The 57671-nt window shown below is 58.2% G+C and carries 50 protein-coding genes and 2 pseudogenes (1 of these 52 running past the window's edge); 27 read left to right on the top strand and 25 right to left on the bottom strand.

The genetic code is table 11. From position 1 onward, the window contains the following. Nucleotides 1-88 precede the first annotated feature (88 nt). From AB7M29_RS18620 to AB7M29_RS18610, 3 genes are all read right to left on the bottom strand, one after another. Complete coding sequence (locus tag AB7M29_RS18620) at nucleotides 89-1390, bottom strand: NAD(P)/FAD-dependent oxidoreductase (protein WP_454247497.1); 1302 nt, start codon at nucleotides 1388-1390, stop codon at nucleotides 89-91. Next, entirely contained in the window at nucleotides 1387-2475 is a 1089-nt protein-coding gene (locus AB7M29_RS18615) for a polyamine ABC transporter substrate-binding protein (protein ID WP_454247496.1), read from the bottom strand. Before AB7M29_RS18615 ends, AB7M29_RS18620 begins: the two co-directional genes overlap by 4 nt. Before the next feature lie 150 nt (nucleotides 2476-2625). Continuing rightward, nucleotides 2626-3984 carry a glutamine synthetase family protein gene (locus tag AB7M29_RS18610; RefSeq protein ID WP_448724186.1) on the bottom strand — a complete coding sequence of 453 codons (1359 nt, stop codon included), beginning with the start codon at nucleotides 3982-3984 and terminating at the stop codon, nucleotides 2626-2628. A gap of 160 nt (nucleotides 3985-4144) precedes the next feature. Here AB7M29_RS18610 and AB7M29_RS18605 point away from each other — a divergent pair, with 160 nt between their 5' ends. Further along, nucleotides 4145-5071, top strand: a complete 927-nt coding sequence (locus AB7M29_RS18605; protein WP_217858872.1) for a helix-turn-helix domain-containing protein — start codon at nucleotides 4145-4147, stop codon at nucleotides 5069-5071. Next, a complete protein-coding gene (locus tag AB7M29_RS18600) occupies nucleotides 5068-5391 on the top strand; it encodes a hypothetical protein (RefSeq protein ID WP_454247495.1) in 324 nt (107 codons plus the stop codon). The genes AB7M29_RS18605 and AB7M29_RS18600 overlap by 4 nt, the downstream gene beginning before the upstream one ends. Here AB7M29_RS18600 and AB7M29_RS18595 read toward each other — a convergent pair. From AB7M29_RS18595 to AB7M29_RS18585, 3 genes are read right to left on the bottom strand one after another with little or no spacing between them, the layout of a single operon-like run. Continuing rightward, on the bottom strand, nucleotides 5381-6430 hold the full coding sequence (locus tag AB7M29_RS18595) for a DUF2955 domain-containing protein (RefSeq protein ID WP_454247494.1): 1050 nt from the start codon (nucleotides 6428-6430) through the stop codon (nucleotides 5381-5383). The two genes, AB7M29_RS18600 and AB7M29_RS18595, sit on opposite strands and share 11 nt — an antisense overlap. Beyond that, nucleotides 6420-7559 carry an HlyD family secretion protein gene (locus tag AB7M29_RS18590; RefSeq protein WP_217858869.1) on the bottom strand — a complete coding sequence of 380 codons (1140 nt, stop codon included), beginning with the start codon at nucleotides 7557-7559 and terminating at the stop codon, nucleotides 6420-6422. Before AB7M29_RS18590 ends, AB7M29_RS18595 begins: the two co-directional genes overlap by 11 nt. Next, nucleotides 7556-9088 (bottom strand): efflux transporter outer membrane subunit, encoded by a 1533-nt coding sequence (locus AB7M29_RS18585; protein WP_217858868.1) that lies wholly within the window; start codon nucleotides 9086-9088, stop codon nucleotides 7556-7558. Before AB7M29_RS18585 ends, AB7M29_RS18590 begins: the two co-directional genes overlap by 4 nt. Nucleotides 9089-9282: 194 nt before the next feature. On the opposite strand from AB7M29_RS18585, the gene AB7M29_RS18580 reads away from it, so the two are divergent. Continuing rightward, complete coding sequence (locus AB7M29_RS18580; protein WP_454247493.1) at nucleotides 9283-9804, top strand: transporter suffix domain-containing protein; 522 nt, start codon at nucleotides 9283-9285, stop codon at nucleotides 9802-9804. 7 nt (nucleotides 9805-9811) lie between these two features. On the opposite strand, the gene AB7M29_RS18575 is transcribed toward AB7M29_RS18580, so the two are convergent. Both AB7M29_RS18575 and AB7M29_RS18570 read right to left on the bottom strand, forming a co-directional pair. Continuing rightward, on the bottom strand, nucleotides 9812-10444 hold the full coding sequence (locus tag AB7M29_RS18575) for a response regulator (protein WP_008015035.1): 633 nt from the start codon (nucleotides 10442-10444) through the stop codon (nucleotides 9812-9814). 33 nt (nucleotides 10445-10477) lie between these two features. Beyond that, on the bottom strand, nucleotides 10478-11839 hold the full coding sequence (locus AB7M29_RS18570; protein WP_454247492.1) for a cache domain-containing protein: 1362 nt from the start codon (nucleotides 11837-11839) through the stop codon (nucleotides 10478-10480). Between the two features lie 385 nt (nucleotides 11840-12224). Here AB7M29_RS18570 and AB7M29_RS18565 point away from each other — a divergent pair, with 385 nt between their 5' ends. The 3 genes from AB7M29_RS18565 to AB7M29_RS18555 all read left to right on the top strand — a co-directional run bounded on the left by AB7M29_RS18565 (nucleotide 12225) and on the right by AB7M29_RS18555 (nucleotide 15100). Further along, nucleotides 12225-14282 carry a carbon starvation CstA family protein gene (locus tag AB7M29_RS18565; RefSeq protein WP_429546948.1) on the top strand — a complete coding sequence of 686 codons (2058 nt, stop codon included), beginning with the start codon at nucleotides 12225-12227 and terminating at the stop codon, nucleotides 14280-14282. A gap of 15 nt (nucleotides 14283-14297) precedes the next feature. Further along, complete coding sequence (locus tag AB7M29_RS18560) at nucleotides 14298-14495, top strand: YbdD/YjiX family protein (protein WP_052963150.1); 198 nt, start codon at nucleotides 14298-14300, stop codon at nucleotides 14493-14495. Between the two features lie 239 nt (nucleotides 14496-14734). Next, entirely contained in the window at nucleotides 14735-15100 is a 366-nt protein-coding gene (locus tag AB7M29_RS18555) for a histone-like nucleoid-structuring protein, MvaT/MvaU family (protein ID WP_217854939.1), read from the top strand. Between the two features lie 54 nt (nucleotides 15101-15154). On the opposite strand, the gene AB7M29_RS18550 is transcribed toward AB7M29_RS18555, so the two are convergent. Both AB7M29_RS18550 and AB7M29_RS18545 read right to left on the bottom strand, forming a co-directional pair. Beyond that, nucleotides 15155-16645, bottom strand: a complete 1491-nt coding sequence (locus AB7M29_RS18550) for an amino acid racemase (RefSeq protein ID WP_454248732.1) — start codon at nucleotides 16643-16645, stop codon at nucleotides 15155-15157. Between the two features lie 10 nt (nucleotides 16646-16655). After that, the gene (locus AB7M29_RS18545) at nucleotides 16656-17939 is read right to left on the bottom strand and encodes a dicarboxylate/amino acid:cation symporter (protein ID WP_454248731.1); all 1284 of its coding nucleotides are present in this window, start codon (nucleotides 17937-17939) and stop codon (nucleotides 16656-16658) included. Nucleotides 17940-18168: 229 nt separating this feature from the next. Between AB7M29_RS18545 and AB7M29_RS18540 the strand changes: the two genes are divergently transcribed. Next, the gene (locus AB7M29_RS18540; protein WP_454247491.1) at nucleotides 18169-19098 is read left to right on the top strand and encodes a LysR substrate-binding domain-containing protein; all 930 of its coding nucleotides are present in this window, start codon (nucleotides 18169-18171) and stop codon (nucleotides 19096-19098) included. 71 nt (nucleotides 19099-19169) lie between these two features. Here AB7M29_RS18540 and AB7M29_RS18535 read toward each other — a convergent pair whose 3' ends face one another. Then, nucleotides 19170-19550 (bottom strand): winged helix-turn-helix transcriptional regulator, encoded by a 381-nt coding sequence (locus AB7M29_RS18535; protein WP_454247490.1) that lies wholly within the window; start codon nucleotides 19548-19550, stop codon nucleotides 19170-19172. A gap of 96 nt (nucleotides 19551-19646) precedes the next feature. On the opposite strand from AB7M29_RS18535, the gene AB7M29_RS18530 reads away from it, so the two are divergent. Both AB7M29_RS18530 and AB7M29_RS18525 read left to right on the top strand, forming a co-directional pair. Beyond that, nucleotides 19647-20057 (top strand): DoxX family protein, encoded by a 411-nt coding sequence (locus tag AB7M29_RS18530; RefSeq protein WP_217854936.1) that lies wholly within the window; start codon nucleotides 19647-19649, stop codon nucleotides 20055-20057. Nucleotides 20058-20068: 11 nt separating this feature from the next. Next, complete coding sequence (locus AB7M29_RS18525; protein ID WP_454247489.1) at nucleotides 20069-20812, top strand: SDR family NAD(P)-dependent oxidoreductase; 744 nt, start codon at nucleotides 20069-20071, stop codon at nucleotides 20810-20812. A 32-nt stretch (nucleotides 20813-20844) separates the two neighbouring features. Here AB7M29_RS18525 and AB7M29_RS18520 read toward each other — a convergent pair. Together AB7M29_RS18520 and AB7M29_RS18515 are read right to left on the bottom strand one after the other, a co-directional pair. Beyond that, nucleotides 20845-21024: pseudogene (locus AB7M29_RS18520) on the bottom strand (MFS transporter); the annotation flags it as partial. Further along, complete coding sequence (locus AB7M29_RS18515; RefSeq protein ID WP_217854934.1) at nucleotides 21023-22045, bottom strand: alpha/beta hydrolase; 1023 nt, start codon at nucleotides 22043-22045, stop codon at nucleotides 21023-21025. The pseudogene AB7M29_RS18520 and the gene AB7M29_RS18515, both read right to left, overlap by 2 nt. Before the next feature lie 269 nt (nucleotides 22046-22314). Here AB7M29_RS18515 and AB7M29_RS18510 point away from each other — a divergent pair, with 269 nt between their 5' ends. Continuing rightward, a complete protein-coding gene (locus AB7M29_RS18510; protein ID WP_454247488.1) occupies nucleotides 22315-23232 on the top strand; it encodes an AraC family transcriptional regulator N-terminal domain-containing protein in 918 nt (305 codons plus the stop codon). A gap of 143 nt (nucleotides 23233-23375) precedes the next feature. Next, nucleotides 23376-23900 carry a cupin domain-containing protein gene (locus AB7M29_RS18505; RefSeq protein WP_217854932.1) on the top strand — a complete coding sequence of 175 codons (525 nt, stop codon included), beginning with the start codon at nucleotides 23376-23378 and terminating at the stop codon, nucleotides 23898-23900. Between the two features lie 102 nt (nucleotides 23901-24002). Here the strand turns inward: AB7M29_RS18505 and tssJ are convergent, their stop codons facing one another. After that, nucleotides 24003-24257, bottom strand: coding sequence for a type VI secretion system lipoprotein TssJ (gene tssJ, locus AB7M29_RS18500; RefSeq protein WP_225922916.1), 255 nt, complete (start codon nucleotides 24255-24257; stop codon nucleotides 24003-24005). Between the two features lie 81 nt (nucleotides 24258-24338). Continuing rightward, entirely contained in the window at nucleotides 24339-25745 is a 1407-nt protein-coding gene (tagH, locus tag AB7M29_RS18495) for a type VI secretion system-associated FHA domain protein TagH (RefSeq protein ID WP_454247487.1), read from the bottom strand. A 363-nt stretch (nucleotides 25746-26108) separates the two neighbouring features. Here tagH and AB7M29_RS18490 point away from each other — a divergent pair, with 363 nt between their 5' ends. From AB7M29_RS18490 to AB7M29_RS18460, 7 genes are read left to right on the top strand one after another with little or no spacing between them, the layout of a single operon-like run. Then, on the top strand, nucleotides 26109-28358 hold the full coding sequence (locus AB7M29_RS18490) for a type VI secretion system Vgr family protein (protein ID WP_454247486.1): 2250 nt from the start codon (nucleotides 26109-26111) through the stop codon (nucleotides 28356-28358). 11 nt (nucleotides 28359-28369) lie between these two features. Beyond that, nucleotides 28370-28816, top strand: a complete 447-nt coding sequence (locus AB7M29_RS18485; RefSeq protein WP_217854929.1) for a DUF6484 domain-containing protein — start codon at nucleotides 28370-28372, stop codon at nucleotides 28814-28816. A gap of 11 nt (nucleotides 28817-28827) precedes the next feature. Further along, complete coding sequence (locus tag AB7M29_RS18480) at nucleotides 28828-29940, top strand: DUF2169 family type VI secretion system accessory protein (protein ID WP_217854928.1); 1113 nt, start codon at nucleotides 28828-28830, stop codon at nucleotides 29938-29940. Continuing rightward, nucleotides 29937-30977, top strand: coding sequence for a hypothetical protein (locus AB7M29_RS18475; RefSeq protein WP_454248730.1), 1041 nt, complete (start codon nucleotides 29937-29939; stop codon nucleotides 30975-30977). The genes AB7M29_RS18480 and AB7M29_RS18475 overlap by 4 nt, the downstream gene beginning before the upstream one ends. After that, nucleotides 30977-32023, top strand: coding sequence for a DUF4150 domain-containing protein (locus AB7M29_RS18470; protein ID WP_217854927.1), 1047 nt, complete (start codon nucleotides 30977-30979; stop codon nucleotides 32021-32023). The genes AB7M29_RS18475 and AB7M29_RS18470 overlap by 1 nt, the downstream gene beginning before the upstream one ends. A 30-nt stretch (nucleotides 32024-32053) precedes the next feature. Beyond that, a complete protein-coding gene (locus AB7M29_RS18465) occupies nucleotides 32054-32956 on the top strand; it encodes a hypothetical protein (RefSeq protein WP_454247485.1) in 903 nt (300 codons plus the stop codon). Between the two features lie 41 nt (nucleotides 32957-32997). After that, nucleotides 32998-34209, top strand: a complete 1212-nt coding sequence (locus tag AB7M29_RS18460; RefSeq protein WP_454247484.1) for a TIGR02270 family protein — start codon at nucleotides 32998-33000, stop codon at nucleotides 34207-34209. Nucleotides 34210-34377: 168 nt separating this feature from the next. Here AB7M29_RS18460 and AB7M29_RS18455 read toward each other — a convergent pair whose 3' ends face one another. Beyond that, nucleotides 34378-35055, bottom strand: a complete 678-nt coding sequence (locus tag AB7M29_RS18455) for a dTMP kinase (protein ID WP_217854925.1) — start codon at nucleotides 35053-35055, stop codon at nucleotides 34378-34380. Nucleotides 35056-35415: 360 nt separating this feature from the next. Here AB7M29_RS18455 and AB7M29_RS18450 point away from each other — a divergent pair, with 360 nt between their 5' ends. Continuing rightward, nucleotides 35416-35676 (top strand): hypothetical protein, encoded by a 261-nt coding sequence (locus tag AB7M29_RS18450; RefSeq protein ID WP_454247483.1) that lies wholly within the window; start codon nucleotides 35416-35418, stop codon nucleotides 35674-35676. Nucleotides 35677-35765: 89 nt separating this feature from the next. Here AB7M29_RS18450 and AB7M29_RS18445 read toward each other — a convergent pair whose 3' ends face one another. Beyond that, a complete protein-coding gene (locus AB7M29_RS18445; RefSeq protein WP_217854924.1) occupies nucleotides 35766-35930 on the bottom strand; it encodes a con-10 family general stress protein in 165 nt (54 codons plus the stop codon). Nucleotides 35931-36212: 282 nt separating this feature from the next. Here AB7M29_RS18445 and AB7M29_RS18440 point away from each other — a divergent pair, with 282 nt between their 5' ends. Continuing rightward, a complete protein-coding gene (locus AB7M29_RS18440; protein WP_454247482.1) occupies nucleotides 36213-41042 on the top strand; it encodes a M10 family metallopeptidase C-terminal domain-containing protein in 4830 nt (1609 codons plus the stop codon). A 61-nt stretch (nucleotides 41043-41103) separates the two neighbouring features. Here AB7M29_RS18440 and AB7M29_RS18435 read toward each other — a convergent pair whose 3' ends face one another. The 4 genes and pseudogenes from AB7M29_RS18435 to AB7M29_RS18420 all read right to left on the bottom strand — a co-directional run bounded on the left by AB7M29_RS18435 (nucleotide 41104) and on the right by AB7M29_RS18420 (nucleotide 44067). After that, a complete protein-coding gene (locus AB7M29_RS18435; RefSeq protein ID WP_454248729.1) occupies nucleotides 41104-41991 on the bottom strand; it encodes a DUF2950 domain-containing protein in 888 nt (295 codons plus the stop codon). Nucleotides 41992-42017: 26 nt separating this feature from the next. Beyond that, the gene (locus tag AB7M29_RS18430) at nucleotides 42018-43493 is read right to left on the bottom strand and encodes a DUF3300 domain-containing protein (protein ID WP_454247481.1); all 1476 of its coding nucleotides are present in this window, start codon (nucleotides 43491-43493) and stop codon (nucleotides 42018-42020) included. Between the two features lie 28 nt (nucleotides 43494-43521). Further along, nucleotides 43522-43590 (bottom strand): annotated as a pseudogene (locus tag AB7M29_RS18425) (hypothetical protein); the annotation flags it as partial. Nucleotides 43591-43611: 21 nt separating this feature from the next. After that, nucleotides 43612-44067 (bottom strand): hypothetical protein, encoded by a 456-nt coding sequence (locus tag AB7M29_RS18420; protein ID WP_454247480.1) that lies wholly within the window; start codon nucleotides 44065-44067, stop codon nucleotides 43612-43614. Between the two features lie 251 nt (nucleotides 44068-44318). Between AB7M29_RS18420 and AB7M29_RS18415 the strand changes: the two genes are divergently transcribed. Then, the gene (locus tag AB7M29_RS18415) at nucleotides 44319-44966 is read left to right on the top strand and encodes an MliC family protein (RefSeq protein ID WP_217854971.1); all 648 of its coding nucleotides are present in this window, start codon (nucleotides 44319-44321) and stop codon (nucleotides 44964-44966) included. A 9-nt stretch (nucleotides 44967-44975) separates the two neighbouring features. Here AB7M29_RS18415 and AB7M29_RS18410 read toward each other — a convergent pair whose 3' ends face one another. The 3 genes from AB7M29_RS18410 to AB7M29_RS18400 all read right to left on the bottom strand — a co-directional run bounded on the left by AB7M29_RS18410 (nucleotide 44976) and on the right by AB7M29_RS18400 (nucleotide 49272). Further along, nucleotides 44976-46160, bottom strand: coding sequence for a patatin-like phospholipase family protein (locus AB7M29_RS18410; RefSeq protein ID WP_454248728.1), 1185 nt, complete (start codon nucleotides 46158-46160; stop codon nucleotides 44976-44978). A gap of 195 nt (nucleotides 46161-46355) precedes the next feature. After that, complete coding sequence (locus tag AB7M29_RS18405; RefSeq protein WP_217854920.1) at nucleotides 46356-46991, bottom strand: response regulator transcription factor; 636 nt, start codon at nucleotides 46989-46991, stop codon at nucleotides 46356-46358. Nucleotides 46992-46995: 4 nt separating this feature from the next. After that, nucleotides 46996-49272 (bottom strand): PAS domain-containing sensor histidine kinase, encoded by a 2277-nt coding sequence (locus tag AB7M29_RS18400; protein ID WP_454247479.1) that lies wholly within the window; start codon nucleotides 49270-49272, stop codon nucleotides 46996-46998. A 229-nt stretch (nucleotides 49273-49501) separates the two neighbouring features. On the opposite strand from AB7M29_RS18400, the gene AB7M29_RS18395 reads away from it, so the two are divergent. From AB7M29_RS18395 to phaR, 6 genes are all read left to right on the top strand, one after another. Next, nucleotides 49502-51124 (top strand): acyl-CoA synthetase, encoded by a 1623-nt coding sequence (locus AB7M29_RS18395; RefSeq protein ID WP_217854918.1) that lies wholly within the window; start codon nucleotides 49502-49504, stop codon nucleotides 51122-51124. A gap of 122 nt (nucleotides 51125-51246) precedes the next feature. Next, on the top strand, nucleotides 51247-51573 hold the full coding sequence (locus AB7M29_RS18390; protein ID WP_048393398.1) for a DUF485 domain-containing protein: 327 nt from the start codon (nucleotides 51247-51249) through the stop codon (nucleotides 51571-51573). Further along, nucleotides 51573-53243, top strand: coding sequence for a cation acetate symporter (locus AB7M29_RS18385; protein WP_454247478.1), 1671 nt, complete (start codon nucleotides 51573-51575; stop codon nucleotides 53241-53243). The genes AB7M29_RS18390 and AB7M29_RS18385 overlap by 1 nt, the downstream gene beginning before the upstream one ends. Nucleotides 53244-53307: 64 nt before the next feature. Beyond that, a complete protein-coding gene (locus AB7M29_RS18380) occupies nucleotides 53308-55080 on the top strand; it encodes an acyl-CoA dehydrogenase C-terminal domain-containing protein (protein WP_454247477.1) in 1773 nt (590 codons plus the stop codon). 127 nt (nucleotides 55081-55207) lie between these two features. Beyond that, nucleotides 55208-56476 (top strand): OprD family porin, encoded by a 1269-nt coding sequence (locus AB7M29_RS18375; protein ID WP_454247476.1) that lies wholly within the window; start codon nucleotides 55208-55210, stop codon nucleotides 56474-56476. 239 nt (nucleotides 56477-56715) lie between these two features. After that, entirely contained in the window at nucleotides 56716-57228 is a 513-nt protein-coding gene (gene phaR / locus AB7M29_RS18370) for a polyhydroxyalkanoate synthesis repressor PhaR (RefSeq protein ID WP_038983295.1), read from the top strand. Nucleotides 57229-57263: 35 nt separating this feature from the next. Here the strand turns inward: phaR and phaP are convergent, their stop codons facing one another. Then, nucleotides 57264-57671, bottom strand: partial view of a TIGR01841 family phasin gene (gene phaP / locus AB7M29_RS18365; RefSeq protein WP_217854914.1) — the 3' portion only. The gene runs 162 nt beyond the window's last position; only the last 408 of its 570 coding nucleotides appear in the window; its start codon lies beyond the right edge, outside the window; the stop codon is at nucleotides 57264-57266.

Raw genomic sequence — 57671 nt, 5'->3', positions numbered from 1 at the left:
TTGCTCGCGAAGACGGCCTGACATTCAACAAATAAGTGGCTGACACACCGCCTTTGCGAGTAAATCAGTACCACGACGGTATCTCCCTTCAGCCGAGCAATTCGCGCAGGCGATACCAGAACATGCCGAGGGCCAGTAGCGGCGAGCGCAGGGCTCGTCCACCGGGAAAGGTCATATGCGGCACAGCGCTGAAAACGTCCAGCCCCTTGCTGTGCCCGGCATGAATCGCTTCAGCCAGCAACCGTGCGCACCAGTGGGTCACGTTCAGCCCATGACCGGAATAACCCTGGGCGTAGAACACGTTCGGGTACTGGCTCAAACGTCCGGCCTGGGGGAAGCGGTTGGCGGTGATGCCGATCATGCCGCCCCATTGATAGTCGATGCGCACATCCGCCAGTTGCGGGAAGACCTTGAGCATTTTCGGCCGCATATATGCGCCGATGTCCTCCGGATCACGCCCGGAATAATGGCAGGCACCGCCAAACAGCAAGCGTCGATCCGCCGAGAGCCGGTAGTAATCGAGGCCGACTTTCTGGTCGCACAACGCCAAGTTCTGCGGGATCAATTGCGCGGCAACCTCAGGTGCCAAAGGTTCGGTAGCGATGATGTAACTGCCCGCCGGTAAAACCTTGCCGCTCAGGCGAGGTTCGAGTTCTTCCAGGTGCGCATTACAACCCAGCACCAGACTGCCGGTGCGCACCGTGCCACCAGCGCAACGAACCTGCACGGTGCTGCCATGGATCAACTCCAGCACCGGGCTTTGTTCGAATATTCGCACGCCGAGGGATTCGGCCACGCGCGCTTCGCCGAGCACCAGATTCAGCGGATGCAAATGTCCCGAACCCATGTCGATCAGGCCGCCGGCATACACATCGGAGCCCACCACTTGCTGGCGGATCTGCTCGGGGCCGACAAGTCGGGTTTCATGGCTGTAACCCAGTTCGGCGAGGCTTTGCAGCTCCGTCTTGAAGGCCTCGAACTGCTTTGGGGTATTCGCCAGCTCGCAGAAGCCCCAACGCAGGTCGCAATCAATCCCATGCTCGCGGATGCGGTTGCCCACCAGCTCCACTGACTCGATGCCTGCACGCTCCAAATAGCGCACACCTTCTTGACCGACATAACGGGCGAAACCTTCGACGTCATGGCCGATGCCGCGAATCAACTGCCCGCCATTACGCCCGCTGGCGCCCCAGCCGATCCGCCGGCCTTCCAGCAGAATCACAGAAAGCCCGCGCTGCGCCAGTTCGATCGCGGTATTAACCCCGGTAAAACCGCCGCCGATCACGCAGACATCGGCCTCAAGATCCGAATCCAGCGTGGGGTAAGGCGTCATGCCCTTCGCCGATGCCGCGTAATAGGAATGAGCGTGTTCGTTGTCGTACTGATTCATTGGTTGGACTTCACTTTGCTCCAGGAACGGGTCATCAGACGCATGATCGGCTGGGGCGGGGTGGTGGAAATGTAGAGTTTGTCGAGGACTTCCTGAGGAGGATAGACCTCTGGATTATTGACCAGCTCCGGGTCCATGTATTGTTTGGCCGCCGGGTTCGGATTGGCGTAACCGACCGAGGCGCTGACCTTGGCGATTACTTGCGGATCCAGCAGGTTGTTGACGAACGAATGGGCCTCTTTCGGGTTGCTGGCGTCGGCAGGAATCGCCAACAGGTCGAACCACAGATTGCTGCCTTCCTTCGGGATCGAGTAGGCGATGTTCACGCCGTTCTTCGCTTCCTTGGCGCGGTTTGCCGCCTGGAACACATCGCCCGAATAGCCAAACGCGACGCAAATATCGCCATTAGCCAGGTCCGACACGTACTTGGACGAGTGGAAATAGGTGATGTAAGGCCGGATGGTCAGCAGTTTGGCTTCGGCCTTTTTAAAGTCCTCGGGATTTTCGCTGCGTGGGTCCATGCCCATGTAGTTCCGGACCGCCGGGAATACCTCATCGGCCGAATCCATCATCGACACGCCGCACTGACTGAGCTTCTTCAGGTTCTCCGGTTCGAAAAACACCGCCCAGGAATCGATGCGATCGATGCCCAGCACTTGCTTGACCTTGTCGACGTTGTAGCCAATACCGTTGGTGCCCCACAGGTACGGCACCGAATGTTCATTGCCCGGATCGTTTTTTTCCAGCAAGGCCAGCAGTTTCGGGTCGAGGTTTTTCCAGTTGGGCAGCTGCGAGCGATCCAGCTTGAGGAACGCGCCGGCCTTCACCTGGCGCGCAAGAAAATGGTTGGAGGGCACCACCACGTCATAACCCGTGCGGCCGGCGAGCAGTTTGCCCTCCAGGGTTTCGTTGGAATCGAATACGTCGTAGATCACCTTGGTCCCGGTTTTCGCCTGGAAGTCAGCGAGGGTGGTCTCGCCGATGTAATCGGTCCAGTTGTAGACGCTCACACTTGATTGAGCTTGTGCAGTGGCGCTGAACAGCAACGTCAGCGCGACCGGAACCACGGATTTCAATAGACGCATATCGACACCTCTTTTAGTTATTGGCTTTTTGTGGGAGCGGGCTTGCTCGCGAAGGCGATTTCACATTCAACATTGAAGTCGCCTGGCACGCCGCTTTCGCGAGCAAGCCCGCTCCCACAGGGGTTGTGATCTCATACGGGAACGAGGTTTTTAGACGCTGAGCAGCAGGAATTCCCGCTCCCAGGAGCTGATCACGCGCTTGAAGTTTTCGTGTTCGGCGCGTTTGACCGCGACGTAACCCCGGACGAATTTGCTCCCCAGATAGCGCTCGATGGTTTCGCACTCTTCCATGCGCGTCAGTGCGTCCTCGATGGTGATCGGCAGGCGCAGATTGCGTCGCTCGTAGGCTCGCCCCTGTACCGCGGCGCTCGGCTCGACCTTCTCGACCATCCCCAGATAACCGCACAACAAGCTCGCGGCAATCGCCAGATAAGGGTTGGCATCAGCGCCCGGCAAGCGGTTTTCCACGCGCATGGCGTCAGGGCTGGAGGTCGGCACGCGCAGACCGACGGTGCGGTTTTCTTCGCCCCATTCAACGTTGACCGGTGCCGAGGTGTCGGGGAGGAAGCGGCGGAACGAATTGACGTTGGGCGCGAACATCGGCAGCACTTTGGGAATGTACTTTTGCAAGCCGCCGATGTGGTGCAGGAACAGCTCGCTCATCTGCCCGTCGGCATCGGCGAAAATCGGCTGGCCAGTGGCGATGTCCACCACACTTTGATGGATATGCATCGCGCTGCCGGGTTCGTCACCGATGGGTTTGGCCATGAAGGTCGCAGTGACGTTGTGCTTGAGTGCCGCTTCGCGCAGGGTGCGTTTGAACACAGTGATCTGGTCCGCCAGATCGAGCGCGTCGCCGTGACGGAAGTTGATTTCCATCTGCGCCGGGCCGTCTTCGTGGATCAGTGTGTCGAGATCAAGACCCTGGAGTTCGCACCAGTCATAGACGTCTTCAAACAGTGGGTCGAATTCGTTGGCGGCGTCGATGGAAAACGACTGACGACCGCTTTCCGCACGGCCCGAGCGCCCCAGCGGCGCCTTGAGCGGCAAGTCCGGGTCTTCGCAGCGCTGGGTCAGGTAGAACTCCATTTCAGGCGCGACAATCGGCTTCCAGCCTTTGTCGGTATAGAGCTGCAGCACTTTCTTCAGCACGTTGCGTGGCGACAGTTCGATGGGATTGCCGAACTTGTCGAACGTGTCGTGGATCACGATGGCGGTGGGTTCAATGGCCCATGGAATGACGTAAACCGCGTCGGCGACGGGCTTGCAGACCATGTCGATGTCGGCCGGGTCGAGCAGGTCGTAGTAGATGTCGTCGTCGACAAAGTCCCCGGTTACCGTTTGCAACAGCACACTTTCCGGCAGGCGCATGCCTCGCTCATGCAGGAACTTGTTGGTGGGTGCAATCTTGCCGCGAGCAATGCCGGTCAAGTCGCTGACCACACACTCGACCTCGGTAATCTTGTGATCTTTCAGCCACGTGAGCAGCTGATCGAAAGGGACATTCATAAAGACCTCGTTGTTGGTTTTATTGACGCCGGGGAAAGCGGCTTCATCTACCGAACACTTCCCCTGTAGCGCGTTGACGACTATCTTGGGTGAGCCTTGCCGTTCCATCTATCCACTTTAAACAGCACAAAGCGCACCAAAAGAGTGCGTAAGGCGCCCCATGACAGCGTGCAATTCGTTACAGGTTCAAGCATTCAACACCGCCGACGTGGCCGAGCAAATCCGCGCCACACCGGGTTGGGTGCAGCACTATCAGCAGATGTCCCCGGGGCATTTCGCCGGGCGGGTGCGCTATCTGGATTTGCAAGGCGTAGAGATTTACGAGGAACAGATGAATACCCGGGTCGAGCAGAATTTCAGCGCCCCCGAAGGCGCGCTGGCGTTCTGTTTCGATCGCAGTGACAACTCGCTGTACGTGTTGAACGGTGAAAGCCGCAACATCTGGATCACCCCGGAGAACTACCAGGAAATCGCCGTGGTGTTCGGTCCGGAGTTCGTTCAGCGGCATGGCCTAGACGTAGCGCGGCTCGAAGGCTTGTTCATGTCGCCGCTCAATTCAGGCCAGAACGCGCTGTTCAGCCGCTGGTTGAGCGGGACGTTGACGCGGCTGACGCAGACGCTGGATCCGCCGAGCATAGAGGCGTTGACCCAGCAACTATTGGAGGACTGTTTGTACATCCTCGATAACGCCTGTGTGTGCCTGGACCGCGCAGGTTTGCAGCGTCGGGCGGAAGAGCGAACGATCATGAAGCGCGTCGCCGAATGGGCCGCCGATACACCGGAAGAAACCCTCAATTTGCTGGAGCTGTCCCAGGTGGCCGGGGTTTCGCTGCGTCAGTTGCAACATGCGTTCAAGGCCTATACCGGGATGACACCCACGCATTGGTTACGTTTGCGTCGGCTCAACAGCGCACGCCGTGAATTGCTCAGCCGAACGGCCGGGGAAACGACGGTCGCGCAAGTGGCTATGGATTGGTCGTTCTGGCATTTGGGACGGTTTTCCAGCAGTTATCGAGCGTTGTTCCAGGAACTTCCCAGTCAAACGCTGGCCCGCAAACACAGTGGACCGTGTCGGAGATCATCATGAGTCGGTTATCGTCTTTCAGCCTGTGTGTCCTAATGTCGATGGTCTGTACGCAGGTGCAAGCCGAAACGGTCGTGCCCTTGAAAGGGCAGACCTCGCAACAAGCCCAGCTGGACATCAACGATTGCAGCAACGTCGTGGCCAGCCAGCCCCCCTCAAGCCCGCCTCCCTCGGAGGGTGCTGCGGTGGATGCTGCTGCCGGGGCGACGGGTGCGGAGGTACGAGGACGTCAACATGACGAGTTTTATGAGCCGGTCGAGGACGATGTGAAACAGCACGATCACGGCTGTCTGCAAGGGCGGGGTTATCAGGTCACTCCGTGAGCTGAGTGACGCCCGGATTGCGCTGCCGCCGATCGAGTAGATGAACCATCAGCAAGGCATAGAGCGTGAGGGCGATAAACAATCCCATGCGCACGACGAAGGCGGTATAGACGTCCTTTCCGGCGAGGCTGTCCTGAACCGACTGGCCCAGCAGGATGATCAACGTGATCAGGCTGTTGAGCCAGAACCCCGGGGTTTGTCGGGTCGGGCTCAGGGCATAGAGCTTGCGCGCCAACAGTAAGCCGAACAGGAGCATCCACAGAAAGAACATCCACAGGTGCACAAACAGGCTGAGCGCGCACCAGAACACAACGGCCAACAGCCCCCCCATGAACGTCGAACCGAGCAGTTCATGACCAGCGTTGCGCGCCGTTGTCGTCGAACTCTGCTGGCCAAGGCTGACCGCTTTCAAAATGATCGGCAGATAGCTCGCCGGGTCGATCAGTGCCAACAGGAACGCCGGTACAACAATCAGGGTCGCACGCAGCGCAACCCGGCTCACCTCTTGCGCCGGCAGAGCGCTGGCGGCGGGTGGGGAGGGCGCATCCGCCGGTTCGGGAAACAACCAGTGACCGAACGCCACGACGATGACGGCGAGGATCAAACCCATGACCAAGGCGCCGATGACCATCATTGCCAGATCGAACTCGACGACACCTGCCGAAGAAATCATGGTCAGGCCAATGATCAGGAAGGTCATGATCAAGGTGTTGCCGCCGCGCAGGCCAAAACCAAAGGCCAGGAACAGACTGACTCCGATCAGCAGCACGCCGCAGAAGGGGTAATAGCGCAGGACGGGGATCAGCAACAGACCGATGCCGGTGGTCAGCATCGCGGCCACCGCAAGCACCAGTCCGGCCTTGAACGACAAAGGCCGATTGAGCGAGGCCAGCAGCAACACGGCGAGCACTGGCGAAATAAAGGGGATCGGCAGCGCCAGGCCGAAGCTGATGGCCAGGCATAGCGCCGTGCCGGTGGCTAGACGCAACGCCCGTTGAACACGAGGCGTGCGCTGAGCAGGCACGCCCTTAATAGGCATAGCTCAGCCAGCTCATTAGCCCTACAAACAGACGCCCAAGCGGGTTCAGTGGATTGCCTTCGGTAGGAAACGCCATGACTTCAGCCTGCCCACCGGCACGGATGGCGCGACTGTCGAACAGCGTTTTCCTCGATTCCTCCGAAAACTCGATAATCACCGGGAAACGCTGGGCCGGACGCAGCCAGTCACGACTGTTCTGCACACTGGGAAGGCTGCCGGGCGCAGTGCTCTGACCCACGCTGACGCCGTAGCCGACACTGCGCACACGGCCCTCGAAAACCTTTCCCGGCAGGGCATCCAGAACGATCGAAACAGGGGTGTCGACCTCGACCAGACCGAGGTTGTTTTCGGTCATGTCCGCGCTGATCCACACATCGTGGATGGCAATCAGGGTCATGACCGGGCTGCCGGCAGTGGCGAACTGTCCGACATCGGTGCGCAGATCGGTGACAAGTCCCGCCGACCGTGCGCGTATCTGCGTGTTGGACAAGTCCAGTTCGGCTTTCGACAACGCCGTGGCGGCGCTACGCAACAGCGCGTTGTCTTCTTCGCTGCCGCCTTCCTGTTCCCGTGCCCGCTGAACTTCGGCACGGGCTGCGGCGACCTGACTGACGGCCTGTTCACGGCTGGCCCGAGAGACTTCGAGCAGGCGCACGGAAATGGTGCCGGGGTCTTCGCGGTACAAACCTTCAAGACGCTGATTGTCCTGCCGTGCCTTCAGTTCATTGGCCTGGGCGGCGCGCAAATTGGCTTGAGCCGAAGCAATACCGGCGGTGCTGGCACCGATCTGGCGGCGGGTAGACTCCAGGTCGGCACGTGCGCGGTCGACGGCGATTTGATAGGGCTGCTGATACACCTCAAACAGCACATCGCCCGCCTTGACGTCTTGATTATTGCGCACATTCACGCTGACTACCCGGCCGGCTACTTCGGACGCCACTGGAATGACAAAGGCGCCCACCCGAGCCTGTTGCGTATACGGGGTGAAACGGTCAGCCAACAGGTACCAGGCCAGGCTCAATACGATCAGCAGCATCACCCATTTGATGCCTTTTTTTGCAGGATCGGCGGCAGGCTCGGGTGCTTTGGGGGAGGGCGCCTCAGTAACGGGCGGCGAGGGTTCAGTCATCGGCTTTGACCTTCTGGCACAGGATAGGATGCTTGCGAAGGGGCTGGCTCATTCAGCAGGTTGCCCCAGTCGGTGCGTTGTTCCATTTGCTGGCGAGTGCTTTGATCGACTGTCGGCTGCGCGCTGTACCACCCACCGCCAAGGGCTTTGTACAGGGCGATCAGGTTGCTCACGGCATTGCTGCGGCTGAGCAGGTAATTGTCCTGCTGTTCGAGCAATGCGCGTTGAGCATCCAGCACGCGCTGGAAGTCCGAGTAACCTTCCCGGTATTGAGTGCTGGCCAGGCTCAACGAACGTTTTGCAGCGACTTGTGCTTCACCGAGGATGCGTTCGCGTTCCAGTGATTTGATCAGGCTGCTGGCAGCATCATCGGCCTCCCGTGCGGCTTGGCGGACTTTGTCGCGATAAACCTCAATCAGCTGCTGCAACCGCGCATCCTGAACACGCACGTTGTTGCTGATCTGGCCGTGGTCAAACAGGTTCCAGCGCAAACTGGGGCCGCCGATCAGGTCCAGACTGTTGGAGGTGCCGCTCAACGTGTCGGTGGTCCAGACGATACTGCCCAGCAAGGTCAGCGACGGATAGAAGTCGGTTTCCGCGACACCGATCAGAGCCGACTGGGCGGCGACATTGAGCTCGGCAGCACGCACGTCCGGTCGACGCAACAACAGGCTGGCCGGCACGTCTTGCAGCACGGCTCGGTCCACCAGCGGGATCAGCCCCTCGTTTTCGAGCAATTGGGGCAGGGCGCTGGGTGGCCGGCCGATCAGCACGGCCAACGCGTTGCGGGTGCGCAGTACTTGGGCCTCAAGATCCGGAATGCTGCTCAAGGTGCCCAGGTATTGGGTCTTGGCTTGTTGCAAGTCGAGTTCGGCGCTCTGGCCACTGTTGAACAGTTTTTCGGTGATCTCAAAGTTACGCTTTTGCTGCTCGGCGTTTTCTCGGGCGACGCGTAAACGCGCTTCGGTGGTGCGCAACGAAAAGTATGTGTCGGCTACCTGAGCACGCAGCAGTACAAGTACGTCTTCATAGTTGGCTTGAGCCGCGAAGTAACTGGCATCGGACGACTCGATGGCTCGACTGAAGCGCCCCCAGAAGTCCAGTTCCCAACCGACGTCAAAGCCCGCGCTGTGTTGCCAGAAGTGGCTGTCTTGCGGGTTGTTGCCGCCAGACTGCTTGCGGTTGAAGTACAAGCTGTCGGCGCTGGCCTGTTGCAGTTGCGGATAGCGTCCGCTTTGCGCAATACCCAACCGGGCACGGGCTTCCATGACGCGAAGGCCGGCAATTTTCAGGTCTGAATTGTGCGCATCCGATTCGTCGATCAGAGCGTCGAGGACCGGGTCGGCGAACACTTGCCACCACTGGCGAAGGTCGGGATTCAGACTTCGTTGGCTGGCCTGCTCAAGCGCAGGGCTGCTCCAGAGTTTTGTCCAGGCCTCGCCGGGGGCCTGAAAATCCGGCCCCAGACGGACACAACCGCCAAGGCCAAGGGCGACCAGCAGAAGCAGCCGACCCGAGCGCGTCAGCATCGGTGCACTGATAGTAGATTTTGGGGACACGTCATCCGAACATCCCAGGCATTGAAATGGCGTTGGTTACCGGTTCGATTAGGTTAGTACAGCTCGGACAAATACAAGGTCATGTTGAATGATCAGGGGATCGACCAACTGCTACGCTTCTGAAGATCTATTAATCCCGGCCAGAAAAGAAGGTTAAGAAGACCATGAGCAACCCTCAGGATGACAATGCACCCAGTTCTGCTGGTTGGCGCTTCAAACTGGGCATCGCGATTATCTGTTTGATGCTGGGATCCTGGCTGATGGTGCCTCTCGCTGCCGCAGCGGATGTGCCAGGCTCAAAAATCGCGGCACTGACAGGTGTTTTGTTTATCAGTAACAAGATTCTGTTGATCCTCGCCATTGCGATCATGGGCAAATCCGGTTTTCAGCAACTCAAGCGCAGCATGTTTGGTTACGTCTCCACGCTTGCACTGGCAGACGTGGAAGTAGGCCCGGCTCGCCATAGAATTGGCCTGGTGATGTTTTGCCTGCCGCTGATCTCGGGATTTCTCGAACCTTACATAGACACTCTTTGGCCGGGGCTGAGACCGAATCTCTGGCAGCTCCAGGCGCTGGGCGATGCCATGTTGATCGGCAGCTTTTTCGTACTTGGGGGGAATTTCTGGGACAAGGTACGCGCATTGTTTGTTCGCACGGCACGTGTCGTTAATACGAGCGCGGTGTGAATCGCCTCTAGCGCGAAATGATCCCGTGATCGATCGCGTACTTTACGAGGGCCGCGGGTTTGTCGATGTTGAGCTTGCGACGGATGCTCAGGCGATGGGTTTCTACAGTCCGGACACTGATGTCCAGTTCGCGAGCCATTTCCTTGTTGTTCAGCCCCTGAGCCATCTTGTACAGCACTTGGCTTTCGCGCGGAGTCAGCTCGTTGTCGGTACTTTTATCGGCAATGAGCCGCTGTGCGATCTCGGCACTGTAGAACGTCCCGCCACTGACAATGGCTTCGATCGCCGCAATGATTTCCCGTGAAGGCGCGTTCTTCAGCACATAGCCGCTGGCACCCGAGCGAACGGACTCACTCACGTATTCATAGTTGTCGTACATGCTCAGCACCAGCACTTTGAGCGACGGGTACTGGCTGCGTAACAACCGGGTCAGCTCGAGGCCGTTGATGTCCTTCAGGCTGATGTCGACCAGCAACAGATCCGGCTGGCAGCGCCCGACCATCTCGATGGCATCGACGCCATTCTCGGCTTCTCCCACCACTTCCAGCTGCGCCATGACCGCCAGCAGCGATTTGATTCCGTCGCGGACCAGGGAGTGATCGTCGACCAGGGCGACGCGGATCGGGTAGGGCAGGTTCATCGCAGGCATTCACTCTAATTGTTATGGGTTGAGTCAGCGTTCTGTACCGGGCAGTTTCATCGGCAGCAGCACGTCCAGCTCACTTCTTCCCGGCATCGATGTCAGGTCGAATCGACCGCCAAAATGCTCGACACGTTCACGGATATTGCGCAGGCCAATGCCGGCGTGACGACGTTCGACCTGGGCGACGTTGAAACCGATACCGTCATCGACCACCGTCAACCGTACGGACTTTTCAGAACCGTGCAGGGTAATGATGACGTTTTTTGCTTGTGCGTGGCGTTCGATATTGGTCAGGCCTTCTTGCACGATGCGAAACAACGAGACGGCGGCGCCATCGACCAGATGACAGTCGAATTCGTTATCGTTGAAAGTCACGACCAGACCGCTGCGTTGTTCAAATTCTGCGGCGAGTTGACCGATCGCCGCCGGCAGGCCGAGGGTGTCGAGCAGCGACGAACGCAGGTCGTGAGAGAGGCTGCGAACTTCGCCAATCGCGTCCCCGAGGCGCTCCGTGGCGTCTCTTAAAATGCTTAATCCCTTGTCTTGCCCATTCTCCAGCACATGGCTGGCCAGTTCGAACTGAAATTTGATCGACACCAATAGCTGGCTGATGCCGTCGTGCAGCTCTCGGGAAACTCGGGACCGTTCTTCTTCCTGCAGGCTGACGATGCGTTGGGTCAGGCGCTGGAGTTTTTTATCGGCCAGGCGATGTTCGCTGACGTTCAGCGTCATGCCGCTGGCGAACACAAACAGCACCGCCACAAGGGCCACCGCCGCAATCGCCCCCATGGTTTTACGGATGCCCTGAGCCACCTCGGCACGCGCTTGTTGGGTGGCGCGTTCAACGTCTTCAAGGTAGATGCCAGTGCCGAGCATCCAGCCCCAACGATCAAGCATCACCACGTAGGCGAGCTTATCGGTCACTTGACCGGAAGAGGGTTTGTTCCAGGCGTAACGTTGAAAGCCTTCGCCCGATTGCGCACTTTTGAGCAACGCCTGGATCACCGGCAAGCCGTAAGGGTCCGTCATGTCCCACAGGTATTTGCCCACCAGCTCTGATTGGCGCGCGTGCATCAGACTGCGGCCCTCGCGGTCGTAGACGAAGAAGTAGCCGTTGATGCCAAAGCTAAGCTTGCGCAGTTCTTCAAGCACTTGTTGTTGCGCGCGCTCATCGCCGCGACCGTCGTCGTACAGCGGCGCGATCAGGCTCTGCGCCATTTCGACGTAGTTTTTCAGTTCTGCGCGCTTGCTGGCCAGAATGCTGTCTTCGATCAGTTGCGCCTGTTGATCACCCAGTTGGCGGTTCAGGGAAATCACCAGCACGCAGATGACCGCGATCGCCAACACCAGCGGCAGAATCCCGAGCGCGACGATTTTGTGTTTGAGCTGCATCTCTACTCCTGGCCAGACCGAGGGAAGGCGAAGGCCCGGCATCATATGCCAAAGATACGCGCCTCCAGTAGCGGTGCTGGACAGAATGACCTGCGGCCGCGATGAAACGCAGAACCTTGTGGGAGCGGGCTTGCTCGCGAATGCATTCTGTCATTCAACATCGCTGTGTCTGATATACCGCCTTCGCGAGCAAGCCCGCTCCCACAGGTTTTTGCGTTTCAACTGAGAGATCAGCGGTATCTACGTAGAACTACGTAGATACCACGTACGTAGTAACGCGGATTTATTTGTCGACAGCATGGGCGGATATTGGGTCCGCTCCGCAATGCGGACACAATTATAATAATTACCGCCGCAGCCACTGGTTGTCGGCAGGAGACACGCTATGCCCCGTCTGGCTAAACACCTCGCCTGGTTTGCCGTGGCTGTCCTGGGAGCGTTTGCGCTAAGTGTCGTGGCCCTGCGCCGCGGCGAAGCCATCAACGCCCTCTGGATCGTAGTCGCAGCAGTCGCTATTTATCTCGTCGCATACCGCTATTACAGCCTGTTCATCGCCACCAAGGTGATGCAGCTCGATCCCAATCGAGCCACTCCCGCCGTACTCAACAATGATGGTCTGGACTACGTGCCGACCAACAAACACGTACTTTTCGGTCACCACTTCGCAGCCATCGCTGGCGCTGGGCCGCTGGTCGGCCCGGTATTGGCGGCGCAGATGGGCTACCTGCCTGGTACGCTGTGGCTGATTGCCGGGGTGGTGCTGGCCGGTGCGGTGCAGGACTTCATGGTCCTGTTCATGTCCACCCGCCGCAACGGTCGTTCCCTGGGTGACATGGTCCGTGAAGAAATGGGCCGCATCCCCGGGACCATCGCGCTGTTTGGCTGTTTCCTGATCATGATCATCATCCTCGCGGTGCTGGCGCTGATCGTGGTCAAGGCCCTGGCCGAAAGCCCGTGGGGTATTTTCACGGTGATGGCGACCATCCCGATCGCGATGTTCATGGGCATCTACATGCGCTACATCCGCCCGGGTCGCATCGGTGAAATCTCGGTGATCGGCGTGGCGTTGCTGCTGGGGTCGATCTGGCTGGGCGGGCAGATTGCCGCTGACCCGGTCTGGGCCAAAGCCTTTACCTTCACCGGAATCCAGATCACCTGGATGCTGATCGGCTACGGTTTTGTCGCGGCGGTTCTGCCGGTATGGCTGATTCTGGCGCCGCGTGACTACCTGTCGACCTTCCTCAAAATCGGCACCATCGTTGCGCTGGCGATCGGCATTTTGATCACCATGCCCGACCTGAAAATGCCGGCATTGACTCAGTTCATCGACGGCACCGGGCCGGTATGGAAGGGTGGGTTGTTCCCGTTCCTGTTCATCACCATTGCCTGTGGCGCGGTGTCCGGCTTCCACGCACTGATTGCTTCCGGCACCACGCCGAAGCTGCTCGCCAGTGAAGGCCATGCCCGTTACATCGGTTATGGCGGCATGCTGATGGAATCCTTCGTCGCCATCATGGCAATGGTGGCTGCGTCGGTGATCGAGCCAGGCGTGTACTTTGCGATGAACAGCCCCGCAGCCCTTGTAGGCTCCGATGCTGTTTCGGTGGCTCAGACCGTCAGCAGTTGGGGCTTTGCGATTACCCCGGAAGCGCTGCAAGCGGTGGCCAAGGATATCGGTGAAACCACCATCCTGGCCCGTGCCGGTGGTGCGCCGACCCTGGCAGTCGGTATTGCGCAGATCCTGCACCAACTTCTGCCGGGTGAAAACACCATGGCCTTCTGGTACCACTTCGCGATTTTGTTCGAAGCGTTGTTCATTTTGACTGCGGTGGATGCCGGTACCCGCGCCGGGCGATTCATGCTGCAGGATTTGCTCGGCTCCTTCGTGCCGGCGCTCAAGCGCACCGAATCCTGGACTGCCAACCTGATCGCAACCGCCGGTTGCGTAGCGATGTGGGGTTACCTGCTGTACCAAGGTGTGATCGATCCGCTGGGTGGCATCAACACCTTGTGGCCGCTGTTCGGTATCTCCAACCAGATGCTGGCCGGAATCGCGCTGATGCTGGCGACCGTTGTGCTGATCAAAATGAAACGCCAACGCTACGTCTGGGTGACCATGCTGCCAGCCGTTTGGTTGCTGATCTGCACCACCACCGCAGGCTTCATCAAGCTGTTCGACGCCAACCCGGCGATCGGCTTCCTGGCGCTGGCGAAGAAGTACAGCGATGCGTTGGCCAACGGGCAGGTTTTGGCGCCGGCCAAGAGCATCGAACAGATGCAGCACGTGATCTACAACGCCTACACCAACGCAACGCTGACGGCGCTGTTTTTGCTCGTGGTGTTCAGCATCCTGTTCTTTGCACTCAAGGTTGGCATTGCCGCCTGGGGCACTAAAGAACGTACGGATAAAGAAGCGCCGTTCCAGGCTCTGCCGGATGCTTGATGGAGGAGGGTGCCCATGTTCAATGACCTGAGTCGCCTTGGTAAATACCTGGGTCAGGCTGCACGCTTGATGGTTGGCATGCCTGACTACGACAATTACGTTGAGCATATGCAAACCAAACACCCGGACAAACCGCTGATGAGCTACGAGGTGTTCTTTCGCGAACGTCAGGAGGCTCGTTACGGCAGCAAGGCGGGACCGAAGTGCTGTTGATGCGAAACATTTAAGCGGCATTTTGCTTTAGGAGCCCGGCCTGCCGGCGGTAGCGATCTTCGAGACGCTACCGTTGGCAAGCCGGGCTTTTTTGTCGTTGTATTTTTAGCCTGACAACAAACTGACTTTGTTTGCTGTTCAATCATCTGATTTAGATCAATCAACGGTCATTGCAGGGGGACTTTTTCTTAGCAGGCTCTGTCACATGTACATACATACAAAACACATATGAGGTTTACATGTCCAAGCTCGCAGAGTTCCGTCAACTCGAAAAACATCTGGCTAAACAGCTCCAAGCGCTTGAAGCACTAAAAGGTGATGCAGGCCTTCAAAAGGAAATTGATTTCGAAAAGAAGCTGCGTGATCTGCTAGCCAAATACGGCTATAGCCTGAAAGACGTGATCAATCTTCTTGAGCCACAAACTGGTCGTCGCGCATCAGCAAGCGCGTCGAAATCCGGCACACGCAAGCCGCGCCAGGTGAAGATCTACAAAAATCCAAACACTGGCGAAGTCGTCGAGACCAAGGGCGGCAACCAGAAGACACTGAGGGAATGGAAGTCTAAATTCGGCTCTGCCACTGTCGAGTCCTGGCTTACCAAGTGAGTTTGATTTGAGTACAAAAAGGCCCGAGAAGGGCCTTTTTGTAGCTGATACGGGCTAGTGTCTGTGAGGCTTGACCGTATTTTCACGGGCAAGCTCAATACACTTCAATGCCAAAATAGTTGTCGGGTCGATCAACGCCACCGTATGTTTTTTTATCTTGTAAGCTTCGCTATGTTCGAGCACCAGGGGCAGCTCTGTACAACCCAGGATGAGTACATCAGCGCCCAGCTCACATAAGTGCTCTGCGGCGGTTAGAAGCTGGTCTTTGCAAATACCCCCAGTGAAACCCGCTTTAATGCCACGTTCTCCATAAATCGACTCCATGACCAACACTTGGTAATCCACGCCGGGGGTGATGACGTGAAGTCCTGCTCGCCGGGCTGCCTCGTGATAGACCTGACTTTTGATGGTGCCGGACGTCGCTAGCAGCCCTACGGTTTTGCCAGCACCGTATCGCTGAGCGATAGCCTCCACCGTCTCAGTCAACATATTCACTATGGGTACACGCAGGTGCGACTGGATGCGCTCGACGAAGGCGTGAGCTGTGTTGCACGGAATCGCAATGGCATTGGCTCCAGCGCTTTCAAGACGCTTGCATGTTGCATACATCGCCATTGTCGGGTCGGTTTCGTCATACAACAGGTTGGCTGTGCGATCAGGAATCTGGGGGTTTTGTTCGACCACCATTTTGATGTGCTCCTGATCTCGGCCTGCCGGTGTATGCGCAACAACCTTACCCATGAAGTCGACTGTTGCTGCCGGCCCAACTCCGCCAACTATCCCTAATTTGAACGGCGGACGAGTCAACTGGCCGCTTTGCGACGTCGCGAAACCGGCATAAATCTCGTTGATGTCCAGAGCCGTGATGCCTCGCCGTTGCAGATCACCACAGATCAATGAGAACTCAGTCATACCCGGCAATATGAGAGTGGCTCCCTGATCCTGAAGCGAAAGGCACGCCTGATAAACACACTCTAGCGGCACCCCGTCAAGGTACCCGTCTTTGATGCCGTTGACGCCATACATCGCGCCCATCAACCCGGACTGCTCGTAATTATCTGGATACACGAGCTTGAAGTCATTGCCGAAATATCGCTCAAACAGCCCGGAGTGCCGAACATAGTCAGACGCGATAACTCCCAACGTACTGCCGCGTTCAGCGACGTGATCAATATGCTTGCGTAACGCAGCCATCATATCCAGGACGGGTATGCCTATCTCCTCCTGAATTTCCTCCCGAAAGGTGTGACTGGCAAAGCAAGGTAGTAAAACGGCATTGACTTCGCTTGCCTCGAATGTCTGACAAACCTGAAAAACGTAGAACTTCCTCGAGGTCATGTTAGCGCCCCGCTCCAGGGGCATCAGGACGTCTTTGAAAGGGTGTTGCTCAAACAGAAAGTGATAGCGACCTTGATCTTCCAAAACAGCTCTGGACTTCACCAATTTGTAGAAAAGATCGCCGCCGGCCAGTGAGCCAAGTCCGCCGACGATACCTAGTTTGCGAGCAAACGATGACCCGCTGGACGGTTTCGATTTACCTTTCAAGTTCAGGTTCTCAGGCGGTGGCTGCAGTATGAATCGGGAGCGGAGATTTCGTGCCGGACGCTTCTTCAGCTTCTTCATGTGGTTCTGATTTGGCAACCACAGCTGTCGCGATGCTATTGCCAACCACGTTGGTGGCAGTCCTGGCCATATCAAGGAATTGGTCAATGCCAAGGATTAGCAAAATACCGGCTTCGGGAAGGTTGAACATGGGTAACGTAGCCGCCACCACAACCACCGATGCCCGGGCTACACCGGCCATTCCCTTGCTGGTAATCATCAGCGTCAGCAAGATCAGCTGTGTGAAGCTCAAGTCAACGTTGTAGGCCTGAGCAATGAACATGATGGCGAACGCTTGATACATCATTGAACCATCAAGGTTGAATGAGTAACCCAGCGGTAGAACAAAGCTGGATACACGCTTCGGCGCACCAAACTTCTCCAGCGCCTCCATGGTTTTCGGATACGCGGACTCGCTACTGGCAGTCGAGAATGCCAACAGAACAGGTTCGCGGATCAGCTTGCCCAAGGTAAACACTGAGCGACCCAGGAACAGATAACCGGCAGCGAACAAAACGCACCACAGAATCACAATGCCCAAGTAGAACTCGGCAATCAGTTTTCCGTAATCGACTATCAAGCCAAGGCCCTGCGTGGTGATAGCCGATGCGATGGCTGCGAAAACCCCAATGGGCGCGAAGGCCATGACGAAGTCCGTGACCTTGAACATCACCTTGGCCAGCTCTTCGATGCTGTCGACAATCGTCGTGTAACCAGCTCGTTTCACACCCGCCAAGGCAAATCCGAAGAACAACGAGAACACCACGATTTGCAGGATTTCGTTGTTGGCCATTGCTTCAGCAATGCTGCGGGGAAACACATGACTGATGAATACCTTGAGGCTGAAATCCCCGGTGTTGACCACCACGGGACTTGCCGCATGCTGGACAACTTCCATGTTCAGTCCCGCACCGGGTTGGAACAGGTTGACCAGGCCCATGCCGATTGCCAGCGAGATCACCGAAGCGGTGACGAACCAGGCCATGGCTCTTAGGCCAATGCGCCCAACCGAGCGGGAGTTCCCCATGCTGGCAATGCCACCGACCAAAGTAGCGAATACCAGCGGAGCGATGATCATCTTGATCATGCGTAAAAAAATGTCGGTGACCATCGAGAAGTAAGACGCGATCTCTTTGGCGCTTTGTTCGCTCCCTGCGAAATGGTGGCACGCCCAACCGACAAGCACGCCCAAGGCGATGCCAATTGCGATCCGACGCGGAAGTTTATTTTTCTTCACGGAGCTTTCCTCAAGTGGTTTTTTTGCTTTTTTTACTTGGCAGGAGACAAGTGTCATTGGGGCGAAGCTCTATGGCATCGCTTCAACGTTTTCGATTCTAGGGGCGGGATTGAAAGGTCGTGATGAGTAATCCCGATAGCCTCATGCGCTTTTGGAATAGTTTTCGAAACTTCTGCTTCGCCCTGACTGCGGCGCAGTACACTGCGTATTCGGGGCGTGAGGTGCCGCTATGCAAATCAAATGGTTGGATGATCTTTTAGCGATTTCCGAGTGGAAGAACTTTTCTCGGGCTGCGGAGGTTCGCTGCGTGACCCAGTCGGCTCTGTCGCGTCGCATACGGTCACTTGAGGAATGGGTAGGCGCGGAGTTGGTAGATCGCGGTACTTATCCCGTTCAGCTCACGCCTGCGGGGCGAAGTTTTTGTGAAGAAGGCCGCGAGGCATTAGCAGGGTTATTGAGACTGCGTTCAGCCCTGCGCGAGGTTGAGCGAATGCCCGGGCGATCCATCCAGGTGACTGCTGGCCACAGCCTTTCAATGACGTTTCTACCGAAATGGCTAACCCAATTTCAGCAGCACAATGAGCAGTTCAACGCTCGAGTCGTTGCCGCGAACATTCATGACGCCGTCATAGCCCTGGAGGAGGGGAGTTGCGATCTGATGATCGTCTACCACCATCCTCTGGCCCCCATTCTTCTAGACCCGGAAAAGTTCGGATGCCTGACGTTGGGACATGACGCCTTTATTCCGTTGTGTGCCCCTGACAAGAAGGGGCAACCGCTGTATCGCTTGCCCGGCACCTCAGCTAAAGCTGTGCCTCACCTCGCTTATACGGCCACAACTTTTCTAGGTCGCGTTGCCGACATAGTCATCAAAAATGGCCCAAGTGTGAGTGTGCTGGAACGGTGCTATGAGGCAGACATGGCGATGCTTTTGATGCGAATGGCGATAGAGGGGTATGGCGTGGCATGGTTGCCACAAAGCGCTGTCATTGACGAGCTTCAGCGAGGTCAATTGGTAAAAGCGGGTGGTGATGAATGGAGTACGCGACTGGAGATACGCTCCTACTGCGCCATCACCAATGAGAACCCTACGATGCGCAGTCTATGGAAAACCCTCGAAGGAGCTTCCCGCGATCTCCATGGCAAAACAGCCCATTGATTGAAGTGCCAAGGTTCGAAAAGCATTCCTCAAGAACCATTAAGGTCTAACCCCTGACACTAATGAGATGCTTAAGTGACCTTGGGTTTACGGCCGCGCGGGTTTGGCTTCACCGGCACGCTTTTCCCATACTCGCTCCACCATAACGCGAGTGCCTCCATCGTCGGCCCGAGCGCACGGGCCTTTGCCGTCATTTCATATTCGACACGCGGTGGCACTTGCGCGAAGACTGTTCGCGACACCAGCCCATCGTTTTCGAGCTCACGAAGTTGTGCCGTCAGCATGTGCTGGGTGATGCCGCTAATCGCCTTGCGCAGTTCTCCGAAACGGTAGATTCGCTGGTTCAACAACCACATGATTTCCAGCTTCCACTTGCCTGAAAGCAGCGCAAATGCACGGCGCATTTCCTCGTGCATGTTGATCTGATCGTCACCATTAGTCTGGTTTTCCATACTAAGCACCACTTTTTCATCCTACTTGTAGCTTTTCATATTAGGCGACATCTTTGACCTGAGTCGACGCATTAACGCTTGCTTGGGAAAAACCTCATGATCGAAAACTATGTTTATTGGATCAGCACGGCACTGCTGTCGCTGCTCTATTTCGCTTCTGCCTCCATGTACATCGCCAAGGGCGACTATGTTCGAAATGCACAGGCGGAGTTGGGCTATTCAGCCTCCCACCTGGTGCCTTTCATGATCGCGGTCAAGGTCCTTGGTCCTGCCGCGATTCTGTGGCGCTTTAACGTGGCGCTCAGTGATCTTGCCTATGCCGGCATGTTTTATCACCTGCTGCTCTCCGCTTTAGCACACCTGGGTGTTCGCAAGCCCAAAGGCTCTATCCCGGCAATCGTAGGACTCATCCTCTTGGTTGCCTCCTTCATGACACAAAACGCTGTTCGTGATCTTCCGTCGCCTTACCCACCGCTGACGGCGGTCATCCAAACGCCTCTTAAATAAAGGAGACTTATATGACTCGACTCAATGGGAAAGTTGCCATCGTCACTGGAGCCGGTCGCGGTATCGGCCGCGCCACAGCGAAGTTGTTCGCGGTGGAAGGCGCGAAGGTGGCGGTTCTTTCACGCACGGCTGAAAATGTCGCGGGTGTCGTCGCTGAGATCCAGGCGGCGGGCGGCATCGCCCTCGGAGTAGTCTGTGATATCGCCGATCCGGATCAGATCAAAGCTGCTGTAGAAAAGGTGGTGGGTGTGTATGGCCGGATCGACATTCTTGTGAACAATGCCTTCGACCCCTCTGTCGTCTTTTCATCGGTTCTCGATCTGTCGACCGAGCAATTGCAACGCAATTTAGAAATGGGGCCGATTGCCTATCTACGAACGATGCAAGCCTGCTACCCACACCTTAAAGCCAGCGGGGAGGGTAGGGTCATCAACTTCGCCTCGCTGGCGGGTGTCATCGGCCTGCAGGGATACGCCCCTTACAACATGGCGAAGGAGGCGGTGCGCGCCTTGACTCGCTCGGCGGCAAGGGAGTGGGGCGCTGACAAGATCACGGTAAACAATGTCATGCCGGTTGCAGACACTTGGGGGGCTGCCGCCAATGCACCCGCACCCACTAACGTACTTGGCCGTTATGGATCACCCGAAGAGGACATTGCGCCGGTCGTGCTATTCCTCGCCAGCAAGGACGCACAATTCCTGACAGGTTACAGCCTGACGCCGGACGGTGGCCAAATCATCGACAGCGCACGGTGATGGTCACGTCCAACCTGCGTGCGCATGCTCCCCCAAGCCGCCTCCCGCTTCAGCAGCGTCTGCAACGTTCTCGCCAGCCATGTCCACCATCCCAAAGCATTGCCGCCGTTGACGATGGCCATTGCGCGAGTGATCTGGTCATCAGGCACCAGGCGCATGGCGGTTGCCGCCGACAATGACCAGAAGCCACCTATCGCAACACCGATCAGGCTACTTCAGGTTGCTTTTGAAGAACGTGGTCAACTTGGCGAATGGAATGAGGTTGACCCGGTCGTAAAGATCCACGTGTCCGGCATCTGGAATAATGAGCAACTCTTTAGGCTCGGCGGCCCGCTTGTAGGCATCCTCACTGAACTCGCGTGAGTGTGCCTGGGCGCCGGCAATGAACAGCAGCGGGCGAGGGGAGATAGTCTCGATGTCATTGAACGGATAGAAGTTCATGAACTTCACGTTGCTGGTCAGCGTCGGCATGGTGGTTGTCTGCGGCGATGCGCCGGCCGGAGTGACTTCGCCTCGGTGGGTGCGATAAAAATCGTAGAACTCATCACCCACGGCATTGCCGGTCAGTTTGAGCGGCGTGCCGCCGGTGTAGCGGATTTCGCCACCCTGGAATTCGGCATAGCGCTGCTCGGTGGCGTCGCGAATGATCTGCTGGCGTTGTTGCGCAGTCACTGCGTGTTTGAGACCGTTACGGTTGGCCGCCCCCATGTCGTACATGCTGACGGTGGCGATGGCCTTCATGCGCGGATCAATCTTGGCGGCACTGATAGCGAAGCTGCCACTGCCGCAGATGCCGAGGACGCCGATTCGCTCAGGATCAACTATCGGTCGAGTGCCGAGAAAGTCTACGGCGGCACTGAAATCTTCGGCGTAAATATCAGGCGAGACCGCTTGGCGAGGCGTGCCCTCACTTTCGCCCCAGAAGGACAAATCCAGGGACAGTGTGACAAATCCTTGTTCGGCCATTTTGGTAGCGTACAAGTTCGCACTCTGCTCCTTCACCGCCCCCATTGGATGGCCGACGATGATGGCGGCGTTCCTGGATTTGGGGGCGAGGTCTTTCGGGGTGAACAGATTGCCCGCCACCTTCATTCCGTATTGATTTTTGAAGGTGACCTTTTCAACGGTCACTTTCTCGCTTTTATAGAAGTTGTCCGCGCCGTTTGACATATCGGCTCCCATTGAAGAAAAAGAGGTAACGAGAAGCCCCAGGGCAAGAAAAATTCTTTTCACCGGATAGTCCTTTCGATTGAGTTGTAGTTTGCTGGAGTGTTTTGACCCAAGTGCTTAATCAGCCAACATGGCGCTCTCGATCACGAAGCGATACTTGACGTCATGGGAGATTCCTCAATGGGTGTGTCGGATGAACATTCTCCGGCTCTGCCCATACTCCCTGTAGTGCATTCCGCTGGATTACTTGCCTGATTCTATGAGTCTCTGTTTTTTTGCAGGACGGTCGTGAACTGGCGAGTTAGAGTTCAGCAAAGAGGTAGAAGACGAACATGACGATCAAACACGACACCGCGCCTCAACAAACATCGGCGCAAGAATCGCTTGCGCAGATCATCGGCGCGCAGATTCCGAAACCAGGTGATTACGGAACGCCCATTACGGGCCTCGGCTTCTTCAGGCGCGAACATCCTTCGCCGCCCGTCGTCTGCATGGTCGAGCCAAGCATCATCCTCGTCGCCCGGGGTGAGAAACAGCTCTGGGTAGGCGGCGAAGGCTACCCGTATGACACGTCGCGATTTCTGATCACCTCATTGGACTTGCCTGCCAATTCAGAAGTGCTGGTGGCAAGCCCGGAACAGCCATGCCTGGGACTGACTTTGAAGCTCGACCTGCGCATGCTGGCTGAGCTGATAGCACAAAGTGACCTGCCGCCAACCCGTGATCGATCAGTTGCGAAGGGGGTAGGAATTGGTTCAGTAACCCCTGCAATGCTGGCGTCATTCGAGCGCTTATTGGCACTGCTCGATGAGCCGGAGTCCATTCCTGTTCTCGCCCCCTTGATCCAGCGCGAGATTCACTACCGTCTCTTGCAAAGTGATCAGGCGAGCCGCCTTCGACAAATAACTTCTGTAGATGGCCAAGGTTATCGGATCGCCAAAGCCATCGATTGGCTGAAGTTGAATTACACCTCGGCGCTTCGCGTCGATGAACTTGCGGCCCGAGTGCAGATGAGCACTCCGACCTTTCACCACCACTTCCGCCAACTCACCACAATGAGCCCCTTGCAGTACCAGAAATGGCTGCGACTGAACGAAGCGAGGCGATTGATGCTCAATGAACACCAGGACGTATCCAGTGCGGCTTTCAAGGTCGGATATGAAAGCCCGTCCCAGTTCAGCCGCGAATACAGCCGTCTGTTTGGCGTACCTCCCAAGCGGGATATTGCGGTGTTGCGAGGGCAGGGGTAGCTATAGAGTCAAGCCAACGAATTGCGTTTGCTCACGCTTTTAAACGCTATCGAGATAAAACGACTAAACAACCATTTAGCATAGTTATAATCTATCGAGTTGATCTGTTTAATAGCTACAGTATTTCAAGGAGGACAATCCACATGACCAACAGTGAGCTCGACATTCATATCCCCAACGCTGAAGCAGTAATCGCCGCGTTGGCTCTGGAGCCTCACATGGAAGGCGGTTTCTACCGGAGAACCTTTCAATCTGATCACCACGCTATGGCCGAGATCAATGGTGGTCAACGTCACTTGATGACTTCAATTTATTACTTGCTGACCAAGGATTCGCCGATCGGGCATTTCCACCTGAATCAATCGGACATCGTTCATTACTACCATTTGGGAAACCCGATTCAGTACAGCCTGATTTTTTTAGACGGCACGTTGAAAACTGTGGTGATGGGCAGCGACGTTATCGCCGGGCAATGTTTGCAGCTGCATGTACCTGGTGGCGTCTGGAAAGCTTCGCAGCTTATGAATGGTTTAGCGGGATACGGTTTGATCAGTGAAGCGGTTTCACCAGGGTTTGATTTTGCAGATATGGAGATGGGCAGTCGGCAGAAGCTCAGAGAGCAGTTTCCCGAGCATTCGGAGCTGATTGGAAAGCTGACGCAAGGATGAGGGGCTTGGGTGAATCGAGGGCTTCAAAATCTGCGTGCAACCGGGCTAATCTTGAAACATCTTGTTACGTGTAATGTATATTATGTTAAACGAGGTGCTATGTTAGAAATCCTGCGCCACCAGGTCCGTGGACAAGGTTTTGCTGGTGGCATCCACCAAGGAGAAATAGTCGGCACGACTGAAGACTGCACCGCTCTTCAACTCATACAAACGCACCCGCACAGGTGTCGCCTGCCCGCCCGCCGTGGGGTTCAGATCGGCAGCGGCCTGGATATGCATGACAACCACTGTGGGACGCGGACTCGAAGCACAGGCAGTCAGCAATATGGCTGTTGCGAGCATCAATAGCTTTGACATGTCGTCGTCCTCAATGACATTTATTATTCCAGTTTGGAACTACCGGCAACCCAACGGGATTGATCAACTATCTAATAGCCCTTAGCCTTTGCGCAGCTTCGCACTTTGTTCTTCATAAGCACGACTGAATTCGCGCCCGAACAAGTCCTCTAAATCATCTTCGGCCTCTCTGGAAATGCTTGCATAGAGTTCCGTGAATAACTCCCAGTAATGCGCTTGGCGTGCACCTGGTAGCAAAGCGCCAATACCCGAAGGCTTACTCAAGCGCGCTTCCAATACCGCCGGTTGAAATCGCTTGAGCAGATGTTTGATCGAGGCTTGTACGCCGGCCATAACGGCCAATTGATGCGCTTTGAGGTCGTCGAAGCTTTCCTCGATGGCCTGGTCGGCCGGCATGAAGGCTTGATTGTCGGCGCGCAGCAACAACAGCAGCGCCTCATCGACATTGGGGGCGAATTTGAGGGGGTTGTTCTCCACCGGGCGGATCATGGTTTGGGCCATGCGGAACTCACCCTTGAGGCTGGCACGGGCGCGCAGCACCTCGATCAGCCCCTCCACCATATGACGGTAGCTACGGCCAATGGCCTCCATCTGAGCGCAGGTTTCGTCTCTATCGATCCGCAACTGGTCGAGCCCGGCGCCCCTGAGAAAGGCTTCCAGCACCTCATCGCTGCTCTCATTTGCGGGTGCTGGAGTCGAAACCGCAGCCAACGGGTCGACTGGGGTTGCCGGGGCTGGTGTGCTGCTGGCCATATTTTCCGGCTCCGCGGGCAATGGTTGCGGCTGTGCTTGCGGGGTGGGCGACGCTACAGGCGCGGGGCCTATGTCCAGCTCGGCGAAGGGATCCCAGTCCCCCGGAATCGCTGGCGTTGCGCCGGTTTCGCTGGCCGGGGGGGCGCTGGGAGGCTGTGGCTCCGGCGGGCGGAAATCATGGCGCTCGGCCGGCACGTGGTCGGCCACGGCTGGCGGCGGCACCGATGGGGGCGCGAGGAAATCAAACAAATCGGAGGGGATATCCGGGGGCGGACCGCTCGACTGGATCGGCTCTCTGCTGAGGGGCGCCGGGGCCGCGTCGGGAATCTCGTCAGGCGCCTGACGCTCCATCAGCGCATCGAAGCCGGCAAAGGGATCACTCATCCCAGGCGCCGCGTTGATGATCTGTGGAGCGTCGTTGATCTGCACCAGGATGTCGTACTCGCCCACGCGCAGCAGTTCGCCGTCCCGTAAAGGTTCGCTGTTGCCGCGGTGCATGTGCACGCCGGCATTCACCAACTGCACGCCATTGGTGCTGGTGTCGGTCAGGTAGTAGGTGCCGTCACGCAGCTCAATGACGCAATGCTGGCCGGACACCAGTCGCTCCGGGTCTGGAAGTATCCAGTCGTTCTCGGGGCTGCGGCCGATTTTCAGTTCACCGCAATCAAGCTCGAACTCCGCGGGTTGGCCGCGCGTGAGCACGTGATAGTTGGTGATTGTCAAACGCAGCGGCATCAGAACTCCTTGTACGATATTGCTCAATAACGGCTCGGATATGCCAATCCGTGCAACTGAGTATAGCCCCCCTTAAAATGGTTAGGTGTCGTCGAGGTTTTTGCGGCTGTATTCGCTGTTTAGAATAAATCCTATAACCAAAGAAGCTAACTAGTGACTCTCCGTTCGCCCATCTTGAAACGCCCGATCTTTGCCCCACTGGTCGGAGAGTTTCTTGACAAGCATTGAACAGCGCTAACACTTCACTTGAATTGTTAGAGATGACGCCAAAGTGTGGCTCTGGACAGAAGGTTAATCCGCAGGAAGCGGTTTTAGTCGTACGTTCGCTCTGACTGAATGCCGGCCAGAGGAAGCCGTTTTTTTATGGCAATCACGCAAAACAACCGCTTGGTGCAGGTCGACAGCCCACTCGGCGGCGAAGTCCTGGTGCTGCAGGGCATGGAAGGCAGCGAAGAGCTAGGGCGGTTGTTCCACTACGAATTGGACCTCACCTCCGAAGACCGGGCGATCACGTTCGACCAGTTGCTGGGCAAGCCGATGGGCCTGACCCTGGAGCTGCACGACGGCGGCAAACGCTATTTCCACGGCATTGCCTGCAGCTGCCGGCAAGTGACCGGCCACGGCCAGTTCGCCGGCTACCGCGTCAGCCTACGGCCCTGGTTCTGGCTGCTCACGCGCACCTCGGACTGCCGGATTTTCCAGAACAAAACGGTGCCGGACATCATCAAGCAGGTGTTCCGCGACCTCGGTTTCTCCGATTTCGAAGACAGCCTGAGCGGCAGCTACCGCGAGTGGGAATATTGCGTGCAGTACCGCGAAACCAGTTTCGACTTCGTCAGCCGGTTGATGGAGCAGGAAGGCATCTATTACTACTTCCGCCATGAGCAGGCGCGTCATGTACTGGTGTTGGCAGACGCCTATGGCGCCCACTCCACGGTGGCCGACTATGCCTCGGTGCCCTTCTACCCACCCGATCGGCAAATGCGCGAGCGCGATCATTTCTACGATTGGCAACTGGCGCGGGAAGTCCAACCCGGTTCGCTGGAGCTGAACGACTACGACTTCCAACGCCCCCGCGCCAGCCTTGAAGTGCGCTCCAGTGTGTCGCGCAGCCACAGCAACGGCGACCACCCGCTCTACGACTACCCCGGTGAATACGTACAGAGCAACGATGGCGAGCACTACGCGCGTACCCGCATCGAAGCCATTCACAGCCAGTTCGAGCGTGTGCAGCTGCGCGGCCGCGCCCGCGGACTGGGCTGCGGCCATTTGTTCGAGCTGACTGGCTACGACCGTGCGGACCAGAACCGCGAATACCTGGTGGTGGTCGCCCGCTATCAGATCCGTCAGGACGCTTATGAAAGCGGGCAGTTGGACCTGGCCGAACAGTTCGTCAGCGAGCTGGACTGTATGGATGCCAACCAGACCTTCCGCCCCCTCCCCCTGACCCCCATGCCCATTGTTCGCGGGCCGCAGACCGCCGTGGTGGTTGGCCCCAGTGGCGAGGAGATCTGGACCGACCAGTATGGCCGGGTCAAAGTGCATTTCCACTGGGATCGCCATGACCAGTCCAACGAAAACAGCTCCTGCTGGATTCGCGTGTCCCAGGCCTGGGCCGGCAAGAACTGGGGAGCAGTGCAGCTCCCGCGGATCGGTCAGGAAGTGATCGTCAGTTTCCTCGAGGGCGATCCGGATCGGCCGATCATCACCGGCCGCGTCTACAACGCCGAACAGACCGTGCCCTACACGCTGCCAGCCAATGCCACCCAGAGCGGGGTGAAAAGCCGTTCGAGCAAGGACGGCTCACCGGCCAACTTCAATGAAATCCGCATGGAGGACAAGAAAGGCGCAGAGCAACTGTTTATCCATGCCGAGAAGAACCAGGACATCGAGGTCGAGAACGACGAGACCCACTGGGTCGGCCACGACCGCAGCAAGACCATCGACAACGACGAAACCGTGCATGTGAAGCACGACCGCACCGAAACCGTCGATAACAACGAGACCATCACCATCGGTGTCAACCGTACCGAAAGCGTGGGCAACAACGAGGACATCAGCATCGGCGTTAACCGTACGGAAAACGTCGGCAGCAACGAGACCATCAGCATAGGCAGCAACCGCACGATCAGCGTCGGCGCCAGCGAAACCGCGACCGTGGCCCTGCAGCGCACTCATGCGGTAGGTATCAACGAGACGATCGCCATCGGCGCCGCGCAGGAAGTTGTCATCGGTGCCTTTCAAACGGTGAATGTCGGGGCCTACCAAAACATCAACGTGGGCCTCTACCAGTCGACCAATGTGGGCGCCAACCGCTCGGTGGACGTCGGAGCCAATCTTTCAACTACGGTAAAAGCAAACGAATCGCGCAAGGTCGGCGCAGGACGCACGACCGATATCGACAAGGACGATGTACTGACGGTGGGCAAGGATCTTGTCATCAATGCCGGTGACTCAGTGACCATCACGACCGGCAAAGCCAGCATCGTCATGAAGAAGGACGGCACCATCAGCATCCGCGGCAAGGACATCACCATAGACGGCTCTGGCGCGATCAACATCAAGGCCAACAAGAACGTGGTGATCAAGGGACGCAAGATCCTGCAAAACTAGGAGTAACGCGTATGACGGTTCAATACTCACTACCCGCCCAGGCCCGCATCGATGGCGTGGTCATCGGTGTCCTGCTCGACCTGCCACAGGCCAGTGCGCCCTTGGTGACCTACCCCGGCTGCCCCGAGGAACAGAGCATAGCCGCCCGCACCACCACCCTGCTCGCCCCTGCGGACATCGGCACCCAGGTGGCGCTGATGTTCGAAGATGGCGACCCTTCCCGCCCGCTAGTGATCGGCCGCCTGCTGGGCCAGGCCGTGGCGCCCGCACCGGTCGCCTGCGTGCAACTGGACGACCAGCGCCTGGAGCTGAGCGCCGAACGCGAGATCGTGCTGCGTTGCGGCAAGGCCAGCATCACCCTGACCCGCGCGGGCAAAGTGATCATCCAGGGCGCCTACCTGTCCAGCCGCTCCAGCGGGGTCAACCGCATCAAGGGTGGTTCGGTGCAGATCAACTAGGTATTCGGCATATGGAACTGCTCAACGCCAGCAAACTGCTTGCTGCCTATACCCAGGGCATGGAGCCTGATGGCCGTGAATCCCTGGTGGTGGTAGCCAAAGGCACTTTCAATCTGCCGCTGGACGGCCGCGCGGCGACCCTCGCCGACACCCAACAACCGCTGCTGATGGCCGATACCTTCCTCGGCGAACCGGGCCTCAGCGCCCCGCTGCAGGAAATGGACTTCGCCCCGGTCAAGCCATTCTGCGATGTGCTGGTCCGCGGCAAGGCCTATGCCCCAGACGGGCGGCCCGTGACGCAGCTGGCCGCGGGCATTCGCGTCGGTCGGATGAGCAAGGCCTTTTCCGTCCTAGGCCCCCGACAATGGCAACCGGGGCTATTGGGCGTTTCTCCCGGCTTGGCGCAGCCTTTTACCGAGCAGGACATCTCCTATGCCCAGGCCTTTGGCGGCAGCCATCCGATGGCGAAAGACTCCGAAATGCGTCACTGCTACCTGGACAATCCGACTGGTTGTGGCTGGTTCCCACGTAGCATGGGTAGTGCTGACATTGTCGGCATGCCGATGCCGAACACCGAGGAATTGGGCAAGGCGATCAACAGTCCCTCTGGCGACTTCCGCCCGATGGCCCTTGGCCCCATCGGCCGCAGCTGGCCGCAACGCGCTCGCTTCGCCGGTACTTACGACGATGCCTGGTTGGCCAACTGCTTTCCGTTTCTGCCGCAGGATTTCGACAATCGCTACTTTCAGGCTGCCCCTGACGATCAGCAGATTCCTTACCTGCGTGGCGGCGAGGATGTGCTACTGCTCAACCTCACACCCCAGGAGCGCGCGGGCTTTCGCATCCCCGAAATGGACGTGTCGGTGACCTTCTTTCTGAAAAAAGGCGGTCATGAGACTGTGCAGGCGGTGATCGACACCCTGCTGATCGACACAGACGCGCTCCAGGTGCAGCTGACCTGGCGTGTCTCCCGTCCGCTACGACGCAACATGTTCGAGATCGCTCAGGTGCTGGTCGGCACTATGTCCACGGGCTGGTGGCGCGCCCGCGAACTGGGCAAGGATTACTACCCATCGCTCTCCTCCCTGGTAAAAGCCAAGCACGCCCCCGAGGAGACGGACTGATGACCGCACTTTGCATCATCGGCTCCGGCATGGTCAGCGCCGTTGGCCTCAGCGCACCCGCGAGCTGCGCGGCGATCCGTTGTGCCATCGACAATTTCCAGGAAACCCGTTTTATCGATCAAGGTGGCGAATGGCTGATTGCCGCCAGCGTGCCTTTGGAACAGCCCTGGCGCGGCCGCACCAAGCTGATCAAGATGGCCGCCCGCGCCGTCGCCGAGGCGCTGCAAAGCACCCCCAACGTCGACCCGGAAAAGACCCCGCTGCTGCTGGGGGTCGCGGAAGTCGAGCGCCCCGGCCGCCTCGACGGTCTCGATAAGGGGCTGCTGCACGCCATCGAAGCCGAGCTCGGTCTGCGCTTTCATCCCAGTTCCAATGTCATCGCCCGTGGACGGGTCAGCGCTGCCGTGGCCCTGCTGAATGCGCGTACGCTGATCTATCAGGGCGGCCATCGCCACGTGCTGATTGCCGGCGTCGACTCCTTCCTGAACGGACCGACGCTGGCCGCTTTCGAAGAACGCGAACGCCTGCTCACCAGCCAGAACTCCAACGGATTTATCCCCGGCGAAGGTGCCGCCGCCGTGGTGCTGGCCGCCCCTTTTGCCAGCGAAGAGCCGCAATTGGCCTGCCTCGGCCTGGGATTCGGCGTGGAGAAGGCCACCGTGGAGGCCGAAAACATTCCCCTGCGCGCCGAAGGTCTGACTCAAGCCGTACGCGCAGCACTGAGCGAAGTCGGCTGTGGGTTGGAGCAAATGGATTATCGGCTCACCGACATCTCCGGCGAGCAGTACTACTTCAAGGAAGCCTCCCTGGCCCTGAGCCGCAGCCTGCGCGTGCGCAAGGAGTTCTTCCATCTCTGGCACCCGGCCGACTGCATCGGCGAAGTCGGCGCGGCTATCGGCCCGGCGATGCTCACCGTGGCCCTGGCCGCCAGCCGCAAGGGCTACGGCGAAGGCCCGAATATCTTCTGCCACCTCGGCAACGACGCCGGCGAACGCGCCGCCGCGATGCTCAGTTATCAGACTGTGAGGGCTGCGTGATGGCGAATGAGGTGTATGCCAACAACATGGAGATTTCCTGCAAGGCGGCGGCTGGCAAGTCGATTGCCTGCTTTCCGGATGTCTGCTTCACTCCGCCGCAAACGGCTGCAACACCAACCGGTGTACCTATCCCCTACCCGAATACCGGCATGGCCAAGGACACCACCAGGGGCACGCGAACGGTCAAGATCAGCGGCAAGGAGGTCATGCTCAAGGACAAGAGTTACTTTAAAACCAGTTATGGAGATGAGGCTGGAAACGCCCCGAAGAAAGGAGTTATCACCAGCAAGATCAAGGGAAAGGTGTACTTCACGGCATGGTCGATGGATGTGAAGTTCGAGGGGGAAAATGTAGTCAGGAATATGGATATGACTACTCATAACCACGGCTCAAATTCTAATACAACGCCCTGGCTCTATCAGGATGCTACGGCGTTCGGAGACCCTCCCAACTGTAAGAGCGATACTGGGAAGATGCAGACTGCCTGCAAAGATTCAAAATCAAAGCAAGTTGGCGCAAGAAAGCACCACGTTGACTGCTCAGACGATTGTAAAACTGCCATGCAGTGCATACTTGTGCCCAAGGGCAAAGACAAAGAAATGTGCTGTAGTCCGGAGAACACAGGCGATCACTTGATTGAGGATCACTGGGTGCGCCCAGGGGGTGTTTTAATGCCTGATTTTTCTCATATTTCAAGCAAGCCTGGAGGCGCTTATAGCGGCGCTCCAACAATGTGCGCCAACTGTTCACGCTATGAAGGTAAACATGGCGTTGCACACGGCACACGCGGTGTTATAGAGGAAACGCTGATAGGCAAAGAGCTAACTTATGCCAAGGCAAAAGAAATCGCGCTCCAATCGCATAAAGACGCCAATCCTGATAGTGAGTGCTCGCCTGGCTGCATAGAGTCACAATTGGATCACTTTTACGGGAAAGATCCAAAAAAAAAATGTCACTCACCAACGCGAAGACAGCCGTTGAAAAAAGAACAAAGGGCCGATGCCGCAGAGCGCATAAAACGCATAAGCGAAGACGACGACATGTAATAATCAACCAATCTAGACGGGGTAATTACCATGTACCAACAACGCACCAGAAGTTTCACAGGGGTCACCGCATTTAGAAAGAATTACGTTGTCATAATGGCAGTTGACGATGAGTTAGCAGACCAAAATACGGACCACTCGATAGTTTTTCGCTATGCCGATGAGAAGTGGGGGAAAAAAACGCTGGATACGGCTACCAGGGGAGCAATAGTTCTTGAGGATGGGAAAAAAATATTAGCCATGGGTGTTGATGGGACAATATTAACCCTTAATCTGCCAGGGCTATCTGAGGAGCAAGTGGATCCCTCTGATGATGGTCCGAGTGATTTGTTAACGCTTAGAGCTGTGAGAGTTATCGATGGTGAAATTTACTTAGCAGGCATGGGCAGGCATGTATATAAAAAATCTAACGAGAAAATATGGTTTCGAATTGATAACGGCGTATTTCTAGGAAGAGATCGCCGCGAACACACCATAGGCTTCAATTGCATCGATGGGTTTTCTGAAGAGGACATATATTGCGCGGGATATTCAGGGGAAATCTGGCGCTATGATGGGAAGCGCTGGATGCAAGAGCATAGTCCGACGAATGTGGTACTTAACGCAATTGAATGTGCTGGTGATGGCTATGTGTACATCTGTGGAATGGCGGGGACAATCATTCGCGGGCGTGGCAACGCATGGGAGGCAATAGAACAAGACGTTACGAAAAGTGATTTTTGGGGCATGACTTACTTTTGTGGCTCCATTTATATCTCCAGCTACGAGGGGATATTCAAGATTGTAGGCGATGTTATTGAGAAATTAGATCTCGATATAAACGTAAGCACAGCATATCTTGATTCTGCTGATGGCCGCATTTGGTCAGTCGGCTTGCAGGATATTGCATACAGTGATGATGCTATAGCTTGGATACAGGTTGCCAACCCGTGATAGATGTTCGCCTTACAATAGAGGGGATTCTTAATCAATACGTGGAAGAGGCATCTTTCCTCGCCGGTCTGCGCGACTATGCCGTTCGGGCGCCTCACTACGACCTCAAACACCTGACCACCCTGGACAATCGCATCGAAGCCCATCTGGATGGCCTGTGCATAGCAGGTTTGCCTGGACTGGAGGCCCTGTTGCAGCAACTGAGCCCTACCGCGCTGGGCGAGGTGTTTGCCGCCACGGTGCTGGCCTTCGAGACGAATAATACGATAGCCATGGGTAGCCTGGCCGAGCATGTACGCGTGCATCCGGGCAGCGAGCGCTTTATGGCAGCCGCGCTGGGTTGGTTGAAGTGGACCCTGGTGGAACCCTGGATCGACCGCCTGCTGGCATCGCCGGAATCCCTGTTTCGCTGCATCGGCCTAGCCGCCTGTGGCATGCACCGGCGCGATCCAGGGCCGGCGCTGTTGGCTGGGCTGTCCCACGCCGACCCAAGCGTGCTGGCGCGTGCCGCCCGTACTGCCGGCGAGTTGCGTCGTCGTGACCTGATGCCGACGATTCGTGCCCACCGTCAACACAAGGACACGGCCACGCGCTTCTGGGCCAATTGGGCCATCGCACAGATGGGCGACGAGGAAGCGCTGGAGCCGCTGCGCCAGTTCGCCGAGCAACCGGGCGAGTTCCAGTATCGCGCGCTCTGTGTATTGCTGGCCTGGCAAAGGCGTGAGAACAGCATCGCCTGGATACGCCAGTTGATACAGAACCCTGAGCAGCAGCGCGTCGGCATCCAGGCCGTTGGGCTGCTGGGCGATCCGGTCAGCGTGCCCTGGCTGATCCAGCAGATGAGCGACCTGCCCCATGCCCGCGTCGCCGGCGAGGCCTTCAGCCTGATTACTGGGGTTGACCTGGCGTTGCTCGATCTGGAATTGCAGGACCTGCCGGATTTCGATGCAGGCCCGAACGACGACCCTGAGGATTCCAATGTCGCCATGGACCCCGATGAGAATCTGCCCTGGCCCGACCCGCAGTTGATCGCCGCTTGGTGGCAGGCCCATGGAGGCGATTTCCAGGCGGGCGTGGGCTATGTGCTGGGGCTGCCGCAGCGCGAAAGCAGTTTTCAGCAAGCGCTTGTCCGGGGCCAGCAACGCCAGCGTATCGCCGCCGCCTGCGGTGTCGCTCGTTTCCGGCCGACCGAAGTGCTTTTCCCCACCAGCGCACCGGCCTGGCGGCAAAAGCGGTTGTTGTTCGGACGATGAGCAGGCGATTGTCTTTCGATCCGCAGTGGTCGCGCTTTGGCTTCCGCAATTTGCTTGATTCCAGCAAGGCTCTATAAGGGGCGGCGGGTGGGCGGGTTCGATGACGGGCCCCCAGATCAAAGCATCAGCCGGCTACCGCTGCGGCGACAAATCACCCCTTCGATCCTGCTAACGATCTATATCTACGGCTATCTCAACCGCATCAAGGCCGGCGCAGCGAACTTCGCCTGCGGGGCATCGAAGGACTCTATAGATCTCAGAAATCACCTGCATCGTTGCGTCTTCGATCGTTCCTTCATTACGGCATAAAAACCAGCCGTGATCTGCAATCGCTCGCTCGAACGCCTTGGTACAAGCAACATGTTCTTCCAGCTTATGGATCACAGTACTGCTCAGCCCACGCCGTCGTGTCGCTGCCCTCGCCCATGAAATTTCAGGGGCGGTGACAACCCCGACATGCAGGTCTGGCACTCGCACGTTTCGATCAATGTTCAGCTGTAGAATCTCTGCAAACGGGACTATCCGGCGAAACGCGGCATCAGACGGGTACCAGCGGTCGATCAGGATAATGCTGCCTAGTGGCTGTTTAGCCAGCACGTGCTGGGAAATCCAGGTACGGCTATCGGCAAAGCGCTCACAAACCCCCAGCTCCAAATCCCGGGTGGGATTTCTGACGAGCTTGTTAACGAGGGCCATTGTTTCCCCCCGATAGGGATCGCTTTTTTTCTCGCAAAGTCGGATCACCTTTTTGTTGTCTGCCCTCAGTACTTTCGTAACGGCCTCCAACAGTGTGGTTTTGCCGGTTCCCTTGGGCCCATCTAGAGAAACAAACAGCGGACGATTCATTCTTCAAACAACGATTGATATACGGTTTTTTTTTGCCCGGTTCGTTCGCTGGAACCGCTTGGCGCGACTACGCGAATCGAGTGGAGGGAGCTTATGTACAGACGTTGATGAACACTCTACCCCGGTTCTGGCTAACGGGTCTCAAACTTCCCAAGGGCCTTTCGGTGTTCATGACACGGGAATGAGGCCGCTCACCGGCGAGGCTTTTGGCTAACGCAATCGAATATCCTAAGACGCGCATGCCAAGCCATTGCCATGACATAGACCGTCAGCCTTTAGCGTGGAACTCGATGTCGCGCGTGTCGTCTAGCGCATAGGTGGGGCCAACACTCGGGCCCTGTACGCATCAAGGACATCGCCATGACTGCTACCACCGCGCGCTTGAATTACATGCATGACACCCTCCTAGGCCCAATCGCGAAAAGCGTTGAATGCGATGTCGTCATTACGCCCATCACGCCGGGCGCTTTTCAAGTACAGGTGCTATCACCAGTGCCAGATGACCTACACAAAGCGCATTCCTTGGCCATTATTCTTTCATCAAGAGAACTCCTGACCGGCACAGTCACTCACACGCGCAATTTGGACAACGGGGATCTGGAATTACAGATCGATGTATGACAATCCATCTCCAGGGAGATGGTCATTGCATTTGCGACTGGCTGGCCTGCGACCTGCTGACATAGGCATCAGCAGGTCGAGCAGGTATATCATCGTTCTCCGCGTGTTCCCCCATGACTATGCTGCCCGCCGATTCGAGCTTTCTCCGCCTTGTCGGTTGCCACATTGGCGTTTTGTTCGCCTTTACGCCCTGCCTCTTTAACTTTTTGAGGGTCGTCGGAAAAGCCGTGATGCGGTTCTTGTCGCTTGGTCATGTCCAATCTCCTTTAAGAAAAAACAGTCGCCTTCATTGGAACTGCGCCCTGCACCTTCGTCCCCCCGGCACGACCAACGGACGCCCCTAAGCAAACGTCAACAGAACGTTATTTTTTCAAAACACCTCAAAACATCTCGCAACCGCTAATCAGTTAGTCCGGTTTTTTGACACTTCCCCGATACGCGGTCACAACTTTTGCCCTCCGTTGGGTCATAACACGGTACCTGTCGATGGAATATTGGCATCTACCGAGGTTTTCGCCTGATACGGAGATAAGCTCATGATTTTCAATGTACAAAATTTTGGCGCCAAAGGAGATGGCATCACTGACGACACGGCGGCGATACAAAGTGCAATTGATGCGGCGGCCGCTGCAGGCGGTGGGCAGGTGTATATGCCGACCGGAACTTATATCGTTTCGGGAGGGGAGGAACCCTCCGACGGTTGCCTGATGCTTCAAAGCAACGTCTACCTGTACGGCGACGGCATGGGCGCAACCACCGTCAAGGTGGCTGATGGCTCCGACACCAAGATCACGGGAGTCATCCGCTCCGCCTATGGCGAGGAAACCCACGACTTCGGCGTCAGCAACCTCACCATCGACGGCAACCGTGACAGCACCACGGGCAAGATCGACGGTTGGTTCAATGGCTACATTCCCGGCGAAGCAGGCTACGACTCCAACGTCACCCTCGACAGCGTCGAGATCAAGGATTGCTCCGGGTACGGTTTCGACCCCCACGAGCAGACCGTCAATATGGTCATCAAGAACAGCGTGTCCCACGGCAACGGCCTGGACGGCTTCGTGGCTGACTTCCTCAGCAACAGCACCTTCGAAAACAACATCGCCTACGACAACGACCGCCACGGTTTCAACATCGTCACCAGCACCCACGACTTCACGCTCACCAATAACGTGGCCTACAACAACGGCGGCAATGGCATCGTGGTGCAGCGCGGCAGCGAGGACATTCCCTCACCGAGCAACATCACCATCACCGGTGGCGAGGTGTACGGTAATGGCGCCGAAGGGGTGCTGATCAAACTGTCCAGCGAGGTGACCGTCAGCGGCGTCGACATTCACGACAACACCAGCGCCGGGATACGCATCTACGGCAGCAATCACGTCGAGATCATCGACAACACGCTCACCAACAATTCCCTGGGCAGCCCCGTACCGGAGATCATCATCCAGTCTTACAACGACACCCTGGGCGTGTCCGGCAAGTACTTCAACGGCAGCGATAACACCATCCAGGGCAACATCATCATCGGCAGCGACCTGTCGACCTACGGCGTCGCCGAACGCAACGAAGACGGTACTGATCGCAACGCCATTATCGGCAATACCATCAGCCACACCAGCAAGGGTGCCACGCTGATCTATGGTGACGGCAGCTACGTCAGCGACACGGTGCCGATCACCACCGTGCAGGGTACGGCTGGCAATGACACCCTGCTGGGCAGCGCCGCCAGCGAGATTTTCTACGGCGGGGCCGGCAACGACACCATCAATGGCGGGGCCGGTGGCGACATTCTGGTGGGTGGTGCAGGCACCGATAAACTCACCGGCGGTACCGGCGCCGATACGTTCCGTTTCACCACTCAGTCCGACAGTTACCGCAACGCAACCACAAGCTTCGATGACACCATCACCGACTTCGACGTCACCCAGGACAAGATCGACCTCGCCGACCTCGGTTTCACCGGCCTGGGCAATGGCCGCGGCGGCACCCTGCAGGTCAGCTACAGCGCCAGCAGCGACCGCACCTACATCAAGGACTACGATGCCGACGCCAGCGGCAATTGTTTCGAGCTGATCCTCTCGGGTAACCTGACCAGCACCCTGACGGCCAATAACTTCATCTTTAATCGGGTGATCACCGGCACCAGCGGCAACGACTCGCTGCTGGGTAGCGAGTCGGCCGACACCCTCCTCGGCCTGGCAGGTAACGACAGCCTTAATGGCGGCGCGGGCAACGACAAGCTCGATGGCGGTGTCGGTATGGACACCCTCACCGGTGGTGCCGGAGCGGACACGTTCGTGTTTTCCAATCGCCTGGACAGTTACCGCAACTACAACACCGGCGGTGCCAACCTTGGCGACCTGATCACCGATTTCGATATCAGCGCCGACAAGATCGATCTCTCGGCCATGGGTTTCACCGGCCTGGGGGACGGCAAGAACAACACCGTATACGTAGTGCTCAACAGTGCCGGCACCAAGACTTACATCAAATCCCTGACCGCCGACGCCAATGGTAACCGCTTCGAAGTGGCACTGGACGGCAACTACCTCAACACGCTGACCAGTGCTAATTTTGTCTTCGCCACCTCATCGCCGACCAATCAGGCGCCGGTGCTGGCCACTCCGCTGCTGGATCAGAGCGCGACCGAAAACACCCCGTTCAGCTACGTGGTGCCGGCCACCAGCTTCACTGATCCGGATAACGACAGCCTCAGCTACACCGCGACCCTGGCCGATGGCAGCGCCCTGCCCGCGTGGCTGAGCTTCAATGCCACCAACCTGACCTTCACCGGCACGCCGACCAGCACCGCGTCCAGCAATTACAACGTGCTGGTCAAAGCCATGGATCCGGCCGGTGCATCGGTCAGCGATAGCTTCGCCCTGGTAGTGGCCGATGCGCCCGCCAACACCATCACCGGCACCAACAATGCCGAAACCCTCAACGGCACGGCGGGCGCAGACCTGATCCTCGGCCTCGGTGGCAACGACTCAATCAAGGCCGGCACCGGCGCGGACATCGTCGACGGCGGTGCCGGACGCGATTCGCTGTACGGCGGCGACGGTGCCGACACCTTCCGCTACACCAACCTGCTCGACAGCTACCGCGACTACGACACCGGTGGTATCACGGCCACCGACACGATTTATGACTTCACCGCGGGCGTCGACAAGATCGATGTTTCGGGCCTGGGCTTTGTCGGCCTCGGCGATGGCAGCAATGGCACGCTGTACATAACCCTCAACGCGGCCGGCGACAAGACCTACATCAAGTCCGCCGAAGCGGATGCCGATGGCAATCGTTTTGAAATCGCCCTCAACGGCAACTACCTCAATACCCTGACCGCCAGCGACTTCGTGTTTGGCGAGAGCACCCAGCAGGACATCCTCTACCTGCCCACCCTCGGCCAATCCAATGCGCGCCTTCTGCGCATGACGGAGGATGACAATCAGTCCGGCACCTCGATGCTGGTCAACGACCTGGACCGCTACACCCCCTATGACGTGCGCAGCCAGTTCAACGATGCCAATGGCAACGGCATCGACATCGCGGTGGGCGGCAGCACGGTCACCGGCCTGTCGACGCTCAGCGCCGAGGAACTCCAGTTGTGCTGGTGGCTGACCGACACCAACCAACCCGGGGCTGCGCTGTTGCGCGCCGTGACGCTGCTGCGGGACCAACGCACCGAACTGCAATCCATCGATAACGTCACCATGGGCATCATTTGGGGCCAGGGCGAGGAAGCCGCCCAGGAGATCGGCCGCGCCACGGACAAAGCAGCGGCAGCAGCGGCCTACAAGGCCGCGACCCTGAAGGTGTTTGATTACCTGCATGCCCAGTTCGGCAACTTCACCGTGTACTTGATGGAAACCGGTCACTACGAACAGGACGCGGCGCGTGCCCGTGGTTATTCGGAAGAAAAGATTGCCTCCATCGTCGAGGGGGTTGGCTATGTCCGCGCCGCCCAGGAAGCCATCGCCGCCGAGCGCGCCGACGTCAAGCTGGCGGTGGACTACACCGACCTCCCCTTGCGCTACGAAGTCGATCCGCTGGCGTATCCGGACGACGTCTGGCACCTGCACGAGGAGTCGGCGGAGATCGTCGGCCAGCGCCTGGCCGACTACATTGCCAATGACCTTGGCTTCCAGGGCAACCCCAACGACAACAACAGCGTGCAGGACATCTTCGACAACGCTCAGAACATGATTTCCGGTACCGACCAGGCGGATACCCTGGTAGGGAGTTCGGGCAACGACACACTGGATGGTCACCTGGGTGCCGACACCATGACCGGTGGCAATGGCAACGACGTCTATGTGGTCGATAACGCGTCCGACCGCGTGGTGGAAACCAACACCTCGACCTCGCAGATCGATACGGTGCAGGCCTCGGTCAGCTGGACCCTGGGCGCCAATCTCGAGAACCTGGTGCTCACCGGCGTGTCGGGCATCAACGGCACCGGCAATGAGCGGCACAACTTCATCACCGGCAATGCCGCCAATAACGTGCTCAATGGTGCCGCAGGGGACGACAGCATGAGTGGCGGCGATGGCAATGACACCTACTATGTCGACAACGCCGACGACACCGTGATCGAGATCAGCAATGCGGCGCCTGGAGGGATCGACAGCGTGCACAGCAGCCTGGCGGCCTATACCCTCAGCAACAACGTCGAGCATCTGTATGTCGATAGCACTGGCGCCGCCAATGGTACGGGCAATGCGCTGGACAACACGCTGTTCGCCGGAGCCGGCAACAATGTGCTGGACGGGCGCGATGGCAATGACACGGTGTCCTTTGAACGCGCCCTGTCCGGCGTTACCGTAAACCTCTCGACGTCAGCGCAACAAAACACCGTCAGTTCCGGGCTCGACACTTTGAAATTCTTCGAAAACGTGAAGGGAAGCGCTTACGCCGACAGCCTGTCGGGCAACAGCGCCGCGAACGTTCTGAACGGTGGTGCGGGCAACGATACGCTGGTGGGCGGTTCGGGCGATGACCGGTTGATCGGCGGTGCAGGCACCGACAACCTCTCCGCTGGCACTGGCGCGGATACCTACGCGTTTGGTGCGCTGTCGGACATGGGCGTCGGGGCTTTGCGCGATGTGATCAACGGCTTCAAGAGCACCGAGGGCGATCTGCTGGATTTCACCGGCCTGGACGCCAACCCGCTGACCACTGCTGTCGACGCCTTCACCTTCATCGGCAGCAACGCCTTCGACCCTGCCGACGCCACCGGCCAACTGCGCTTTGCCGATGGCATTCTCTACGGCAGTGTCAACGCCGGGGCCACCCCCGAGTTCGAAATCCAATTGGTGGGTGTCCAGGAGCTGCACGCCAGCGATTTCACAGTCTTGAGTTAGGCCCACATCCTGGGAGCGGGCTTGCCCGCTCCCACAGGGGATTTGCAGTGCCCAGGTAGATCTACTCTTGATCTGCAGTAACCACCTTCCAACTATCGTCTGGATCAAAGCGCTTCATCGACTGCGCCAACGTGTCACCACCGGGTCCCAAGTCTTTTTCGAACACCTGTCCTTCATGGCTGATCATGAAACTCATCACCCCGGTGTCATCGTATTTCGCTGGCCACGTGATCAGTGCAAAGCCACGGATCATCTTGTCACCGATGAGGTAGCTGTAGGCGCCGCCAGGTGCCGAAGGACCTTGGCCATCAAGGATGCGGAAGTGGTAACCATGCCAGTCTTCGCCAGCAAGGGTTTGGCCGAACAAGGGACCCAGAGGGCTGATCTGACCGCTATCGTCATCCTCCCAATAAAGTCCATCGTGCTTGCCGGCAGTGCTGAAGATTTTCTGCGCATAGGCGAGTGCGCCGTCACCGTCGCGATCCACTGACGCATAGTCCATCTGGACGTCGTGATAGGTCAGCACTGATTGCAACGCGGCGAGTTCGTTACGGCCAATTCGACGTGCACGGACTTCGGCACTGCCGGCATTGATGTCGAAGCGCCACCCGTTCGCGCCTTTTACCATGGGTATAGGCAGTGTCCAGTGGTCACTGCCAACCGACAGGATCGCCTTGCGATCGCTGGTTTTTTCAATGGAGTGTTGTTCGCGATATTGCTTCAAAAACGCATCCACATCACTGCGCTGCACGCCTTCGCGCGGGATGAAACTGCGCCATTCATTACCCAGCAATTCTGTCAGGCGTGCCTGATCGGCGTATTCCGTACCCAGTGCCTCGACGAACGCCTGGGCGGCCATTTCTGGCGTTGGAAATGCCTGCTGTGCCGTAACCATGCACGACCACGCCAAGCCGGCAGCCATCGCTAAGACATGAAGGCGCAAGCCCATGAGTGCCTTCACTCGAGCATTGTTTTTCAACGACGGCCCCCCCTTTGACGTGCTGGTGGATTGGACGGGCGACTGACCTGATGGCCGGCTGGTCGCGAGGCACTGGGGCGCTGGGCGGATGCCAGGCTGGCCTGGCCACGACTGGCTTGTGCATTGGCCTGGGACGGTGAGCGTACGCCGGCGAACGCATTGTTGCGGGCACTGCCCGTACTGGCGGACGGTCGATTTTGCGCAGCCTGGCGCCCTTGCGAATCGCCCTGCCCGCGCTGATTTACCTGAGCGGTCTGTTTCCTGGGTTGCTGACTCTCCCGAGTGTTTCTGGCAGTGCCCTGGCTTCTGTCAGACGACTTCGGTCTGTCTGTACCTGCTTGCATCCGATTGCTGGCCGAGGTTCCGGACTGGGCTGCGCGCGCTCGATCACGGGCTTCGCGGTTGCTGGTGGCAGGTCGTTCGATACCGTGCTTGTCCATTGAACTACGGGCTTTTTCACGAGCCTGGGCTCGCTGAGCATCTTCCCCTCGATAGGCCTCACGCTTATTGGCACCGTCCAGTTGGCGGCCGTACTGTTCGCGGCTCTTGCTGTCTCGATAGGGAACGCCATCGCGGTGAACGGTGTTGTGCTGCCACTTGTTCTGATTATTGGTGATCTGGTTGTTGCGATTGATGTTGTTGTAGCGATCGACGTCGATGTCGATGTCGTTATTGCCCCAGTCACATTCACCCCACAACGCACCGACAATAGCCACACCGGTACCAAACGCCAGCCCAGCCATCAATGCAGAACCGGGGTAATAGGCTGGCGGCGGTGGATAGTAAACGGGAGGCGACGCTGGATAGGGCCAGGTGCCGTAGGTTGTTGTCGGGTTATAACTGGGTACGTACACCACCTGCGGATCGGAGGGCTGAATGATGATGGTGGAAGTGCTGCTGGCCGGAGCCGGACCCGAAGCTGCCGGTGCCGGTGCCGGTGCCGCAACAGCCTGAACCGTCACGTTCTGATACTGGTTGCTCTGCAGGTTGCCTGCTGCTTGCGCCTGATGACGCAAGCGTTGCACGCCCCCCATGACATCGTCGGGCTGCGCCAGGAAGGCATCACCCAGGCGTTGTACCCAGACGGGATCCTGTCCCAGCGTTACCAGCACCTGTGGGAAAGCGACCAGCGCCTGCACGCTCGGATCCCAGGGCTGGCTCGCCACTTGTTTGACCGCATCATCGCCTTTGGCGTCCGGGTGTGCTTTAGACCAGGTAACTGCCTCGGCGATTTCCCCGGGGTACGTGGTGGCCATCAGCACCTGTGCCAGCAGTGGGTCCGGGTAAAGCGCAATGGGAGCCAGCATTTGATCCAGCTGTTCCTGGGTAAACACGGCATCTTTGGCCGCCGCCGTGACGGGCGCTGTATCGGCAGCGTTTGCGGTCGCGCTCGCATCCAATGGCTGCGCCAGGCAGTAAGGTCCGCTCAAAAACAATACAGCTGACACCGCGTAAAACAATGGAATGCGCATTGCACCCCCTATGTGGTCAGGCAGACTTGAGCGCCTTGATCGTTCCGCCCTTCCCTGCACCGTCGCGCCCGTCAAAGACGATACAGATCTTCACGCCATTACCCTTTGTTGTTCAGGTTCAAGGGGTTATCTGGTAGCCCCGTTGCTGCATGCAACTGTTGTAGGCGGAAGCAGTGACAGCTGGTTCTTCCCGGCGATCCTGACGACGATCCTGACGCTGCCGGGATCCACCTACAACCGCACCTGCCACAGCAGCATCCTTGGCCTTGTTCTGTCGATATTCCTGTTTAACATCGTCGTCTACCTTGTCATAAATCTCGTCATGCTGACGACCGCGCGCTCCGGCAACCGCCGCACCTGCTACTGCGCCAGTAGCGGCACCACGGACACGTCCACCTGATTCAGGCGTTGTGCTGGTGCTTGCAGCGTTGCCAGCCTGGGCCTGGCATGAGCTGATGTCCTGCTGAATCATTTCGGGGGGCTGCCCTTTGAGCGGCGTTACGGTCTCGGCTGAAGCACAAAGGCAGAATACCGAGACAATCGTAGCCAGACAGGGGGGGATGGATTTTTTCATAAAGCCTCCACTGCTATCAGTGTGCTTTGGATATTTGAGTCTAGTTCAGCGTCTGGCGACTAACCCTGAAACAAAGTTCTTAGGGTGCAAGCTCTAATTCCGTTTGTACTTTTACTTCCTCGAACTCGAACGGGTGCGGCAAGTTTTAAGCACTGACTTACACTGCGATACACCCAATGCGAACAAATGACTGTTCAACGGATCAATAGATCCCACAGCAATCCGGGTATCAGGTAATGAATCAGCCCAACATGAAAACGGTCACCTGTCTGTTCGCTGCCAGCGTGTGCGCGGCGGCGAGCAGCTGGGTCAATGCTTCACCTGCTACGCCGACCTTCCAGACCAGCTTCGACTGCGCCACGGCAAGGGCCCCCGTCGAAAAGCTTATTTGTCGCGACCCACAACTGATGCAGATGGATATCGAACTGACGCGTCTTTATCGCCTGGCGCTTACGGATGATCATTCAGTGCCGCGTCCAGACAAAGTCATGATTGACCAGCAGTTCTGGATCGACGCCCGCAATCAGTGTGCCTCCACGTCTGAGCCCAAGGCGTGCACGATCCGACATTATGCCGAGCGCGCGCACCAGCTACGCCAAGGTTCAGCCATTGTGAGAACCAAGGATCCAGACAGACTCACTGAAGGCCCCCTGGCTTTTCGGTGTACAGGGCTTAATGCGCTGATTGCCGCCACTTTCTTTAACACGCAGCCTGGTGTCGTGTACCTGAAATGGGCGAACACCTCGATCACCCTGAGCCAGGCGCAGAATGATTCGGGAACCCAATACACGGGCAAGGATTCCCAAGGGAGCTACAGCTTCTGGCAAGACGGCAACGTGGTGCTTTTCCAGAAGCCAGGCTCAGGGGAAATGAGTTGTACGGCCGAGCCTATCGGCTGAGACCGTCTCTCACGTACTCGGCGATTTATGCCACGGATAGCCTTTGGCACTGAGTTCAAAGGCGTATTTGAACAAGCGCTTCATGTACTCGCCATCGAATTTATGGAGGCGAGAAATGCGGAAGTCAGAGCCGATGTACGCCAGATTGAACTCCGCCCCATCCTGCTGGGCAATTCGGTAAATTCGATCCAGATCGCTGATCCCCTGATTCTGGATCAATGCGCTGATGGCTCGACCGCCGATGTTCAAGGTTCGGCGCTTGGTTCCGGACCATTGCAGTTCCAGTTTGCCGTTGCGAATCACATAGAAATGCCGTTCACGACGCAAACGCGCCCCGGGCACCTGATTCAGCGCCATTACGGTGCCGGGTGGATAAAGAAACACCTGCGTAAGGACACCTCCGTCCACGTGCATTTCCTGAAACGGGTGACCGTTAACGTCCACATCAATCATGACGGGTGAGACGGCACCGGGAATACTCATCGACGCGACCATGATGTTGCGAAACAGCTCGAGCGCTCCCGGTGCCTGGCTGGCGGCAATAGCCCCCATGTTCCAGGTGACCGGGCGCCCTGAGTCAAGATCGGTTGTACCGATCATCAGGAGCCGTCCTTTGGCGTATTCCGCCGCGATCGCCGCAAGAGTCTCGGCAGTGACGTGCTGTGCAATGAGCCGCGACAGTGGCTTGCTGTGCGCCATACCATCGCTGGTAAGACGGGTCAGCATATTGCGCGCATGGAAAATGTCTTTTGGACCGACCGCATTGCAGATACGCACAATGACATCGTCGTACTGGGGCCCCAGATAGGCAAACGGGGCGACCAGGGCGCCAGCGCTAATGCCGGTGACAACTTTGAACTCAGGCCGAGTCCCATGCCGGGTCCATCCCGCAATGATGCCCCCGGCGAATGTGCCGGCGTCGCCGCCGCCCGAAACGGCCAGCAGATTTGCCCGCGGAAGGATGTCGTTCGGTAACCCTGCGCTGGCGAGCGCCTCAGCCTCTCGAAGGTTGGCCTGGCTCACATCCCGAATGAACGGTGTCAGGTCCTGGTCCAGCCAGTAGCGAGCATCTGGAATGTCCGGGATCAGCGCTCTTTCCGTTAACGTTGGCGGCACCGCATCACGGCGTTGCAGGCACGCTTGACGCAACATGTTCAGGGTTGAGGCGCTAGGTCTGAGCTGGAATGGTTTCAACACGCCTCCTCCGGCCCCTGCAATTGACAGAGCCCGTCACGCACACTCGACACCCACGACCAGACTCTCAATGGCGAGTGGCCTGAACATCTTTCATGCTAGCGCAAGCTCAGGCAGTCATAACGTTGGTGGGACGTCCGGTCTGCCCTGCGGATGATCCTCCCCCCATAGACGCTCATTAGAAAATGCGAGCAATCACCGCAACTTCAGCGGATCGACCAGTTCAGCGGCGATGGCCATGCCCACCAGGTCCGGCAAGGTATTGGCTTGCATGCGTTTCATCACCCGCGAACGATACAGATCGACGGTTTTCGCACTGACACCCAGTTGCTCAGCGATCTCGCGGGTGGTGTAACCCTGGACCAGCGGTAGCAAGACATCGCGCTCCCGTGGGGTCAGGGTCAGCAAGCGCGCCTGCAAGGCATCGTGCCCCTGATTACCCGAGCGGCTTGCCGCGCAGTTGCTGAGCGCCTGTTGCACGCTGTCCAGCAGCAATTGTTCGTTGTAGGGCTTCTCGATGAAGTCATGAGCACCCGCTTTGAAAGCGCGAACCACGATCGGCACATCCGCGTGCCCGCTGACGAAAATGATCGGCAGGTTCAGCTCACGTGCGCGCATCTCTTCCTGCACGTTCAAACCGCCCATGCCGGGCATGCGAACATCGAGCAGCACGCAGGCATCAAGACTGGCATCACAGGCATTGAGAAACGCCACGCCACTGGTAAACGGCAAGGCTTTGAGCCCTACCGACTCCAGCAACCAGACTGTCGAATCGAGCATGCCTTGGTCATCGTCGACCACATACACCACGTGCTCCGTCGCACCTGCCATTACGTTATTCCTGTTGTTGTTTTATTGGGCCGACCAGCGGCAAGCGGCAGCACATCAGCAGCCCGACAGGTTGGCGTCGGGCCTGTAATTCGCCACCAAAACCTTCGATGATGCTGCGACTCATGGACAAGCCAAGCCCCAGGCCATCGACCTTGCTGGTATAGAACGGGGTAAATATCTGCTCCAGTTCGGGCTCGCTGACGCCTGGCCCCTGGTCTTGCACACTGATTTCCACGGTTGCACCACCGCCCTGCCCCGCAGCCATCACGATCAGCGAGGGTTGCCCCGGATGTTGTTCGCGGTTGGCATCGATGGCATTTCGCAAGAGATTGAGCAGGACCTGCTCCAGCAGCACTCGGTCGGCATAAATCGGCGGCAGATTATCCGGTAGGCGATCCTCGATTGTCACTTGGCAATTGCTCGCCTCCCAGGCGCATAAACGCACGGCCTCGCGGGCGACCTCGGTGAAATTCAAGGCCTGCATGCGGCGTTGCCCCTTGCGCAGAAACGCCCGCAAACGTCTGATCACTTCTGAAGCATGAGTGGCGTGATGGGTAATGCGCTCCAGCCCTTGGGCCACTTTGGCGGCGGCCTGGGGATTGGAGTCCAGCGTCTGTAAGTAGCGCTGGCTGGCATTGGCGTAATTGACCACCGCAGCCAATGGCTGGTTGATTTCGTGAGCGATGCCCGAGGCCAATTCACCCAGGGTGACCAACCGCGCGGTGTGCGCCAGTTCGTCCTGATGACGGCGCTGCTGCACTTCACGCAGTTCACGCTCGGTCATGTCCCGCGCCACCAACGAGTAATAGCGCTCGCCGCCGGCCGAACGGTGCGCCAGCAGCACCAGCGATACCGGCACCGAAGTGCCACCTGCCGGTGGTTGCAATCGCGCATCGGTGCTCCAGACACCGTCGCGTTCGGCGCTGCTCCAGCCATCACGCTGCAGACGTGCCAGGTCGCCGCTGGCGAACAACGTTGCCAGGGCTGGCATCGGTTGTTGCTCGTCGATCCCGAGGACGCGCCGCGCCGCTGGATTGAGGTAAGTGACTTGACCCTCGGGGTCGATGAACAACACAGGATCGGTGTTGGCCTCGACGACTTCCGCCAGGCGTCGCTTGTTCTCCTCGGCGAGCACCCGGGCGGTAATGTCCCGGGACACGCTGACCACTTCCACCACCGCTCCGGTATAGGTCTCACGAATCGCCCGGCTGGCGGTTTCAAACCACAGGTAATGCCCATCCCGATGGCGAATCCGATACGTCATCGTGTGATAACCGTCCTGCTCCAGGGCATCCCGCGCGCGCTGCACCAGGCTGGCCAGGTCCTGACCATGGAACAAGCCTTGGGCCATTTGCCCGCGCAGCTCCTCCGGCCAGTAGCCGAGCAATGTCCAGGACGCCGGCGAGGCATCGAGAAAGCGCCCGTCCGGTGTGTGTCGGGAAATCAGGTCGGTGGTGTTTTCAATGATCAGCCGGTACAGCCGCCGTGCCGTGGCCGCTTCACGCTCGGCCAGCACTTGTGCCGTGGCATCGCGACACCGGGCGAGCACACGGTTGTCCTGGGGATCGGGGATAAACGTCCAGATCAGGATCTGCGCTTCGAATTGGGCTTCGACCCCTTCGATGGCGCGCTGCTGGTCCAGGCAGGCGCGTACCAGCACACGGTGATTGACCGGCAAAAAACCCAGCACATCGGTCAGCGGCTTTTCGGCCAGCAATGCCAGCAGCGCCGCATTGAACTCCAGCGGCCGGCCCTGCGCATCGAGCAACAGACTCGGTTGCGGGTCGTGCCCCAACAGCGGTGAGCCGCGCAGCATGCCGTTGACGCTACTCAGCAACGTCGTCAGCAAGTCCTGCACCCAACCCAGCCAATCAAGACTCACGCCCTCGCACACTTCCACCAGCAACAAACCCGCCTGCCCCGGTTGCAACGCCAGATCAAACACCTGGCCATGGCTGATAGCGGCCCGGCGCAGTCGGCCGGCCAGCCAACAATCGAGTTGACGCACTTGAGCCAGATCCAGCCGCCCCGCTTCGGCCAGCCGATCAAACAGCCGCTGATCGCTGGCCAGCGAAGGGTCGCCCAGCCCCGGTGGAAAATGCTGGGCGGCGCCCTCGTGGCTGTAAATCCGCGCATTGGCTTGCCAACTCAAATAAACCGCCCGGCGCACCTCGGGGCAATCCTGCAGCGCACGGCACAACGCATCGGCCCGGGCGGCCAGAGACACACCCTCGCGCTGCAGGCGCAACCAGCTGTGCAATCGAACGGGAGTCAGGGTCATCACGGGTCCGCTTCGTTGGGGAAGCCAAGGATATACCGGCCTCGGCGGTGTCACTGTATTCATTTAGATCCACAAGAATCAAATATAGTACATATCCTATATGACGTAGGTTGTACTTCCATATCACTGGCTGAATGTTATATAAAGCAGGCCGGACATAAAAGGCGACCTCAGCGGCTACGCTGCAAGGTCACCTATAGAGCTAACAATCAGCCACCGAGTACCGTACATGTCGATCTATGAACAAGGGCTAGGCCCTGCGGCTGTCAACCATATTGCCTTGTCTCCGCTCAGCTTCATCGAGCGCACCGCCAGCGTTTACCCACACTATCCCGCCGTCATCCATGGCTCGATCCGCCGCACCTGGGCGCAGACCTACACCCGCTGCCGCCGTCTGGCCTCGGCGCTAGCCGGTCGCGGCATCGGCAAGAACGACACCGTGGCGGTGATGTTGCCTAACATTCCCGAGATGCTCGAAGTGCATTTCGGCGTGCCGATGATTGGCGCGGTGCTCAACCCGCTCAACGTGCGTCTGGATGCCGAAGCCATTGCTTTCATGCTGCAGCATGGCGAAGCCAAGGTGCTGATTACCGACCGTGAGTTCCATGATGTGATTCACGCGGCGATCGGCATGCTGGATCACCCGCCATTGGTCATCGACGTTAATGATCCGGAATATGGCGAAGGCCAGGCTGTCAGCGATCTGGACTATGAAGCGCTGTTGGCCGAAGGCGACCCTGCTTTCGCCTGGCAGTGGCCCGATGATGAATGGCAAGCCATCTCGCTGAATTACACCTCCGGCACCACCGGCAACCCCAAAGGCGTGGTTTACCACCATCGCGGTGCCTACCTGAACTCATTGGGCAACCAGATGACCTGGGCCATGGGTAACCATCCGGTGTACCTCTGGACCTTGCCGATGTTCCATTGCAACGGTTGGTGCTACCCGTGGATCGTCACCGCCATGGCCGGTGTGCATGTGTTTCTGCGCCGCGTCGATCCACAGAAAATCCTCACGCTGATCCGCGAGCATCAGGTCACCCATCTGTGCGCTGCGCCGATCGTGCTCAATGCCTTGGTCAACATGCCGGAATCGGCGAAAGCGGCGATCGATCACCCGGTCAACGCGATGGTCGCCGGCGCTGCACCGCCGGCCAAAGTGATCGGTGCCGTGGAACAAATGGGCATCAAAGTCACCCACGTCTATGGCCTGACCGAAACCTATGGCCCGGTGACGCTCTGCGCCTGGCATGCCGAATGGGATGAGTTGCCACTGGACGAACGGGCGCAAATCAAATCCCGTCAGGGCGTGCGCTACCCGACGCTCGAAGGCGTGATGGTCGGCGACTCGAAGACGCTGGAACCGACCCCGCGTGACGGTCAGACCATCGGTGAGATCTTCATGCGTGGCAACACCGTGATGAAGGGCTACCTGAAGAACCCGACCGCCACAGCCGAAGCGTTCGACGGCGGCTGGTTCCACACCGGCGACCTGGCGGTGTGTCATCCGAACGGTTATGTCGAGATCAAGGATCGACTCAAGGACATCATCATTTCCGGTGGTGAGAACATTTCCACCATCGAACTGGAAGGTGTGCTCTATCGCCATCCAGCCGTCATGGAAGCGGCCGTCGTCGCCCGTCCCGATGAGAAGTGGGGTGAAACGCCCTGTGCCTTTATCACATTGAAGGCTGATCACCAGGACGTTCGCGAGGCCGACATCATCAGTTTCTGCCGCGAACACCTGGCCGGTTTCAAAGTCCCGCGCACCGTGATTTTCACCCTGCTGCCGAAGACTTCAACCGGCAAGATCCAGAAGTACGTTCTGCGCGACAGGGCCAAAGCGCTCTAACCGAATCGACGTTGTACCCACCAGACGGCAGGTGTTTTACCTGCCGTCTCGGGCTCGTGCAGGCTGAATTTGGCCCTGTCCCTGACCTACACACTGATAACAAAAACAATGTGGAGCCACCCATGATCGACATCCATTCAACCGATACCCAACGCTGTGAACGCATTCGGTCCAACCCCAAATTCCTTCAATTGGTGAGCAGCCGTTCGCGCCTGGCCTGGTCGCTGAGTGCTGCCGTGCTCGGCACCTACTACGCGTTCATGCTGGTGGTGGCGTTTGCCCCGCAGTGGCTGCACGCGCCGATCGCCGAGCATCGGATGTTGACCCTGGGCATGCCGGTTGGCGCGGCGATCATTATTTTTTCCTGGCTACTGACCGGTTGGTACGTCTACAGCGCCAACACGCGTTTCGATGCATTGGGCGCCGCCATTCTCGAGGAGAGTAAGTGATGACTCTGCTGCGTAAACTTCTCCTCGCCGCTGCCGGGCTATTGCCGGCTTCCGTTGTGCTGGCTGCGCCCGCGCTGGGTGCAGTGGAAAAACAGCCGCTCAACCTGCATGCGATCGGCATGTTCTTCGTCTTCGTACTGGGCACATTGGCCATCACTTGGTGGGCCGCGCGGCAAACCAAATCCACTTCGGACTTCTACACCGCGGGCGGTGGCATCACCGGGTTTCAGAATGGCCTGGCAATTGCCGGCGACTACATGTCCGCCGCCACGCTGCTGGGGCTGTCCAGCCTGGTGTTTGCCAAGGGCTATGATGGCTTCATCTATACCATCGGTTTCTTCGTCGGCTGGCCGATCATCACCTTCCTGATGGCCGAGCGCTTGCGAAATCTGGGGCGCTACACCTTTGCCGACATCGTGTCCTATCGACTGGACCAGAACAAAGTGCGGATCTTCGCCGCCTTCGGCTCTCTGACGGTGGTGTGTTGCTACCTGATCGTGCAGATGGTCGGTGCGGGTCAGTTGATCAAGTTGCTGTTTGGCCTCGACTACCCGGTAGCCGTGGTGATCGTCGGCGCGCTGATGCTGGTGTATGTGATTTTCGGCGGCATGATCGCCACCACCTGGGTGCAGATCATCAAGGCCGTGCTGCTGCTTGCCGGCGGCACGACCCTGGCGTTCATGGCCATGTCGCAGTTTGGTTTCAGCTACGAAACTCTCGCGGACAAAGCTGTCCAGGCGCACGCCAGTGGCTGGAACATCATGGGCCCTGGCTCAATGCTCGCCGACCCGATCAACACCGCTTCGATGTCGCTGGGCCTGGTGTTCGGGATTGCCGGCCTGCCGCACATTCTGATGCGTTTCTTCACCGTGCCTAACGCCAAGGAAGCGCGCAAATCGGTGTTCTACGCCACCGGTTTCATCGGCTTTTTCTTCCTGGTGGTATGCACCCTGGGCTTCGCCGCGATGGTGATCATCGGCACCGACCCGCAGTACTACGTCAATGGCGAAATCGGCGGCACCTTGATGGGTGGTGGCAATATGGTTGCCATGCACTTGGCCAAAGCGGTCGGTGGCAATCTGTTCTTCGGTTTCCTCTCGGCCGTGGCCTTCGCCACCATCCTTGCGGTGGTCTCCGGGCTGGCCCTGGCCGGGGCTTCGGCGATTTCCCACGACCTCTACGCCACGGTGTTCAAGAAGGGCAAAGCCAGCGAGAAACAGGAAATGCGCGTGACCCGCATGGCCACCGTGGGCCTTGGCATCATCGCGATTCTGCTGGGCATTCTGTTCGAGAAGATGAACGTCGCGTTCCTGGTGGGCCTGACCTTCGGCATCGCTGCGTCGACCAACTTCCCGGTGCTGATCATGGCCATGTACTGGAAAGGCTTGACCACCAAAGGCGCAATCATCGGCGGTTTCGCCGGGCTGATCTGCGCGCTGGTCCTGGTGATCCTCTCGCCAGCGGTCTGGGTCACCGTGCTCGGCCATGCGCATGCGATTTTCCCGTACGACCACCCGGCGCTGTTCTCCATGCCATTGGCGTTCTTGGTGATCGTCGTCGTATCCAAACTCGACCGCAGCGTGCGGGCCGACAAGGAGCGTGACGCTTACGCCGACCAGTTTGTCCGTGCCCAGACCGGCCTCGGCGCCGCCAGCGCTTCCGCCCATTGATAGAAAGGGCACGGCCTGCTCAAGCGGCGCTGTGTCCATCGCACCCCCTTTTGAGGTTCACGTTATGCCCGAATTCAACGCCCCGCTGCGCGACATGCACTTTGTATTGCATGAAGTGTTCGATGCCCCGGCCTTGTGGGCACGCCTGCCGGCCCTGGCCGACAGTGTCGACGCCGCCACCGCTGACGCCATTCTTGAGGAGGCGGCCAAAGTCACCTCGCACCTGATTGCGCCATTGAATCGCAGTGGCGACGAGGAAGGCGCCCAGTGGGCCGACGGCCAAGTCAGCACGCCGATCGGTTTCAAACAGGCTTATGCCACCTACATCGAAGGTGGTTGGGTGGGCCTGTCCGGTAACGCCGATTTTGGCGGCATGGGCATGCCGAAGATGCTCGCCGTGCAGTTCGAAGAAATGCTTTACGGCGCCAACTCCAGCTTCGCGCTGTATTCGGCGTTGAGCTCCGGTGCCTGCCTGGCACTGGATGCCCACGCCAGCGATACCCTGAAAAATCTCTATCTGCCGCCGATGTACGAAGGGCGCTGGGCCGGTTCCATGTGCCTGACCGAAGCCCACGCCGGCACCGATCTGGGGATTATCCGCACCCGCGCCGAACCCCGGGCCGACGGCAGCTTCAGCATCACCGGCAGCAAGATCTTCATCACCGGTGGTGATCAGGACCTGACCGAAAACATTGTGCATCTGGTGCTGGCCAAACTGCCGGACGCACCAGCGGGGCCCAAAGGCATCTCGTTGTTTGTCGTCCCCAAAGTGCTGGTCAATGCCGACGGTTCCCTCGGCGATGCCAACGCTGTGAGTTGCGGTTCGATCGAACACAAGATGGGCATCAAGGCCTCGGCCACCTGCGTCATGAACTTCGATGGCGCCAGCGGCTGGCTGGTCGGCGAAGCCAACAAAGGCCTGGCGGCGATGTTCACCATGATGAACTACGAACGCTTGTCCATCGGCATTCAGGGCATTGGCTGCGCCGAAGCGTCCTATCAGAGCGCCGTCGCCTACGCACGTGAACGTGTTCAGAGTCGCGCGCCGACCGGTGCTGTTGCGCCGGACAAAGTGGCCGACCCGATCATCGTCCACCCTGATGTGCGCCGCATGCTGCTGAGCATGAAAGCCATGACCGAGGGCGGCCGTGCGTTCGCCAGCTATGTCGGGCAGCAACTGGACCTGGCGAAGTTTTCCGATGACGCCAAAGAGCGGGACAGCGCGCAAACCCTGGTCGCGCTGCTCACACCGGTGGCCAAGGCGTTCTTCACCGACACCGGCCTGGAAAGCTGCATCAACGGCCAGCAAGTGTTCGGCGGCCATGGCTACATCCGCGAGTGGGGCCAGGAACAATTGGTCCGCGACGTGCGCATCGCGCAGATCTACGAAGGCACCAACGGCATTCAGGCCCTGGACTTGCTTGGACGCAAAGTGCTCGCCGATAAGGGCTCCGCGCTGCGCCAGTTCACCGGCAAGATCCGCCATTTCGCCCATCAGCCCGACGCGCTCTACTCCGCTCAACTGTTCGATGCCGTGCAGCGTCTGGAAGACCTGAGCGACTGGCTGCAGGACCAGGCGACCACCAATCGCAACGAAGTCGGCGCTGCTTCGGTGGAGTATTTGCACCTGTTCGGTTACGTCGCCTATGCCTGGCTTTGGGCGCGCATGGCGCAGGTTGCCAAGCAAAAGCTGCCCGAAGATGCCGGGTTTTATGGCGCGAAGATCGCCACCGCCGACTTCTACATACACCGCTTGCTACCGCGCATTTTGAGCCTGGAGCAATCCATCCGCGCGGGCAGTGCCTCCTTGTTTGGCCTGAGCGCCGAACAGTTCTAACGATTGAACCCACGCGGCGCCACGCTCCTCTCTTTTTGGCGTTCGCGTTTTTTATTGATAAGCCCTCGCCCACCTGGCGAGGGCCGCGGGACCTGTCTTTCCATAATAAAAACAAAGGGGCTTCACCATGGACCGCAACACCCGCACCCTCGCTACCCGACTATTGCTGGCCGGCGGCGTCATCAGCCTCTCGGCCCCCGCCGCTGCTGATTTTGTCAAAGACAGCAAGGCCAGCCTGGAGCTGCGCAACTTCTATTTCAATCGCGACTATCGCCAGGACAACGCCCCGCAATCCAAACAAGAGGAATGGGCGCAGGGTTTCCTGCTGCGTTATGAATCGGGATTCACCGAAGGTTTGATCGGCGTGGGTTTCGATGCCATTGGCCTGCTCGGCATCAAGCTCGATTCCAGCCCCGATCGCACAGGCTCCGGCCTGCTCAAACGCCATCGCGACACCCGCAAAGGGGCTCAGGACGAGTACGGCGAGCTGGGCTTGACGGCCAAAGTGCGGGCCTCGAAAAGCACGCTGAAACTCGGCACGCTGCTGCCGAAACTGCCGACGGTATTGGCCAACGATTCACGGCTGTTGCCGCAAACCTTCAAGGGCGGTCAGCTAACGTCGCTGGAGCTCGAAGGCCTGACGGTGGATGCCGGGCGACTGACGCAAGTCAATCAGCGCGACTCCTCGGACTACGAGGACATGGGCATCACCCGCACCGGCGCCAAGGGCATCACCACACGTCATCTCGATAGCGACAGCTTCGATTTCGCCAGCCTGAACTACAAATGGACCAGCAACCTCGCCACGGGCTACAGCTATGGTCACCTCGACAATTTCTACAGCCAGCACCTGGTCAACCTGACCTACGTGCTGCCGGTCACAACCGGCCAGTCGCTGAAGACGGATCTGCGCTTCGCTCGCTCCACGGACGATGGCGGCAGTAATGTCGATAACAATGCCATCGGCGCGATGTTCACCTACAGCCTCGGCGGGCATGCGTTGGGCCTGGGTTATCAAGGCATGAGCGGCGACACCGGCTACGCCTACGTCAACGGTACCGATGCGTTCCTGGTGAACTTCGTGCAGATCGGCGACTTCGCCAGCAAGGACGAAAAATCCTGGCAGGCGCGTTACGACTACAACTTTGCGGCGATTGGCGTTCCGGGGCTGACCTTCATGACCCGTTACCTCACCGGCGACAATATCGATCTGGGCGGCAACCGCCCCCAAGGCAAGGAATGGGAACGTGATACCGACATCGGCTATGTCGTGCAGAGCGGGCCATTAAAGAATGTCGGGGTGAAATGGCGTAACGCGACAGTTCGCTCCACCCACTTTGGCAGCGACCTGGATGAAAACCGCCTGATCGTCAGCTACACCTTGTCGATCTGGTAACTCAGTTCTGGTTACACAAGGGGGGACTCGCTTGACGGCGCAGTCTCCTTTTTGCTGCTGGATTTGTGCTGTGATGGCGGGCCTCTTCGCGAGCAAGCCCGCTCCCACATTTAACCGCATTCTCATGGGAGACTCGGTCAAGTGTGGGAGCGGGCTTGCTCGCGAAGGCGGCCTGAAGAACACCAATGATGATTGTAGGTTAAGATGCCTGCAAACCAGGCCCGCCGCGAGACGCCCGCATGACTGATACCACCCCACGCCTGATCAAGAAGTACCCCAATCGCCGACTGTATGACACCCATACCAGCAGTCATCTGACGCTGGCGGACATACGCCAATTGGTGGTCGATAAAATTGCCTTTCAGGTGGTCGATGCCAAGAGCGGCGAGGATCTGACGCGCAGCATCTTGCTGCAAGTGATTCTGGAAGCCGAAAGCGGCGGTGAGCCGATCTTCACCAGCGAGATGCTGATGGGGATTATCCAGTTCTACGGCCCTTATCAGGGCGTACTTGGCAGTTACCTGGACAAAAGCATTCAGACCGTAATCGACATCCAGTCCCAGACCGGTGCGCAATCATCCGAAGCCTGGAGCACCTTCATGCACCAGCAAGCGCCAGTGATGCAGGATCTGATGCGGCAGTATGTCGATCAGTCGAAGGCGCTGTACCTGAATACCCAGAACCTGTTCGGCATGTTCGGCGGCAAACCCGGTGCCGATGGCGGAACGAAAAAAAATGGCGATGGGGAATAAACCCATCGCCATTGGTGCCGCTGGCTTGACGTGACTTACTTGTTACCGCTGTTAGGCTTGGCGCTGGCTTCTGGCGCAGCTTTAGTGCCCGCGGCAGTCGCTGCATCGAAACCACTCTGAGCCACATCGGCAGCCTGTTTTACGGCTTTCTGTGCGCTTTCGAACACAGTACCGGCATTCGCCAGGCCCGACTTGAACGCGGCCACAACAGGCTCGGAGCCGGCCGGTGCATTCTTGCTGATCGTTTCAACGAACTCATGCATCTGCTGGGTGCCCGCTTCGACCTGACTCGAGGTCAATTTGGCGATGTCCGACTGAGTACCCACAATCAGTGCTTGAACCTGACGATTGAACTCGGCCAGGCGTTCGGTTTGCGCGCTCGGCTGGGTGAAAGAAGCCTGCAGCTCGGCGAAACCTTGTGGATCACGGACGGCCAGCAGCTT

Source organism: Pseudomonas sp. F-14 TE3623 (genome assembly GCF_053629015.1).
This window is presented reverse-complemented; position numbering and strand designations above follow the sequence as displayed.

Coding starts and splice junctions, on each gene's coding strand:
- AB7M29_RS18590 (WP_217858869.1), bottom strand. CDS start 7,559: ATGACTGAACCCTCGCCGCCCGTTACTGAGGCGCCCTCCCCCAAAGCA.
- AB7M29_RS18605 (WP_217858872.1), top strand. CDS start 4,145: ATGACAGCGTGCAATTCGTTACAGGTTCAAGCATTCAACACCGCCGAC.
- AB7M29_RS18610 (WP_448724186.1), bottom strand. CDS start 3,984: ATGAATGTCCCTTTCGATCAGCTGCTCACGTGGCTGAAAGATCACAAG.
- AB7M29_RS18465 (WP_454247485.1), top strand. CDS start 32,054: ATGTACCAACAACGCACCAGAAGTTTCACAGGGGTCACCGCATTTAGA.
- AB7M29_RS18570 (WP_454247492.1), bottom strand. CDS start 11,839: ATGCAGCTCAAACACAAAATCGTCGCGCTCGGGATTCTGCCGCTGGTG.
- AB7M29_RS18435 (WP_454248729.1), bottom strand. CDS start 41,991: ATGGGCTTGCGCCTTCATGTCTTAGCGATGGCTGCCGGCTTGGCGTGG.
- AB7M29_RS18445 (WP_217854924.1), bottom strand. CDS start 35,930: ATGACCAAGCGACAAGAACCGCATCACGGCTTTTCCGACGACCCTCAA.
- AB7M29_RS18510 (WP_454247488.1), top strand. CDS start 22,315: ATGACGATCAAACACGACACCGCGCCTCAACAAACATCGGCGCAAGAA.
- AB7M29_RS18430 (WP_454247481.1), bottom strand. CDS start 43,493: ATGCGCATTCCATTGTTTTACGCGGTGTCAGCTGTATTGTTTTTGAGC.
- AB7M29_RS18530 (WP_217854936.1), top strand. CDS start 19,647: ATGATCGAAAACTATGTTTATTGGATCAGCACGGCACTGCTGTCGCTG.
- AB7M29_RS18440 (WP_454247482.1), top strand. CDS start 36,213: ATGATTTTCAATGTACAAAATTTTGGCGCCAAAGGAGATGGCATCACT.
- AB7M29_RS18375 (WP_454247476.1), top strand. CDS start 55,208: ATGGACCGCAACACCCGCACCCTCGCTACCCGACTATTGCTGGCCGGC.
- AB7M29_RS18580 (WP_454247493.1), top strand. CDS start 9,283: ATGAGCAACCCTCAGGATGACAATGCACCCAGTTCTGCTGGTTGGCGC.
- phaR (WP_038983295.1), top strand. CDS start 56,716: ATGACTGATACCACCCCACGCCTGATCAAGAAGTACCCCAATCGCCGA.
- AB7M29_RS18485 (WP_217854929.1), top strand. CDS start 28,370: ATGACGGTTCAATACTCACTACCCGCCCAGGCCCGCATCGATGGCGTG.
- AB7M29_RS18490 (WP_454247486.1), top strand. CDS start 26,109: ATGGCAATCACGCAAAACAACCGCTTGGTGCAGGTCGACAGCCCACTC.
- AB7M29_RS18555 (WP_217854939.1), top strand. CDS start 14,735: ATGTCCAAGCTCGCAGAGTTCCGTCAACTCGAAAAACATCTGGCTAAA.
- AB7M29_RS18595 (WP_454247494.1), bottom strand. CDS start 6,430: ATGCCTATTAAGGGCGTGCCTGCTCAGCGCACGCCTCGTGTTCAACGG.
- AB7M29_RS18455 (WP_217854925.1), bottom strand. CDS start 35,055: ATGAATCGTCCGCTGTTTGTTTCTCTAGATGGGCCCAAGGGAACCGGC.
- AB7M29_RS18385 (WP_454247478.1), top strand. CDS start 51,573: ATGACTCTGCTGCGTAAACTTCTCCTCGCCGCTGCCGGGCTATTGCCG.
- AB7M29_RS18405 (WP_217854920.1), bottom strand. CDS start 46,991: ATGGCAGGTGCGACGGAGCACGTGGTGTATGTGGTCGACGATGACCAA.
- AB7M29_RS18525 (WP_454247489.1), top strand. CDS start 20,069: ATGACTCGACTCAATGGGAAAGTTGCCATCGTCACTGGAGCCGGTCGC.
- AB7M29_RS18450 (WP_454247483.1), top strand. CDS start 35,416: ATGACTGCTACCACCGCGCGCTTGAATTACATGCATGACACCCTCCTA.
- AB7M29_RS18480 (WP_217854928.1), top strand. CDS start 28,828: ATGGAACTGCTCAACGCCAGCAAACTGCTTGCTGCCTATACCCAGGGC.
- AB7M29_RS18470 (WP_217854927.1), top strand. CDS start 30,977: ATGGCGAATGAGGTGTATGCCAACAACATGGAGATTTCCTGCAAGGCG.
- AB7M29_RS18400 (WP_454247479.1), bottom strand. CDS start 49,272: ATGACCCTGACTCCCGTTCGATTGCACAGCTGGTTGCGCCTGCAGCGC.
- AB7M29_RS18600 (WP_454247495.1), top strand. CDS start 5,068: ATGAGTCGGTTATCGTCTTTCAGCCTGTGTGTCCTAATGTCGATGGTC.
- AB7M29_RS18380 (WP_454247477.1), top strand. CDS start 53,308: ATGCCCGAATTCAACGCCCCGCTGCGCGACATGCACTTTGTATTGCAT.
- AB7M29_RS18565 (WP_429546948.1), top strand. CDS start 12,225: ATGCCCCGTCTGGCTAAACACCTCGCCTGGTTTGCCGTGGCTGTCCTG.
- tssJ (WP_225922916.1), bottom strand. CDS start 24,257: ATGTCAAAGCTATTGATGCTCGCAACAGCCATATTGCTGACTGCCTGT.
- AB7M29_RS18535 (WP_454247490.1), bottom strand. CDS start 19,550: ATGGAAAACCAGACTAATGGTGACGATCAGATCAACATGCACGAGGAA.
- AB7M29_RS18420 (WP_454247480.1), bottom strand. CDS start 44,067: ATGAAAAAATCCATCCCCCCCTGTCTGGCTACGATTGTCTCGGTATTC.
- AB7M29_RS18620 (WP_454247497.1), bottom strand. CDS start 1,390: ATGAATCAGTACGACAACGAACACGCTCATTCCTATTACGCGGCATCG.
- AB7M29_RS18390 (WP_048393398.1), top strand. CDS start 51,247: ATGATCGACATCCATTCAACCGATACCCAACGCTGTGAACGCATTCGG.
- AB7M29_RS18415 (WP_217854971.1), top strand. CDS start 44,319: ATGAAAACGGTCACCTGTCTGTTCGCTGCCAGCGTGTGCGCGGCGGCG.
- tagH (WP_454247487.1), bottom strand. CDS start 25,745: ATGCCGCTGCGTTTGACAATCACCAACTATCACGTGCTCACGCGCGGC.
- AB7M29_RS18585 (WP_217858868.1), bottom strand. CDS start 9,088: ATGCTGACGCGCTCGGGTCGGCTGCTTCTGCTGGTCGCCCTTGGCCTT.
- AB7M29_RS18540 (WP_454247491.1), top strand. CDS start 18,169: ATGCAAATCAAATGGTTGGATGATCTTTTAGCGATTTCCGAGTGGAAG.
- AB7M29_RS18560 (WP_052963150.1), top strand. CDS start 14,298: ATGTTCAATGACCTGAGTCGCCTTGGTAAATACCTGGGTCAGGCTGCA.
- AB7M29_RS18505 (WP_217854932.1), top strand. CDS start 23,376: ATGACCAACAGTGAGCTCGACATTCATATCCCCAACGCTGAAGCAGTA.
- AB7M29_RS18395 (WP_217854918.1), top strand. CDS start 49,502: ATGTCGATCTATGAACAAGGGCTAGGCCCTGCGGCTGTCAACCATATT.
- AB7M29_RS18575 (WP_008015035.1), bottom strand. CDS start 10,444: ATGAACCTGCCCTACCCGATCCGCGTCGCCCTGGTCGACGATCACTCC.
- AB7M29_RS18615 (WP_454247496.1), bottom strand. CDS start 2,475: ATGCGTCTATTGAAATCCGTGGTTCCGGTCGCGCTGACGTTGCTGTTC.